Raw genomic sequence first — 54,514 nt, 5'->3', positions numbered from 1 at the left:
CCGAGCAGCATCGCATTGATCACCTGGGCGCCGTCGAGGCCGAGCGGGACCTCGAGCAACGGCACCCCCAGGGTGAGCAGCGCGCCACCGCTGATCACCCACCACGGTGCCTGCGCCCAGAAACGCAGCTGACTCGGATCGTGCTCGGCCACCAGCACCCGCGACAGGAAGATGAACCAGGCACCACTGCGGATCAGCTCGGCCACCGCCGACCACTGCCCCGCAGGCAGCAGACCATGCGTCATCGCCAACACGATCGCCGCCCAGCAGACGCCGGCCATGCTCGCCACCAGCGCAAACAGCCCCAACAGGCGCCCACGCCACGCAGTGGCCAGCAGCAGGGTCAGCACCAGATAGGCGATCAGCGCCGCCGCATAGCTGATGGTGGGCACGCTCATCCGTTCTCCTCATCCATCTCCACCCTCTCCGGCGCATAGGGGGTGAGCTCGACCATGCGACCGCGCGACCCGGCCGCCTCGGCCGACTGCCCCTCCAACGCCTCCGGTTCGACCGGACCTCGGCCCTCGACCCGCAATCGATCAGGGGCGAGACCGCCGGCGACCAGATAATCGGCAACCGCCTGTGCACGACGCCGCGACAGGTCGAGATTGTAGGCGGGATCGCCGAGGGCGTCGGAATAACCGATGATCTCGATGCCGAGATCATCACGCGATCGATACGCCTCGATCAGCACATCGAGCCGCCCGGCGAAACGCCCCTCGACCTCGGTGCTGTTCCACCCGAACACCACCCTGGAGCGGCTCCGGCCAGGGCCCACGCGACACCTCGCGCACCGCCGCGGAGCTGTCAACGGCCGATACAGCGGCGGCAGCGGTCGACGGAGACGGCGCCACCGAGCGGAGATCGGCCACCCTGAGCACCGGAGGCTCATCGCTGACCTCGGTGGAGACCGCCATGGACCCATCCGCGGTCGCTCGCCCCACCGGCAGCGCCTGATCGGCGGCGGTCACACTTGACCCGACTGCGTCGGCCACTGCGACCGCAGGACGAGACTGAGCGCGTGCGCGAGGCTCGTTAGGCTCGGGCTCGGGCTCGATCGGCGCCGGTCGTGGCGCCACAGACGACTCCTCGGCCACCAGCCCGGACTCAACCACCACAGCAGCCGGCATCGTCTCGACAGGCGATAGCGCCTCGGGCGCGGCCGGTGGCGGCTCATCGGCCGGCGAGAGGCCGGCGACCCGATCGTCGGCGGCGGGGGGCATCACCTCGACCCTCAGCTCGTGCAGCGATCGCGCCACCCACGCGAAGGTCGCTCGCCCCAACTCGACGGTCTGCTGCGGCTGGAGCAGATAGAAGGCACCGAGCAGACAGCTGGCGGCCAGGACACTGCCGCCGACGACCCAGCGGGCGGGCGAGCGACGCCGTCCAGGGGGCGACCGCCGGCTCGGTGACGAGCTCATCGAGCTCCTCGGGCAGCAACACCGCCTCACGCAACGGGAACTCGTCATCGGATGGCGGCACCTCGCCGTCGAGCGCCTCGTCGAGCTCGAACACCGGCTCGGCGGCCTGGCTTGCGGACGGGGCGTCATCGACCAACGGTGGCGGAGACATCTGTGACGGCGGAGCCTCCCCAGGCCGCGGCGTCTCGGCGATCACCGGAGCAAGGTCGGGCGACGCGCTCAATCCCTGGTCGAGCGCGTCCCAATCGACCTCGATCTCCGGTGACGCGCCGGTCAGCGACTCCTGCTGCAACTCATCGAGCACCCCCTCGGCATCCTCGGCGCTGATCAGGCGGCGCTCCTCGATGAAGCCGTGCAGCAGCAACCGGCTGCAGATCAGGTTGATCCGCCGCGGCACCCCACCGCTGAACTCAAAGACGGTACGCAGCACCCCGGGCGCGAACTCCGGGTCACCGTGCCACCCCCCCTTCTCCAAGCGGTGGCGGACATAGGCCAAGGTTTCGACCGGTCCCAGCGGCTCGAGATGCCAGGCCGCAACCAGACGCTGATGGACCTGCTCCATATCCGGCCCCTGGACCAGCTCGCGCAGCCGCTCCTGACCGACCAACACGATCTGCAGCAGCGGACGCCCCTGGCGCTGCAGATTGGTCAGCAGCCGCAGCTCCTCGAGCGCCGAGGCAGCCAGGTCCTGCGCCTCGTCGATGATCAGCAGGGCACGCCGCCCGGCCTGGTGCTGGCGCTCGAGGAACGCCATCAGTCCCTGCAACACATCCGCCTTGCGCGGGGCGCCGGCACTCAACCCGAAACCGTGGGCGGTCATCCGCAGCAGATCCTCGGCGGCCAGCTGGGTGCTGACCAACATGGAGACGGACACCTCCTGTGTCGGCAGACGATCGAGCAGGTCATTGATCAGCGTGGTCTTGCCTGTCCCCGGTCGACCGGTGATCATGACGAAGCCCTCGCCACGGTGCAGCGCATAATCGATATAAGAGCGCGCACGGGCGTAGTTCCTGTGGGTGAAACAGAAACGATGATCCGGGCTCAAGCGAAACGGATCGGCCCCGAGGGCATAGAAATGCTCGTACATAATGGCTCAAGACCTCTGATCGATCTGGCGGCGCGATGCTTTTCGTGGTAAAGATCACGGGGTGTGGCCAGTGGCAGTGGCTACGGCGGCGCACTGCCCTAAATGTCGGCATCCCCCCTGTCTGCGTGCAGTCGACATTGCAATACAAGGGCCAGACCGCAACTACGAATATCGGAAAAGAAGACGCACCTGACACACGCATCTGCGGTAGCGTACGAGCAGCCGCGCCAGCCCCCATCTCGCACTCAAGGACTGATAGAACAAGACGACGGGCAGCATTGGCAACAGGTCGTCAGATTCTGACACTCGCGTCGCACGGCAGCAATGTGAAGACGGTGAACGACCCATTGCACCACGACCCGTTCGCGCACAACCGTTCTCATGCCGCGTATGGCGGCACCACTGGGGCGCTCGACAACGCCCTCGCAGTCAGGCAGATACGGATGTCGCTCATGAAGACCAGAAAGGCACGTATTTTGCTGCCTAGAGCGGGCCGCTCAGCCGGCACGGAACGGCAATGACCGTCCCCGCGCTCGCATCCACTTCACGCACGACAAGCAGGCCGAATCATGCACAAGCATCAGAACGATAACGACGTTGCAATCGATGAAATGAATCTCGACGCACGCATCGATCATTACCGGCGCGAGATCGCTGACCTGACCCCGCCGGCGACCTTCAGAGAGGAGGTTCTGGTCAATGTCTATCGCTGTCTGCTGCAACGCTATGACAAGGAGCACCACACCAGCCATCAGGCGCTGACCTGACGCGCACCGACACGATCTGCCGGCAGTGGCCGACAGATCGTGTCCGACGGAGCGGGTGTCAGGCCTCTCCCCGGATGGGGCGAGGCCGATGCACGAGGGCCCCGGATCGGCTCGGACGAAACGGGGCGCGGAGTTCAGCGATCGAGACTCTCGAGCAACGACTCGGCCTCGGTGCGCTCGGGGAAGTCTGCGACATCGGCGAGGGTCGACTCAAGCAACCGTCCGGCCTCATCGTCGAGCCCCTGGGAGACCAGGATCTGCGCCTTGTGGAAGCGCACCGTCGCGCTCTTCGGCGCGAGCGCCTGGGCCTCGTCGATGATCCGTCTCGCCTCGTCGAGCGCGCCCTCCTCGAACAACACCACGGCCAGGGTGTCGGCCACGTCTGCCGACTCAGGTGCCGCGGCATAGGCGCGGCGTGCATAGTCCAGGGCACGCGCACGATCCCGGTCGCGGATCAACCAGGCCAGGTTGTTGAGCGCGATGGCATGTTCCGGCGCGATCTCGATGGTGCGCTCGAAGGCGGCAATCGCCTGTGACAACTCCCCGACCTCCATCTGTGTCTGCGCCAGGTTGAACTGAATGCGGACATCCTCGGGGTGCTCCACGAGCCAGCCCTCAAGGGTCGCGACAGCGGCCGCCGGATCATCGGCCTGGCGCTGCGCTCGCGCCAGCCGCAGCAGGTTGACCGAGTTCGGCGCCACCTCGAACAGACGCTGATAGCTGGCCAGTGCAGCCACGCCATCCCCCTGTCCGTCGGCGATCAACCCCTCGAGCAGCAGCACCTCGGGGTGCGCCTCACCGACCACTGCCCGCAGTGACTCGAGTCGCTCACCGGCCAACACCATGTCCTCTTCGGCCAGCGCCAACCGGACCAGCCCGGCGTGCGCGGCGACCGAATCGGGCGCTTGCTCCAGGGCGCGTCGCAGCGCCTCCTCGGCCAGCGCCATGCGTCCCAGCCGCGCCTCGGCGGTCGCCAGGGCGGTCAATATCCCGGGCGCACCCGGCTGCAGCCGGGCCAGTTCCACCAGGCTCTGACGCGCGTCCTCGTTGTGCCCCAGCGCGAGCTGGGCCTCGGCGCGCAGCCCGAGCAGATCGGGGGCATCGGCATGGGCCGCCGCCACGGTGCCAAGCACGTCGAGGGCCTCCTGTGGCTGGCCACGCTGCAGCTGGTAGGCCGCCAGATAGAGCCGCGGACGCAGCTGCTCGGGGTTGGCCGCCACCGCCGCCTCGAGGGCCTGCTGCGCGCCTTGCGGATCCTCACGCAGCAGTGCCAGCCGCGCCTGGCCGATCAGCAGTTCGGCGTCTCCGGGCGCCGACTCCAGCGCACTGCGATAACGCCCCGCGGCGGTGTCCGGATCATCGCCCTCGAGATCGAGCGAGACCAGCCCGTCGACCGCCATCGCCATGCCGGGGTCGCGGTCGAGCGCCTCGGCGAAGGCCGTCGCCGCCGCCTCGCGCTGATCGGCGCGCAGATAGATCATCCCGAGCAGCGCACGCGGTCGCGCGGCATCGGGTTCACGCGCACAGAGTGCGCGCGCGGCATCGATCGCAGCGGCCAGGTCACCACGTCGCACCTGACCGAGCACCAGCTGCTCGGCGGCGTCGAGACGCTGCGGGTCGAGGCCGAGCGCAGGGTCCTCGCTCGCGCCCTCGAGCAGCTCGGTGAAGGCATCGGCGACGCTCGACAGATCACCGCGCTGCTGCGCCAACTGGCCCTGGATCAGCAGCACATCGGCATCGAGCGCGCCACGGACCCGGCGCAGCTGCTCCAGCCGCGCCTCGGCCTGCTCGAACTCACCCTCGGCCAGCGCCAGCCGTGCCGACCAGGCAAGCGCCGGAGCGAACTCGGAATCGATCACCAGGGCACGATCGAGCTGGTCGCGCGCGGCGGGGAGTTCGTCCAGACCCACCAGACTGGTCGCCAGGGCGACCCGCACCCGGGGGTCGGCGGGTGCCAGCTCGACCAGACGCATCAGGGTATCGCGCGCGGCGCCGTGACGCGCGAGGGCGAGCTGCGCATCCGCGATCAGACCGAGCAGCACCGGGGTCTCGGCAAAGCGCGCACGCGCCGCATCGAGCATCTCGAGCGCCTGCCCGGGCTCACCGTGACGCAACAGATAGGCGGCCAGATAGAGTCTGGGAGCCAGTGTCTCGGGGTTGTGCGTCACCGCCCGCTCGAGCAGTGCCTGCGCCTGTGCGGTCTCGCCCTCGGTCAGTGCGATCCGGGCCAGGGCGATCAGCACCCGCGGATCATCGGGACGCGCCTCGAGACTCTCGCCGAACAGCCGCCGCGCCTCGGCAAGGTCCTGACGCGCGAGCGCCAGGGTCGCCAGTCCGGTGGTCGCGGCAAGGTCCGAGGCATCCAGCGCCAGCGCCTGCTCGAACGCCGCGCGCGCAGCCTGCGACGCCTCGCGACGCAGCTCGACCACCCCGAGCAGGGTGTGGGCGCGCGCCGAGTCGGGGTGACGGTCGCGATAGTCACGCGCCGCGGCCAGTGCCTGGTCGAATTCACCGCGAGCCAACCGACCGATCACCAACTGCTCGGCCGCGCCCTGGAAATCGGGGTCCTGCGCCAGCGCGGCCTGCAACTCCAGCACCCCCTCGTCGGATCCGGGGTCGGCGAGCAGCGCCGCACCGAGCCGCGCGCTGGCCACGGGGGAGTCGGGCAGCTCCGCCTTGACCCGCCGCAGATAGGGCAGGCTCTCCTCGCGCCGGCCCTGCTGCAGCAGAGCGCTTGCCAGCAGGTCCATGGTGGCGAGGTCCTCGGGCTGACGCTCGAGCACCGCGCGCGCCAGCTGCTCGGCCTTGGCCGCCTCGCCCTGCTGCAACAGGGTCATCGCCAACAGCCGCTGGGTCGACGCATCATCCGGGCGCAGCGAGCGGGCGCGCTCGAGATGGATGCGCGCGAGTTCGGGCTCGCCCAGCGCCAGTCGCGTCGCCCCCGCCAACGACTGCGCCGGGGCGAAATCGGGCAGCGCACCGAGCGCGGCATCCAGCTGCTCGATCGCGGCGGCATAGTCCTCACGGCTGTAGAACAGCAAGCCCTGCGCGTACTTGACCAGCGGATTGTCGGGCGCGGCGCGGCGCAGCTGATCGAGATCGGCCTGGGCCGCATCGAGTCGACCATCCTGGATCCGCACATAGGCCCGATTGAGACGCGCCTGGGCCTGCTCCAACGGGTCTTCCAAGGCCTGCGAAAAGGCCGCCTCGGCCGCGTCCATGTCACCCGCCTGGCGCGCCAGCTCACCGCTCAGCGACCAGGCCCGGGTTGCCTCCGGGGCGTTTTCGAGCAGGGTCGCGAGCCGCGCACGCGCCTCATCGACCGCCCCCTCGGCGACCTCGACGCGGGCCAGGGCGAGCTTTACCGCGGGCGCATCGGGCTGCAGCGCAGCGGCACGCTCGAGCGTCGCCCGCGCCGCGCCCGACTCGCCGTCAGCCAGCTCGGCCTCGGCACGCAGCGCGAGCAGCTCGGCACGATGCGCGGGCGACAGCTCCGGGGTCACCTCGAGCGCGCGCAACTGCTCGAACTCGCCACGACGCAGCCAGGCGCGGGCGAGCCAGGGCTGGAGCAGCGCGGCATCGGCGCCGAGTCGCTGTGCACGCGCGAACTCCTGGGCGGCGGCGTTGACATCCCCCTGAGCGAGCAGGGCGCGCCCGAGCAGGACCCGGGCCCGGGCATTGCGCGGATCAGCCTGCAGGGCATTCTTCAGCTCGATCACCGCCACCCGCGGCTCACCCTCGTCGAGGGCGGCGGCGCCGCGCTGCAGGGGGTCGGCGGGGGTGGCCAGGGCAGCCCCGCTCAACAGCGTCAGTGCGGTGGAGACTGCGACCAGCTCGATCATTTTCGTTGCACGCGACATCGATCATCCTCTTGCGAAATGGCCTCGAGGCGGGGCGTCCGAGGCCAGCACGACACGCCCTCACCTTCGTTGCACGAGTGTACTGCCGGCGCGATCACCGACAGACACCAGGAGCCGAGACGGGTGCCCGCTCAGCGCCCCGGCAATCCGATGAGATAGGTCACCCCCACCGGCAAGGGTCCCAGCCGCGCCACGCCACGCTCCCAGCGATAACCCTCGCGCTCGAGCCCACGGGTGAGCGCATCGAGTTCGGCGACGCTGTAGGTGCGCAGACAGGAGACGATACCGTCGAACATCACCGCCAGCGGGATCGCCGGGATCAGATAGGTCCAGAACAGCCGGCTCCAGCGAAAGGGACGGATGAAGGGGGTGGCAAGCAGCACCAGCAGGGGGGTGAAGAGCATATAGAGCAGCAGCAGCGGATGCCGCTGGGTCGACTCGAACACCGCGATCCCCCGCCCCTGCTCGACGGCATCGGCGAGGATCGCCCGCGCCTCGCGCGGGCGAAAGTGATGGAAGGCGGAGAACAGGGTGCGGAAGCCTTCGAGATCTCGCGGCACCGCCATCGCGCTCACCGAGCGCTCGACCACCTCGACCCGCGCCCCGGCCTGCTCGCGCAGCCGCGCCAGGGCGGTGCGATTGGGATAGAGATCGCTCACCAACACGCGGACCTCGCCGGCGCGAACCGGACCGAGCTGATCGAGCATCCGCATCCAGGGACCGCCGCCGCCGGCGCAAAGGTCGAGGATGGTCGACGCCCCGCTCTCCTTCAGGGCACGTTCGAGACGCGGCGCCACCGGACGATAGAGGTCGGGAACCCGCACCGCGAACTCGAGGAAGTCGGTGATACCGTCGCGGATCGCGGCCGGTAACCAGGGCAGATCCTCGAGTTCGAAGAGATGGATACGTTGTTGCATCATCGTCGGCCAGGCTCCTGATCGGTGAAGGGGTCCGTCCCGAGGTGCGGCATCAGCCCCCCTCGTAACGACCAGGCGCGATCACCCCGTCGGGATCGAGGGCCTGGCGCAGCCGCCGCCCGAAGTCCCTGGAGTGATCGAGCAGGCTGTCGAGCTCGCCCATGCCATCGACCCCCACGCGATAGGGAAAACAACCGATCTCGCGTCCGGCCGCCACCAGCGCGCGATGACACGCGCGCGCGGCGCGCTGGCCGGCACCGCTCTCGTCACGGGCGAAGATCAGCGGCACCGTGCTGTCGAACACCCGGTCGTTGAGGCTGGTGAGGGTGATCAGGGGCTCGATGCCGTGCTCCAACCCGATGCGCTCGACCATGTCGACATATTCGCGCACCTGACGCGGGCGCATCGGCACCAGCGGCGAGTACCAGCGCAGACCACAACCATCGCGCGCCGGATCGAGCATCCCCTCGCCCATCGCCGCCGGGTTGCGCCAGTAGCACAGCGGCAGCGCCGTCTGGTTGGGACGACCGGCCACCAGTTCGAGCGAGCTGGCGAGGGTCATGGCGGTACTGGCCAGACCACGACCGATACGGCCGGGCAGCCAGCGTGCGAACCGGGCAAGCTGCGCGGCGCGCTCCGGGCTGAGGAAGATCAGCCGCACGCCGACCCCAGAGAGCGCGCGACGGATCTCGCGGCGCGCCGCGGCCATCACCGCCGCCGAGCCGTAGAGGGTGCCGAAGCCGGTCCAGGGCAGCACCTGATACTGGGCGCCGAGTTCGTCGATCACCGCCTGGGGGATCAGCCCGTGCCGGTCGAGACGCGACTGCGGATAGGGCGCGGCCATGGCGAGCACGCGGCGACGATTCATCAGGTTCACCCCGCCGACCACCCCGGGTAGACGCTGCAGGATATCGCGCACGCGGATGATGGCCGACTCGAGCGCCGCCTCGTTCCTGAGGCTGAAGAGAAAGATGCCGACCCGTTCGGGGCGGCGCGCCAGCGCGATGCTGGCACGGGTGACGATGCCAAAGCCGCTCTGGGTGAAGAGCCCGTTGGTATAGGGACCGATGCCCCAGCGAAACAACCGGGCGAGGCCCTCGCCACCGGCCTCGCTGAGCATCGAGCGATAGATCGAGCCATCGGCGAGCACCGCCTCGAGGTCGGTCAGCGCGCCGAAATGATCGATATGCGGGGTGATGCCGTAGCCACGTTCCAGCGCATTGCCGATCAGGCTGCAGTGTGGACCGGCACCGGTCACCGGCACCAGGAAGGGGTGCTCGCCCTGGTCGAGAAACTCGGCGAGCTGCGCCTGGGTCACCCCGGGCTCGAGGGTGACCACGCCGAGCTCGGGATCGAAGTCGAGAATCCGGCGCAGCGCGCCGAGATCGACGATCACGCAGTCATCGCGAACTGGCAGAGCGCCGCCATACCCCCAGTTCCTGCCCGTGCTGATCGGATACAGGGAGAGCCCGTGGCAGGCGGCAACGCTCACCAGGGGGGCAACCTGGCCGGCGTCCTCGACCAGCAGCGCAGCGGCGATCCGACGCTGCGTTCCGGTGGTGTCGCCTCCGTACCTGCGTTCGGCCGCCTCGCCGACCAGAACACGCTGCGCTCCGAGCTGCTCCTTCCAGAGTTCCAGCGCCGAGTTCAGGTCGGCAGCGTCGCTCATGCACATCCTTCGTGCCTCCATTGCGTGTAATCCTCCCGCCGATGCAACCGCTCGTGTGAAAAGAATGTGACCCAGTGCACGAATCCGTTAGCATGGCTCAACCATGGACCGCAGCGGACGCGACCAGCCCAAAAAGCACAGCTCTATCATCGACGATGACGATTAAGATACTGATCGCTAGGACGCCAGATCAAATCGAGGACGCCTTCTGGCTCAGACACCAAGTGTACATCGTCGAGGAAGGGCGCTACGGCGGAGTCCCGTTGCCCGCGGCGAAACTCACCGATCGCTTCGACCGGCTCGGGGGGGTGCGCCACATCCTCGCCTATGATCGCGCGCAACCGGTGGCGGCCATCCGCGTCAACCTCGAGACCGGCCACGGACTCCCCCCCGAGACCCACTTCGACTTCCGTCCCGCCATCGCCGAGCTGCGTATGCATGAGCAGCAACCGGGCGGTCGTTGTCTTGCCGCATCGGGCAGCATGCTGGTGATCCGCAGCCCCTGGCGCCGACGCTACAACATCCTGCGCGCACTCTTCCGGGCCGCGACCCACTGCTTCCAGCACTGGGGCGCAACCCACGTCATCCTCAACTCGACCCCGAAGCTGACCCCACTGTATCGACGCATCGGTTTCAGGCCGATCCATGAACCGCTGTGGATCCCCGAGATCGGCGATCATGTGGTGCCGATGATCGGACGGGTGGAGGACTGCAGTCGACACGCCTTCACACAGAGCCGCTACATCCCGCAGCTCGATCACAACCCAGCCTTCGGCCGCGCCGGCAGCAAGACGCTGTGAGCATGCCGCGAACCTCACAGCGCCACGTCGAGATCCTCGGCGATGGCATCGAGCAATGCCTGCAGCGGCGGCGTGAGACGCTCGAACAGCATCTGGCGCGAGATGTAGAAGGGCGCGCGCGCGCCGCGAAACTCGATCGCCTCGCCGACCTGCTCGAAATAGATGCCGCCGAAGTGCAGATGACGCGCCAGCCGTGGCTCCATCATCGCGTAGACGCCCTCCATGCCCTCGGACAGACCGATGGTCGCCGCCGCCAGATACAGCCCCAGCGCCATGTGCGGGAACCGGCGGCGATCATCCTGGCTCCACTGGAAGAGTTCGGTGCCATGTCCCTCGGGCGTCGACTGCTCCCCCGGGCGACGCCTGAACTGCTCGTGCAGGGCCAGCCTGGAGATCTCGCCGAAACAGCCCTTGGGCATGGTCAGCGGATTGTGCTCGGTGCGGAACAGACTGCGATCATAGTGCTCGATCAGCGGCAACCTAGGCTCGGGATCCTCGGGGCGGGAGCGAACCAGGCGGACGGTGCCGGCATCGCGCCCCGAGCGGCGATGGAACAGCAGACAGTGCACGGCATCATCATCGAAGGCGTCGGTTTCACGCTGGTCCGGAAAGGCTGCGGCATCCTCCCAGCCGAGTTCCTTGCAGTACACCTCATAGCGCAGCGCGAACACCCGGTCGCGCAACTCGTCCGTTGTCGCCGCGATGATCTTGAAGTATTCCTTGTACGGTGTAACGAGATCGACCTTCGACATGGAAAGGGGTCTCCCTGGCAGAAACGGGTTTGCGTCCTTAATCGTCGGGCCCCGCAACCGTCCAGGCTGCCACATGGCGCCAGCGAGCCACCTCTCGACGATGACGGGGTCATGCTTATCATGACCGATTGTAGGATCCAGATCACTCCGAGGAACACGCAACGCAGACCGCGAAGCAGACCGGCAGCGCTGACACCGGCCTCTCCTCCCGACCATATGGCCCGACCGAACAGGAACTCCAAGCATGCACGCCCTCCCCTGCGCGCGACCGGCGCTCATCACCCTGCCCGTCGTGCTCCTGCTGCTGACAGGCATCCTGCCCACCCGCACCGTGGTGGGCGCCACCCTGGTCAACTGCTACGACGCACAACGCGAGATGGTGGTCCGTACCCGTCAGGAGGACTGTCAGGGTCGCGCGGTGAGCGATGCCGAGGCGGCGGCCATCCGTGAGCGGCGGCGCAGCTATGTACGCGACTCGCTCGAGGTCAACAGCAACCCCCGGGTACTCGGCAGGCGCCTCGAGCGCATCGGCGCCGGCTTCTTCGTCGATCCAGCCGGACACCTGCTCACCAACGCCCACGTGGTCAACAACTGCACCACCATCACCGTCTCGCGCGATCACGGCGAGATGGCGCCGGCCCGCCCCATCGCGGTGGACAGCCGCGCCGATCTGGCGCTGCTCGCCACCGACTATCGCCCGGAACGCGCCGCCCCCTTCATGCCGCTCGATGCCCCACTGCCCGAGACGGTGGCAATCGTCGGCTATCCCAACCAGGGACTGCCGCCACTGCGCCCGCTGCTGACCATCGGCACCATCGCCCCCACCCGGCTGATCACCACCCCACCGCGCACCCTCACCCTCAATGCCGACATCCGCCCCGGCAACAGCGGCGGCCCGGTCCTCGCCGACGATGGTCGAGTGGTCGGCGTGGTCTTCGCCGCGGTCGACACCCCGGCGGTCTACGAGCACACCGGACGCGTGGTGCGCAACATCGGGGTCTCCATCCCCAACACCGTCACCCTGCCGTTCCTCGAGCGGCACGGCATCGGCATCGAGGAAACGGCGCCATCGACACCGCCGGACGACATGCTCGAGTACACCCACGCATTCATCGCACGGGTCGAGTGCTGGCGATGACCCCGGAGCGGGTCTGGCCACTGCCAGATCTGGCAGACAGCGGGCGACACCGCCTGCCCATAACCGCCATGGTCATGCGCTTGACCTCGAGCGTTCCAGGCCACAGCATCGACAACGGCGGGGGGAGGCGATGGTATGCGCTGTCTTTGAGAGGCCCGCGCGGGCACTGCTACACTGCCTTGGTACCCGCCCACGCTGGCCAACCGCGACACCCGAGCCGCCGCGCGTCGTGGCTGCGCCGTTCAGGGCGCCCGCCCCACGCTGCTCGACGGATACCGGTCGGCCTGGACGCTCGTGCGTCCCGGGGCGGCTCAATACCACAATGGCCACTCTCACGATCACGCGCACGGCGGAGCCCCGACGGCGCCGGGAGTGGAGGACGTCAGGACACAGCCTAGCCCCCCATGTCGCGGACACCGTACTTCTCGAGCCTGCTGCTCGCCCAGAGAAACCCCTTCGTGGTCATCGATGCCGACGCGCGCATCCGCAGTGTCAATGCATCGCTCGAGACCACCCTGGGATACGACACCAGCGAATTGATCGGCAGCCCCTGCTGTCGACTGGATGCGAACGCCGCCGAGGACGGCTGCCGTCATCGCCGCTTCTTCCGTGACCTGGAACCCTATGTCGAGACCCGCGCCCTGGCCGATGGCCGGGGCGAGGTCCACTTCGCCCAGATCCAGGGCTTCCCCATCGTCGACGGCCAGGGGCAGATCTTTCTCGGCGAATCACTGCACCTGTTCCAGGGGCAGCGCCAGCCCGGACGGATGATCGGTCGCTCGGAGCAGATGCGTGGCCTCGTCCAGGAACTCAAGCGCGCCGCCGCCACCGATGTCTCCGTGCTGCTCCAGGGCGAGACCGGCTCGGGCAAGGAGCTGGCCGCCGAGTTCCTTCACCAGCACTCCACCCGCGCCAACGGCCCCTTCGTGGTGGTCGATTGCACGGTGCTCAGCGAGGACCTGTTCGAGAGCGAGCTGTTCGGCCACGTCAAGGGGGCCTTCACCGGCGCCGTCGGCAACAAAACCGGCCTGCTCGAACTGGCCGACGCCGGGACACTGTTCCTCGATGAGATCGGCGAGCTGCCGCTCTCGCAACAGCCCAAGCTGCTGCGCGCGCTCGAGAGCGGCATGTTCAGACAGGTCGGCTCGACCAAGATCCGCCAGGCCAATGTGCGCGTGGTCAGCGCCACCCATCGCGACCTCCTCGCCATGGTCCAGCAGGGGCACTTCCGCCAGGACCTCTACTATCGTCTCGCCGTCCTGCCGCTGGCGATTCCGCCGCTGCGCGGACGGCGCGCCGACATCCCCGAACTCACCGAGCACCTGCTACAGGAGATCTCGGCGCAGTCGGGCCACCCTTACCGGATCACCAAGGATGCGCTGCGCAAGCTCCTGCTCTACCAGTTCCCGGGCAACATCCGCGAGCTGCGCAACCTGCTGCACCTGGCCACCGTGCTCAGCGCAGACGGCGTGATCGACGCCGAGGCCATCCGCCTGCCGGTCACGGCCGAGCAACCGGCATCGCCGACGATTCCCACCAGCGAGGCGGCAGAGCTCTTGCATGAGCACCCCAGCATGACCACGCTCTCGCCGGTCGAGGCCGTCGAGGCCAAGTACATCCTGCAACTGCTGCAGCGTCATCGCGGCAGCCGCAAGGAGGTCGCGGCCAGCATGTCGATCAGCGAGCGCACGCTCTATCGCAAACTCAAGCGCTACCGGCTCAATACAACCGATGAACGAACACACAGTGGCAGTTGAGCGTTCCAGGACCGCCGACGAGATCCAGACCCTGCGCTGGAACCTGGAGTCGGCCACCGGCGCCGGACAGACCCTGGCCGCACCGGGCGACATCCGCGACCGCATTCGTTCGAGCGAGGCGCTCCCGCCCCTGCCCGAGATCACCCGCCGGCTGCTCGAGCTGCGCGCCGACCCCGACGCCAATGCATTGATGCTGGCCGAGGCGGTCGGACTCGACCCGATGCTCTCGGCACAGCTGCTGCGCTGGGCCAACTCCCCCTACTATGCCCCGCGCAGCCCGGTCAGCACCGTGCGCGACGCCATCGTGCGCGCACTCGGCTTCAACCTCTCGTTCAGCCTCGCGCTCGGGCTGGCAGCGCTCAGCCCGCTCAAGACCCCCAACACCGGACCACTCAGTCGCGACCGCATCTGGCGTCACGGCATGCAGTGCGCCACCCTGATGCAAGCGCTCGCGCGCGAGCAACCCGCCGAGATACGCCCGGCCAGCGGCCTGATCGAGCTCGCCGGGGTCACCCAGAACATCGGTTATCTGCTGCTCGGACACCTGCTCCCCGAACACTTCCAGCTGCTCGGACGCTTCATCCAATCCAACCCCGGGCTGGCGCTGCCGACCCTCGAGCGCTTCGCCATCGGCGTCGAACACACCCAACTCGGCGGCTGGCTGTTCGAGGCCTGGGAGATGCCCGAGGCACTGCAGACGGTGCAGCGCCAGCACCACAACCCCGCCTACAGCGGCGAGCACCAGTCGCTGGTGCTGCTCACCTGTCTGGCCGATCAATTGCTGGAAGGGCGCGGCGACGGACTCGGCGCCCGCCCCAGCGATCCCGAGACCCAGGCCGGCCTGCTCGAACGCCTCGGGCTCGGCGAGCACGCCTGCGAGCACGCCCTGAGCGCGCTCGCCGACTGCGAGGAAGAGGACAACGACGACTGACGGCGGCCCTGGAGCGATGCCCGCGGCGGCTCGCCGCTAGACGGCCCCCTTGCCGAACACCACCACCTCGACCGTCTCGATCAGGATCAACAGGTCGAGGAAGATGCTGTAGTTCTTGACGTAATAAAGGTCGTACTCGAGCTTGCGCAGCGCATCCTCCTCGGAGCTGCCGTAGGGGTAGCAGAGCTGGGCCCAGCCGGTCAGCCCCGGCTTGACGCGGTGACGCGCGGCGTAATAGTCGTACTTGCTCGCCAGGGTGGCGACGAACTCGGGGCGCTCGGGGCGCGGACCGACGAAACTCATCTCACCCTTGAGGACGTTGAAGATCTGCGGCAGCTCGTCGATCCGGGTCTTGCGGATGAAGCGCCCGACACGGGTGATGCGCGAGTCGTTCTTGGTCGCCCAGCGCGCCCGCCCATCGGCCTCGGCGTCGACCCGCATGCTGCGGAACTTGACCACGTCGAAGGGCATGCCGTTCTCGCCGATCCGGGTCTGACGATAGAACACCGGGTGGCGGAAGCGGCTCTCGGCGGCGATCGCCAGCGCGGTCACCAGCATCACCGGCCACAGCAGCACCAGGAAGACCACCGAGACCAGCACGTCGAACAGCCGCTTGAGCAGCATCGTCATCGCCCCGTGCTGGAAGCCATCGGAGAGCATCAGCCAGCTCGGGGTCAGCAGATCGAGCTTGACCACCCCCATCTCACGCTCGAAAAAGCCCTGCGGCTCGAGCACCTGGATCCCCGCCATGCGACAGTCGAGCAGCTCCTCGATCGGCAGCTTGCCGCGCCGGTCCTTGACCGCCACCACCAGCTCATCGGCCTGGGTCTCGGTGACGATGCGCAGCAGCGGCCGGTCATAGGGGATGCGCTTCGGCAAGTCGCGCTCGTCCACATCGGCCTGCAGGGGCACCAGCCCGACGATATCGAGCCCACGTGGATTGGCGACCATCACCGCCTCGGCGAGCGGTCCGGCACCAAGCACCAGCACACGACGCTTGAAGATGCCCGGCTTGATGACATAGGAGAGCAACCGCAGACCGCTCACGACGATGATCGAGAGCACCACGGTCAGCGCCAGGATGCTGCGCCACAGCTCGATGTGCGGGAAGCTGAAGGAGATCGCCGCCAGCGCCACGGCGCCGAGCAGCAACGCCAGCACGATGCGCAGCAGCGAGCCCCACCAGCCCTCGCGGAGGCTGGCCTCGTAGAGCCCCATGGCGCCCATCGAGAGCACGAAGACGACCGCCAGCACCACCGAGTAGGCCATCACCCCCGAGGTCGAGGCCGGTACCTCGGCACCGATCGACCACCAACGCAGATGGAAGCTGGCATGGAAACAGGCGACGAACATCAGCCCCTCGACCCCGGCCAGGATCAGCAGGGGCAGGCGCATGTAATGACGAAAGATACGAACCGAACGCATGAGCTGGATTCCTGGCTAGCATCGCACGGAGCGACAGACGAAGGCTGCCCCGCGACGGACGAAAAAACATGTCCGGGCACTGTTGATCACAACGCGCGACTCGTGCCGGCGACCGGCTGATGCGCAGGCACCGCCAACGCCCCCCGAAACGTGGCCACCAACCATCGAGAGACGGCAGTCGAAACATGATCGAAGGCACATCGGACACGCCCACAAAAATCACAAGAGACTAACGAAAAGCATGTTCAGAAACCGCCCATCTCGCATCATGTCGGTATTGGCCGATGAGGGATCGACGCACCTCCATCCGACAAGGCCAGACACATCGAAGCGTGTATGCTACACCAACCCCGAAAGCGCCCCGATCAACGGCGTGCCGCCTCCTCCCGACCTGTCATCAGCCACCCGCGCACCCGCAGCCAACCCTTGTAGCCGAGATGGCGCAGCAGCAACCCGGAAGGCATCCGCAGCCAGTGCGCGCGGACATAGAGCGCCAGTCGCGCCAGCCTCACCCGGAGCGGCGCCCGCCCGGCATGATCGGGAAAGAGCGCCAACGGCACCAGACGGTCCATGAGCCACCGCACCGGCGCCACCGGTCCCCACCCGGCGAGCCTGGCGCGACAGTGCGCCGGCGGCTCGAGAGCGAACAGCGATTGCGCCTGACGCAGCGCATGGAACAGCGGACGCTGCAGCCCGAGCTGCTCGGCACGATCAAGCAGCGCGTCCCAGAACCCCGTGCGGGCCTCGAAGTGACGGATCAGGTCCCAGACATCGACCAGGTCGCGCAACCTCAGGCCCTCGCGCGCATCCCCCTCCAGGAACAGGTGCACTACCGCGTGCAGCACCATGTCGGGCGCGCCCAGCACCCGCAGCGCCCCGTGCCCATCGAGTGCCTGACTGGCGGTGAACAGTGGCGCCGGATCAAAATGGAAGCGGCTGGTCCGGGGCAGCAGGCGGTGGTGGATATCGATCTCGTTGTCGCGCTCGGCATGGCGCAGCGGCGGGATCTCGTGCATCCAGTCGCGATAGTAACGCTCGTCATACTCCGAATGACCGAGCGACAGCCAGCCACGCGCATGCAGGCGCTGCTCGAGCGGCTCGAGCGCCGCCATCGGAACCAGCAGATCGACATCGGCGAACATCCGACCACGTGCCGCCGGCACCCCGGTGAGGACATAGGCCACCCCCTTGAGCGCCACCACCTGGACATCGAGGCCCTCGAGCGCGCGCAGCACACGATCGACCTCCCAGGTCAGCAACCGCTGCCGATAGGCGACCTGTTGACGCGCCGACTCCAGGTGATGACACACTCGCTCTGGCACCCGCGCGTGCAGACCGAGCGTGCCGAGATCGGCATCGAGCCGCCCGAGCAGGCGTGCGTGTCGGGCGATGCGCAGCAACAGGTCCCAGTCCTCATCGGCCAGTGTCGGCAACCGCTCCGGTGCTCTCAGCGCCGCCACCAGCAATGCCGCGGCACGGCGTGATTCGGCCATGCGCCGACTCATGCCGCACCCTCCGCCAGCGCGCCGAGCCTGACGATCGCCTCGTCGAGATTGGAGTAGCTCAGGGTATGGCAACCGCAGCGCTCGACCAGACGTGCCGCGGTGATGAAACCGGTCTCGCCAAGCAATTCGTAGTTGAAGGCGTTGCTCGCCACCAGCAGGAAGGCATCGCTCCTACTCAACGGCTCGAGTTGGGTGTCCGACCCGGCCTGCCAACGCGGGAACACCAGCCAACCTGGGGTCGCCGGCTCGTCCATGCGCGCGACCGCCGCGCTGGGGGGACGCACATGCGCCACAGTGCCCTTGCGCGTGCCGGTGAACGCGGGGCCGATCTCGGCCTCCGGCGCGAAGTCTCGGATCACCCCGATCGAGGCATTCTTCAGCGGGATCGGACGCGGCAGCGGCAGCAGGCGCCCGTATTGAGGACACACCAGCGCGAACTCGTCGGAGAGCAGCCGCCAGCCACGATGGGCCAGCGCGGTGCACAGCGTCGACTTCCCCGCGCCCGGAGCACCGGGCAGGATCAGTGCACGTCCACCGCGTTCGAGCACTGCGGCATGGAGCATCAACAGATGGTGGCCACGACGGGCCACGCACCAGTTCAGGCCCCACTCCAGCATCGGGAAATGGTGCGCTGCTGCGAGCGGCTGGAAGGGAGAGCGGCCATCGACGGTGAAACGCGCCTGCGGGCGCCACCAGCGCCGCAGCCAGCCGTTGTGATCGAGGCTGACGTGGAAGTCGCGTATCCCGGCAGACGGCTCCAGGGGATAGTCGTGCCACATCCGCTGCAGCAGCGGCAGCGGCTCGCACAGACCGAGGCGCAGGTTCACCAGGAAGGGGCCGATGCGCACGTCGAGTCCGGGGCGAGCACGCACCTGGCGAGCGAGCTCGCCGTCGCTGAGATCACCGATCCTCACGCCGTCGTCGTCCCGATCACGATCCCCAGTTCGTCGAGACGCGTGAGCAGCGCATCGAGCTGATCGCGCAACAGTTCGGGGGCGATTCCCAGGGACTCGGGGTCGAGCGCCGCGAGCAGCTCGTCGAGATCGGCATCGCCCTCGCGCAACCGTTCGACCACCCGCGCGCCGGTGGCGTTGAGAAAGTGGGTCTCGCCCGAGGCGCCATGATAGAGCAACCGCTCACCGTCCCACTCGACCTCGAGCAGGGGGGCGCTGCTCAAGCGCCAGCGCCGTTGAACGGCTGTCGACGACGGCACGGTCATCGCTCACCGCCGCCGGGCAAGGCGCATGCGGGCAAGGCTCGGCGAGCACGGGAGCGGCGCTACTCGCAAAGCGGCGCATCCGGCCCCAGCGAGGTCGCCGACGAGGCGGTGACGATGTTGCCGTTGCACTGGGTGGTGGTCACGCCATTATTGGTCTCGTCGGTGAGGAAGCCGTCGCAGGCCTCGCCGGGATTGAGTTCGCGCTTGACGTTGCGCTCGATGACGTCGAGACAGCCACTGGTCTGGGCGAGCGCCGCGCCACTGCGCAGGGTCAGGATCGCCGGCGCGGCGATGGCGGCCTGCTTGAGCAGTCGCCGTCGTGCTGTCTGAGGGTTCTGGCCATGTTCGGCGTCGGACGAATTCGGGGTAGTCATGATGATGTCTCAGCGTGTTGGCCTGGTTTCGAGGCGGGCGCAAGCCCCTGCGACCTTGATGAAGCACCGCCCCCAGCGCATCAAGCCCTGCGCTGGATCGCGCGACAGGATCCACTGCCATGGACTCAACGACATGCGTCTCGCACATTTAAACGGTGAACGGTTACAGCATTCTTTCTTGGCGACGGGCGGCGCCAGGTACAAGCGGCAATTTTCACGCCACCTGCCGACACACCCGACGGGACACCGCACCTGAATGGGGACTGTTCGAATCATCATACCGTATCGCCACCCCTGCGCACACGCACCGAACCCGAACTGTAAAAAAAACCGACACCCCGATCCGCGTAAACGCCCAGCACAGTAAGATATCCATCTGAGGCACGCCGGCCGACTTGACGCGAACCCCACACATTCCGTAGCTTTCGGCCCATCCAGCCCGTCACAGGAGCATGCCGTTGTACAGCCCAACCCACGGGGCCGAGGCCTCGCATGCGCGCCACCTGCCGGATTGAGCCCCCTGAGCCCCCAACGATGCGCATCCTCCACGTCCTCGACCACTCGCTGCCGCTCCACTCCGGCTACACCTTCAGGACCGCCAACATCCTGCGCGAGCAGCGCCGGCTCGGCTGGGAGACCATCCACCTCACCGGACCGCGACACGGCAATCAACAGGCCGGCAGCGAGCACAGCGACGGGTTCGAGTTCCACCGCACCGCACCACCCCGGGGGACGCTCGCCCGTCACCCCGCGCTCGGCCCCTGGCTGGAGATGCGCGCCACCGAGCGGCGGCTGCTCGATCTCGCGCAACGTGTCGAACCCGATCTGCTGCACGCTCACTCGCCGGTGCTCGACGCCCTGCCCGCGCTCCGCGTCGGGCGCCGGCTCGGCATCCCGGTGGTCTACGAGGTACGTGCCTTCTGGGAGGACGCCGCGGTCGATCACGGCACCACCAGCGCCGGCAGCCTGCGCTATCGCGCCACCCGCACGCTCGAGACCCGTGCGCTGCGCCGCGCCGCGCACGTCTTCACCATCTGCGAGGGGTTGCGCAACGACATCATCGCCCGCGGCATCCCGGCGCAGCGGGTCACCGTGATCCCCAACGCCGTCGACATCGAACACTTCCGCCCGAGCGTCGCGCCGGACCCGGCGCTGGCGCACCAGCTCGGCCTCGCGGACGCCACCGAGGTACTCGGCTTCGTCGGCTCCTTCTACGCCTACGAGGGGCTCGACCTGCTGCTCGAGGCGCTGCCACAACTGTTGCGACAGCGCCCGGGGCTGCGGCTGCTGCTGGTCGGCGGCGGCCCCCAGGAGGCGGCGCTGCGCGCGCACGCCGAGCGCCTCGGCCTCACCGCGGCGGTCCGCTTCACCGGACGGGTGCCGCACCAGGAGGTGCAGCGCTACTACGACCTGATCGACCTGCTGGTCTACCCCCGTCACTCGATCCGTCTCACCGAGCTGGTCACCCCGCTCAAGCCGCTCGAAGCGATGGCCCAGGGACGGCTGTTCGTCGCCTCGGACGTCGGCGGACACCGCGAGCTGATCCGCGACGGCGAGACCGGCCGACTGTTCCGCGCCGGTGACGTCGCAGCGCTCGCCACCGTGGTCACGGAGACGCTCGAGACACGCGAACGATGGCCGGCGATGCGTGCGGCGGGCCGAGACTTCGTCGAGCAGACGCGCAACTGGCGCGCCAGCATCGCCCACTACGGACCGGCCTATGCCCAGGCACTCGGCCGCCAGGCCTGATCGCGGCGCGCGGCCGACGGCGACCTTTCGGGAGAGATGATGAAACTGACTCTGGAGCAGGCGCGCCAACGCCTCTACACCTGGCACACCCGCCACAAGAACCAGCGCAGCATCGCCGCGCTCGAGGCACACCTGGCCACACAGGAGCCGGCGCTGCTGGTCCATCAGATGGGCCGCGCCGGCTCGATGACCACGGTCAACACCCTGCGCGCCGCCGGACTGACGATGCCGGTGTTCCACACCCACTGGCTCAACCCGGCCAACATCCGCAAGCGTCTCGACCGTTTCGCCGGGGTGGCGGATCGGCGCATGCCGCTGAACGTGCGCGTCGCCCGCCGCGTCGGCGAAGAGCTGCAGCGTCACGGTCCCCGCCACCGCCCCTGGCACCTGGTCACCGTCTTTCGCGAGCCGGTGGCGCGCAACCTCTCGGTCTACTTCCTCAGCATCGAGGAGTTCATCCCCGACTTCTTCGCCCGCCACGCCCGCGGCGAACTCGACGACGCCGAGATCCTCGCCACCTTCCTCGAACGCTTCCCGCACGAGGAGCCGGTGCGCTGGTTCGACGAGGAGATCCGCGACACCTTCGGCATCGATGTCTACGCCCATCCCTTCCCCGCCGGGCAGGGCTACCAGATCGTCCGCGCACCGGGCATCGAGCTGTTGCTGATCAAGGTCGAGCGTCTCAACGACTGCTATGCCCCGGCCTTCGCCGAGTTCCTCGGGGTCGACATCCCCGGGCTCGAGCAGACCCATGTCACCGAGGAGGATCCGGCATACTCGATGTACAAGGACTTCATCGCCAATGTCCGGCTGCCGGCGGACTATCTCGACCGACTCTACGACACCGCCTTCGCCCGCCACTTCTACGGCGAGGCCGAGATCGCCCGACTCAGACACAAGTGGGGCGGCGATGACTGAGCGCGACCGCACACGGCAATCCCGCCGTCACCCGGGACGGGCACAATGCCGTCATCGCAACCCCCAGGCGCGACGCTCCAGGTGAACGCCCAGCAGAGCCGACACTACCCGTCACGGCCGGTGCTCGAGGTGCTGATCTGCACCCATCAGCGCGCCCGGCTGCTGGCGCGCGCGCTCGACTCGCTGGAGGCGGCGACGCGCCCGGCGGACTGTCCGCTCGGCGTCTTCGTGGTCGCCAACGCCTGCAGCGACGACACCCCCAGACTGCTCGCCGAGCGCGCCGCCGCGACCGACACCGCGCGGCTGCCGCTGCGCTGGATCGTCGATCCGGTCCCGGGCAAGAGCCACGCGCTCAACCTCGCCCTGCCACAGGCACGCGCCCCGCTGATCGCCTTCGTCGACGACGATCACCGACTCGACCCCGGCTATCTGCTCGCCCTGGTCGAGGCCGCCCGCACCCAGCCCGAGGCCGAGCTCTTCTGTGGCCGCATCCTCCCCGACTGGGACGGCAGCGAACCGGCCTGGGTCCACGACCAGGGGCCCTACCGCATCTATCCGCTGCCGGTGCCGCGCTTCGACCTCGGCGCCGAGCCCCATCCGGTGGTCCCCGGCAGTGCCACCCCGGGCGGCGGCAATCTCGCCATCCGTCAGGGGCTGTTCGCGCGCATCGGTCCCTTCCGCCTCGAACTCGGACCGCACGGTCACAACCTCGGCGGCGCCGAGGACATCGAGTGGGTCAAGCGCGCCGTGGCCAGCGGCGCGCCACTGCACTATGTCCCCGGGATGTGTCAGTACCACTATGTCGAGGCCGACCGCATGACCCTCGGCTATGTGCTGCGCAAGGCCTACGAGCGCTCCGCCTCGACCCTGCGCATCGCGCCGAGCGAGCACCCGCACCGCTGGCCGCCGCGCTACATGCTGCGCAAGGTCGTCGGCTACGGGCTGCGCGCCCTGTTCGCCCTCGACTGGCCGGCGCGACGCTTCTATCTCACCCGGCTCGCCGCCGCGCTCGGCGAGATCAAGGGGTTCAGCCAGCAGGTGCGTGATCCCCACCCGGAATCACCGTCAGGGAGCGACCCGGATGCGCCCACTCGCTAAGCTCGCCAAGCTGCGCGACCCCGAGATCCGCGCCAAGAACTGGCGCGCACTGCGCCTCGGCGTGCGCGGACGCTGGTGGGACCTGACCCGGCCCCGGGTGCCCGACCCGGTGTTCCTGGTCGGCTGCTCGCGCTCCGGTACCACCGTGACCTACGAGACCCTGGCCGCCGCGCCGCAGCTGCTGAGCCTCGGCTACGAGGTGCCGCGACTGTGGAACGGATGTCATGGGCCGCTCAACAACGGCTGGGCCTCGGAGGCGGCGGACCGTGCCGACGCCCGCCCCGAACACCGCGACGCCGCGCTGCGCTTCTTCTACCAGCACCTGGGAGGCGGCTGGGTGCTCGACAAGACCTGCATCAACACCCTGCGCCTGCCCTATCTCCACGCACTCTTTCCCGAGGCGCGCTTCGTCTTCATCCATCGCGACGGGCGCGACAACATCAGCTCGATGATCGATGGCTGGCGCCAGGGCCGCACCGATGGGGGCTTCGGGCTCGACCAGTTCTTCGGCCCATCCCCCGAGCCGGTGGCGATCAACGACGGCGAGTTCACCCAGTGGCACTTCTTCCTGCCCCCGGGCTGGCGCGACTACAACCACGCCAGCCTCGAGGAGGTCTGCGCCTACCAGTGGCTCAGCGCCAACCGCATGGCGCTCGACGCCGCCGCCGAGATCCCTGCCGAGCAATGGATCCAGATCCGTTACGAGGACCTGGTGGCACGACCGGAAGCGGTCTTCGCCGAGGTCTTCGCGCGACTCGGCATCCCCTTCGACGAACCGCTGCGCGCGCACTGCCGCGCCCTCGACCAGCGTCCCACCAGCATCGTCTCCGGCCCGCCCCAGCGGGCCAAGTGGCGCACCCGCAACCCCGAGGCGATCGCGCGCATCCTGCCGCGCATCCGCCCGCTGATGGAGGAGCTCGGCTATGACTGCGACGCCTGAGACCCCGCGGGTGAGCGCGGTGATCCCGGCCTACGACGCCGCCGCGCACATCGTCGGCGCGGTCGAGAGCGTGCTCGCCCAGACCCTCGCGGGGGTCGAGGTGGTGGTGGTCGACGACGGCAGTCGCGACGCCACCGCCGAGCTGCTCGCCGGATTCGGCGAGCGCATCCGGGTGATCCGCCAGCCCAACGGCGGCCTGTCGAACGCCCGCAACCGCGGCATCGCCGAGGCTCGGGGCACCTTCGTCGCCTTTCTCGATGCCGACGACCGCTGGCACCCCGACAAGCTCGCCCGCCAGCTCGCGCGGCTCGAGTCCGACCCCGCGCTCGGCTTCTGCTCCACCCGCACCCGGGTCGAGGACCCGGCGGGCAGGCTGCTCAACCACTGGGACTGCCCCGACGACGCGGGCACCCTGCTCGAGACCCTGTTCCTGCGCAACGGCGCCGTCCCCGGCAGCGGCTCTGGGGTGATGGTCAGGCGCGACCTGTTCGCCCGGGTCGGCGGCTTCGACGAGAGCCTGCGCAGCCTCGAGGACATCGACATGTGGATGCGCCTGGCCGCGGTCAGCGGCTATGCCTGCATCGACGAGCCCCTCACCCTGGTGGTCAAGCACCCCGGGAGCATGAGCCGCAACCTCGCGGTGATGCGCGCGGCCGCGCTACGGGTGATGCGCAAGAACCGCCACCTGCTCCCGCGAGCGGCGCGCGGTCGGCTGTGGCGCGCGGGCTATGCCAGCGTGCTCGCCGACTTCGCCAAGTGGGAGTACCGCGCAGGCCAACGCGGCCGCGCCATGCTGCACCTCGCCGAGGGGCTGGCGCTGGCGCCGCTGAGCCGGGGCCGGATGCTGCTCGGGCTGCTCGCCGCGATGGGTGCGGGACGGACGCTTTGACCCCGACGCTCGCGCAGCTCGCCGCGACCGTCCACGGCGGCGCCCTGCTCGCGGCGCTGGCCTTCACCCTGGCGCTCACCCTCAAGTCGGTCCGCGACTACACCACCGCCGGTCCCATGCTGCCCGACGAGGTGGTGCGCCGCTTCCGCGGCTACGCCGTCTGGGCACTGGCGCGGCTGGCCGTCTGGGCGCTGCTGGTCGCCGGCTACTGGGCGCTGGCCGGGGCGCTGTGGTGGCAGGGGGTCGCCACCCTGCTCGGTCACCAGACGACCATGGCCGGGGTGGCACTCGCCGCCGCCCTGGCGATCGCCGGCGCCACCCTGTGGCGCTTCGTCCACGCCCTGCTGCACAACCCCGGGCTGATCGTCGCCTCCTCGCACTATCGCATCAGCCGCTTCTATCCGTTGTGGGCGCGGCTCAGCCCGGCGCGACTGCGGCGCATCGAGCAGGGACTGCTCGTCGCCGGGCTGGTGCCGATGCTGCTCGGGGCGCTGGCCCCGGCGCGCACCGGCGACCGGGCCGGGAGCCTGCTGCTGCTCGCCACCCTGGCGCTGCTGCTCGGTCTCGCCGCGCTCGCCAGCCAGCGGCCACGCGCCCCGGCGCGCCAGGGGCGCGCCGGCAGCCGCGAGCGCCCCAACCTGCTGTTGATCGGCTGCGACACCCTGCGCGCCGACTGGCTCGGCTGCGCCGGGCACCCGCGGGGTCTGACCCCCAACATCGACGCGCTCGCCGCCGCCGGCACCCAGTTCGCGCACTGCTACGTGCCCTGCGGACGGACCGCACCGAGCCTGATCTCGCTGCTCACCGGCACCTGGCCACAGACCCACGGGATCCGCGACAACTTCGTCGCCGACGCCGCCACCCGGCTGCGGGTGCCGAGCCTGCCCCGGCTGCTCGGCGCGGCAGGCTATCGCAGCGAGGCGATCAGCGACTGGTGCGGCGCCGATCTCGGCAAGTTCGACTTCGGCTTCGACCGGCTCGACCTGCCCGACGACTCCTGGAACCTGCGCTATCTGCTGCGCCAGGGCCCCAAGGACCTGCGACTCTTCCTCTCGCTGTTTCTCCACAACCGGCTCGGCAAGCGGCTGTTGCCCGAGGTCTATTATCTCGGCGGGGTACCCTCGACCAGCGCGCTCGGCGCCGAGGTGCGCGCCCGGCTCAGCCGGCTGGCCGAGGACGAGCGCCCCTTCCTGCTCAATGCCTTCTTCTCCACCACCCACCCACCCTTCGCCTGCGAGCATCCCTACTACGCCCGCTATGCCGAGCCCGGCTACAGCGGGCCGTCGAAGTTCGCGATGGCGCGCCTCACCGACCCCTTCGAGATCATCCGCCGCCAGGGCGAGCCGAGACGCGAGTTCGACCTCGACCAGATCCTCAGGCTCTACGACGGCTGCGTGAAGCGCTTCGACGACGAGGTCGGCGCCATCCTCGAACACCTCGAACACTGCGGACTCGCCGATCGCACCCTGGTGGCGATCTACAGCGACCACGGCATGGAGTTCTTCGAGCACGACACCTGGGGCCAGGGCAACAGCGTGCTGAGCGATCACAGCGCGCGCATCCCGCTGATCGTGCGCGACCCGCTCGAGCGCGGCGGACACCGCATCGAGGGGATCGTGCGCAGCGTCGACCTCGCCCCCACCCTGCTCGAGCGCTGCGGGCTGCGCCCGCCGCCGGCGATGGACGGGGTCTCGCTCGCCGCCTGTCTCGGCGGCGCGCCCGCACCCGCGCTCACCGCCTATACCGAGAGCGGGATCTGGCTGACCGACCTGCCGGGGATGCCCGAGGGCCATCTGCGCTACCCCGACCTGCTGGGTCTGCTCGACGTGCCCGATCACCGCAGCGGCACCCTCGCCATCCGCCCCGAGTACGCCGATCTGGTGGTCCGCGCCAAGGACCGGATGGTGCGCGAGGGGCGCTGGAAGCTGACCTATCAGCCACTCGTCGCGGGCGCGATCTGGCAGCTGTTCGACCTCGAGCGCGACCCCGACTGTCGCCACGACCGGGCCGCCGCGCACCCCGAGGTGGTCGCGCGCCTCAGGGCGAGGCTCCAGCCCTGGCTGCACTGAGCGTCGCGCTCACTCGTGGCCGCGCGCGCGGGTGTCGTAGAGCCCGTGGATGGTACCGAGGAAGTGATGGATCAGGATCTCGCGCCTGAAGGTCTCGTCGGCCGGCGCGGTGGCGAGCGCCAACAACCAGCGACCGACCGCGCGCGCGAGTTGCGGCAGCACATAGAGCGGCACGCCGAGCAGCCGGCGCCCCCCGGGCAGTCCCCGCGCCTGGGCGAGGTTGCGACTGTTCTGGTAGCGCCAGCGGCGGAAATAGCGCCGTTCGAGACGGAAGGCCTCGACCTTGTGATGGACCCGCGCCCGCGGCAGCCACACCACCCGCATCCCGGCGGCCAGCACCCGCTCGAACAGCTCGCCGTCCTCACCGCTGGCGAGCACCGCGCCCTTGCGCCCGCGGTTCACGTCGAACCCGCCGACGCGCTCGAACACCGCGCGGCGGAAGGCCATGTTGGCGCCATAGGGGGGCGAGTCGCCGGGGTTGAAGACGAAGGGGCCTCGCTCGTCCATGCGGACTGCGAGGAAGCCGTGGAAACGCGCGCTCAGCCAGGACGGCGGCGGTCGCTCCCAGATCGGCGCGATATAGCCGCCGCAGGCGTCCGCCCGCTCGCGCTCGAGCCCGTCGAGCACCTGCTCGAGCCAGTCGGGCTCGGGCAGCACATCATCGTCGGTGAACAGCAGCACCTCGCCCCGGGCGCTGGCGATGCCCTGGTTGCGCGCATGGGAGAGCCCCTGACGCGGCTCGCTGACCGCGCGCAGCCGCGACCAGCCCGCCGTGCGCTCGCGCAGCAACGCGGCGGTGTGATCGCTGGAGTTGTTGTCGACCACCACCACCTCCCAGTCGCACCCCGGCGGCGTACGCAGTGCCGCCAGGGCGTCGAGGGTCTCGGCCAGGGAGTCGGCGCGGTTGTAGGTACAGACGATGATCGAGGCGTCCATGATCAGACCTTGCCGAGTAAACGGCGCAGATAGTAGCGAACCAGGGGCATCAGCCCGCCGTCGTTGGTGCCGAGGCGGACCTTGCGCAGCAGCATCCGCGGGCTGTCGTCGCCGTGGACATCGATGCGCCGCAGCCTCCAACGGTCCTCGCCGCGACGGTTGAAACCGCTGCGGGTGGAGAAGGCGAGACGATAGCCGGCGGCGCGCGCGGCCTCGGCCACCCGCTCGTCGACCGCGCCGAAGGGATAGGCGAGCGCCTCGACCGGCTCGTCGAGCAGGGCCTCGAGCCGCACGCGCGAACCCGCCAACTCATCGGCGAGCGCCGTCGCGTCGAGCGCGGTGAGCCGCGGATGGGTGCGCGAGTGCGACTGGAAGCTCACCCCGTGGGCACGCAGCGTGGCGATCATCGCGGCATCGAGCAGCGGATAGACCGGTCGCGCCTCATCATCCGTCGCCCAGCGGCTCTCGCCGCCGATCCGGTCGCTGACCAGGAACACCACGCCGGGCCAGTCGAGTTCGCGCAACACCGGCAGGACATGGTGATGGAGGTCGCGATAGCCGTCATCGAAAGTCAGCAGGAAGTCCCCCGGCTCGAGCCGCGTCTCACCCGCCAGCCAGGCGGTGAAGTGCTCCAGGGTGACGGCCCGGAAACCGGCGCGGGCCAGCGCGCGCAGCTGCGCGGCGAAACGCGCCGGGGGGACGCAGAATCGCGACCCGGGCAGATCGACCCGGTGATACATCAATACCGGACAACGCTCGGCCCCTGCGCTCACGACTCACCCCCGGGCGCCGGCTGCCCCCGGTCACGCGCCCCGATCAGGGCACGATAAAGCGAACCGGGCAGCAGCGCGCCGAGGGCATGGACAATATCGCCGCGCCCCAGCGCACCGACCCGCAAGGCATGGCGGAACAGCCGCTGCGCCGAGACCAGATCGCGCCGCCACAGTGCGCGATAGGCCTGGTCGCGCAACTGATCGTCGATCAGCGCACGCAACCGGCGCGCCGGGATCCAGTCGAGCAGCCCCGGGTGCTCGGCGACGAAGCGTCGCTGCACCTCCCAGGCATCGAGCACCTGACGCCACTTCACCGCGGAGATCTGGCCGCTGTCGTGCCAGCGATAGAAGGCGAGCACCTCGGGTACCCGCACCACCCGGTCGGTGAGCCCCAGCAGGCGCAGCCACAGATCGTAGTCCATCGCGGTACGACGACGCTCGGAGAAACCGCCGACTCCCTGCACCAGTGCGCTCCGCACCAGCACGCCATGGATCGGCCAGGGACAGCTGCGCACCGCGTGCTCGAGCAGCGCGCGGCGATCACGCTCGGGCGGCACGTGGGGCGCGGCGCGTATCCCCTCGCCGACGTTCTGCCAGCCGCAGTAGGCGATATCCGCCTCGGCCTCGCGCAGCGCGCGATGGAGACGCTCCAGGGTCTCCGGCAGCCACCAGTCATCGGCGTCGAGGAAGGCCAGATAACGCCCCTCGGCATGACGCAGGGCGAGGTTGCGCGCCACATAGGGGCCGCGATTGGGCTGGCGCAACAACCGGATGCGCGCCCCATAGCCCTCGAGGATGCGCAGCGAGTCATCGCTCGAGCCGTCGTCGACCACGATCAGCTCCACCGCCGGATGGGTCTGGGCGAGCACGCTGTCGACCGCCTCGGCGACGAAGCGCGCGCAGTTGTAGCAGGGCATGATGACGGAGATGCCGTCAGGCGCGTTCGGCTGCATCGTTCGGGGCTCCAGGGTCGGGGTTCAGGTCGCGGACGGCGCCGCGAGCTCCTCGCGGATCACCTCCAGCCAGCCGGTACCGAAGCGCTGGTCGGGTTCCACATGGTTGCCCTCGGCCCATTCGTTCCAGGCCTTGAGGAAGACGATGCGCTCCTCTGGCGGATGCTCGGCGACCCGCGCGATGGCCTCGCGCAGGTGCGGGCGGAAGCGCTCCGGGGTCGCCCCGTGGAGCACCAGACCGCGCATCCCGGAGCGCGGCGTGTTGTCCCAGTTGGGCAACACCAGCGGATAGTCGCGCCAGGGCGCGGGACGGCTGCGCAGCAGGCTCGGGCGCATCTCCTCGTAGTCCCAGATGGTCAGCTGGTGACGGTTGCCGCGCAGCGCCAGGCGCAGCTTGAGCCCGAGATAGCGCCGCGGGATGCGCCCGTCGCGCTGCGGCAGCACCTGCATGGTCGAGGCGTCGAGCCCGCGCTCGCGCGGGTCCCAGCGCTCGCTGCGGTGCGACACCCCGATCAGATGCAGCCCGGGCAGCCCGGCGCGCTCGGCGCGCTGGCGCCAGAAGGCGATCACCGCGGCGACGTCGGGGATCAGATCGGGCTTGTAGATGACGAAGATCGGCTTGCCGTCGACCTTGAGATAGCGCGGATCGGTGAAGGCGCGCAACAGCCAGTCGAAGTGCGCGCCATGGTCGTCCCAGCCGGGATAGACCTGCTCGATCAGGGTCGAGTCGGTGCCCTGCCAGGCGGTGTTCCAGCTGTGGTTCGCCCAGCACAGACAGAAGGGGAAGTCGGGCTCGCCGGAGGCAAGGATGGCCTCGACCGGGCGCTCGAGGATACGCCGTCCGCCGAACCAGTAGTGGTAGTAGCAAAAGCCCTCGATACCGTGGGCACGGGCGAGATCGGCCTGGGCCTGGCGCGCCTCGGGCAGGCGCAGGTCGTAGAAACCGAGGTCGGCGGGTACGTGCGGCTGGTAGTGGCCGGGGTAGAGCCGCGCGGCGCGGGCGACATTGGTCCACTCGGTGAACCCCTTGCCCCACCAGGCGTCGTTCTCCGGGGTCGGGTGGAACTGCGGCAGGTGGAAGGCGATCATCCGCGCCTTCATCGCGCCCGCCCCCGGCATCGCTCGGTGCTGCTTGCTGGCCTCATCGTCATCGACTCCTTGGCGCCCGTCACCACGGACGCGGATTGCGGGTCGCGCGGCGCACGCCGACGCGACGACTCATGCCCCGCCCACCTGTCCGGCGCGCTCGAGGATCGCGCGCCAGGCGCCGAGCACCTCGGCGCCCTCACGCTCCGGGGCATAGTGCGCATGGATGAACTCGGAGGCCGCGCGCCCCTTGGCGGCGAAGGTCTCGGGGTCGCGGTCGAGCCCCTCGATCACCCGCTCGACGGTGCGGGCTAAGCCGAGGACGTCGCCCTGCTCGATCGGATAGGAGAACTCGGGGCGGAAGAACTCGCGCCCGCCGCCGCCGTGGAACCCGACCACCACGCAGCCGCAGGCCATCGCCTCGGCCGCCGGCAGGCCAAAACCCTCGGGATAGCCGAAGCTCAGGAACAGCGCCGAGTCCTGGTAGATCCGCGCCACCTCGTGCTGTGGCCGGTTGATGAAGGGCACCACCTCGAAACCGCGCAGCGCGTCGCGAAACTTGAGGATGTTGATCACCTGCATCGCGTCGGCGCGGTTCTTGATGCAGGAGAAGCAGAGCTGGCGTCGCTTCTCGCCGCGATAGGCGAAGCGCTCGGGGTCGATCGAGAGGCGGAAGCGGTGCAGCGCGAGCGCGGGGAAGGCATGGCGGAGATAGTCCTCACCGTCCTCCGAGTTGACCAGGGTCGCCAGCACGTCGGGGTGCTGGTAGGGGGTGATGCGCCGCTCCGGATCGAGCGAATAACCGTTGAAGGTGAGATAGCAGTTCTGGTTGAGCACCACCTTGGGGATACCGCGCCCCTGGGCGGCGGCCAGGTCCGGGCCGTAGATCTCCGGCACCACCAGGATGTCCCCGGCGCCGATCCTCGCGGCGCGCCCGCCACGGATCGGCAGCTCGATCACCGCCTCCGGGAGCAACCGACGGCGCAGCCGCGCCAGCAGGCGCTCGACGCGGGTCTCGCGCCAGTAGACGATGGCGGTGTCGTTGTCGAACCAGTCGGTGCGGAAACCCGGGGTGCGATGCACCACGTAGGCCGGGATGCCGTGGGCGTTGAGGATGTCGACATGGCGATAGATCACCCGCACGCCACCGACCGGGTGGCGGTGCTCAGGACAGAGATAGTAGATGGCCATGTGGGTCCACGGGGTCGTCCGCGCCGCGGCCGTGCCGCGGCGCCTGGGTGGCAAGGGAGTGCCCCGCGCCGCGCCGCTCGGGGCGCGCGCGGGATGGGTGCCGGGTGATGACCTGAGGGGCCTGCATGGCTCAGATCACGTCGGCGAAACGCGACTCGGCGCGCTTGAACAGCCGGTAGGAGAGCGGCAGCAGCAGCGCCGTCAGCAGCATGCCCGGCCACAGGCTGGCGAGGTCGGGGGCCTGGCCGTGGAGCATGGTGCGCTGGAAGGCGTCGATGATCCCGGCCAGCGGATTGAGGGTGTAGATCAGGTAGAGCCAGTCCGACCAGGCGCCGGCGGCCTGGTCCTCGAGCAGACGCTGCTTGACCAGCGACAGCGGATAGATCACCGGCGAGAGATACATCGCGATCTGCAGCAACACCGGCAGCGCCACCCCGATGTCACGGTAGTAGACGTTGATCGCCGAGCCGACCAGGCTGATGATCAGTGCCGCGAGCAGGGTATAGGCGATGATCAGCGGCACCCACAGCACCTGCCAGGTCGGGGCCATCTGGTAGTAGGCCATCAGCGCGGCGAGGATGGCGAAGCTGATCAACAGCTCGATGAGCTTGGTCAGGGTCGCGGTGATCGGGAAGATCTCGCGCGGGAAGTAGATCTTGCGGATCAGCGCGGCGTTGCCGACAACGCTGTTGACCCCCTCGGAGGCCGACTCCTGGAACAGGATCCAGGGCATCAGTGCGGCGAAGGCGAGCACCGGATAGGGGATGCCGCCGGTCTCGATGCCGACAAACCCCTTGACCACGCTGAAGATCAGCATCAGCAGCAACGGCTTGAGCACCGCCCACACCAGACCGAGATAGGCCTGCTTGTAGCGCACGATGACGTTCTTCCAGGCGAGGGTCAGCATCAGCTCGCGATAGGCGTAGAGCTCGCGCCATACCGACACCCGTGCCTGCGCTCCAGGCTGCCCCGCCGTTTCGCTCATGGCTGCTCCAGCATCTGCGCCAGCGCCTTCTGCCCCTGGGCCTCGGCATAGAGCGTCGAGGTCGGCGGCCAGCGCTTGAGCACATAGTCGAACTCACTGATCGCCTGATTGAGCAGATAGCGTCGCTTGCGCTGCTCAAAGGTCTGGTTGGCGCGATTGACGTAGACCAAGCCGTAACAATAGTGGTGGATGTGCAGATGGACCTCCTTGCCGAGCGCCGCACTCCACTGCTCCATCGCCGCCCGATCACCGCTCAGTCGCGCCTGGCAATAGGGCGGCAACATCACGATCTCCAGCGCCGTCGGCTCGGCAGCGCGCACCGGGGACGGCGCCAGCAGCACGGCGCCGAGCAACAGCAGCCCCGCGCCGAGCAGCGCCGCGGCCCGATCCCGACTCGTCTCGCTCACCTGATCGATCCTCTTCATGACATCCTCATTGTTCACTGGGCGCGGCGGCCTCGAACCAGCGCACCCGCGCCGGCAACGCCGGCAGCGGCGCACGCGCCAGGCGGCGCGCCAGCGCGCGCTCGGCCCTCCAGCTGCGGTCGCGCACCTGATAGAGCCGCCCTCGCCCCGGCTGCACCGTCCCCGACAGGGTACCGGCGCGCCAGCGCGCGAGCGCCTCGCAATAGACCTCGGCGCTGTCGCGCACCCCGCGCCAGAACAGCGTCAGCTCGTCGTCGTCGGGACGGACCTCGGGGCTGACATGGGCGATCAGCCGTCCGGTGTCGATCCCCTGGTCGATGAAGTGCAGGGTGCAGCCGACCTGCTCGGGCTCGCCGTTGTGCAGCGCCCAGAAGGTACAGTCGGCGCCGCGATACTCGGGCGAGAGCCCGCCGTGCAGATTGATCAGCGGGTAGCGCTCGAGCAGCGGACCACGAATCAGGCTGGTGCCGAAGACACAGATCAGCTCGGGCGCCAGCCGCTCGGCGAGCGCGAGCAGCGCCGGGTCGCTGACGCTCGGCACCTCGTGCGCCAGCTCGGGCCGCGCGAGCGCCGGCGCGGCCTCGCCGAAGAAGAAGCGCGCCTCGGGGTTGCCGCTGTAACGACGACGATCGCGCAGCCAGCGCCACGCCTTGCGTCCGGCCACCGCCGGGCGCAGGTTGCGCAGCAGCTTCTCGCGCGTCCACTGGGTCGGCGCCTCGTGGACCACGGCGCAGACCTCGGCGCAGGCGCACAGCCGGTTGGCCAGGTGGAGGTGGCGCGGCGAGCGCCCGCAGAGCACCATGACGCGCGGCCCGCTCATGCCCCGGCCTCCACCGACGCGCGCTCGGGCAGCGGCGGCACGACCTCGTCGGAGCAGGCCATGATCAGCGCATCGGCGAGGAACTTGGTCGCCCAGTTGGGGTACTCGAAGCGCGAATAGCGACCCCAGATCGGCAGCGAGCCTGCCAGCGCGCCGTCGTCCGGTGCGCCGTCGCCGCGCAGACGCTGGTTGCGCGCGAGGAACCCCAGCGAGCGCTCGATCGGTTCGCGCCACGCGCCGACGACCCCGAGCTGCTCGAGCCGCTGCCAGTTGAGCACGATCTGCGCGACCCCGGTCAGACAGCTGTAGCGCGCCGCCGGTCGCCAGTCCTCGGCGAAGGCGCCGGCGATCCAGCCGTCGGCGCGCTGCGCGCGCACCAGCGCCCGTGCCGCGCAGGCCGCCGACTCGACCAGTTCGGGGTCGCCCGCGAGTACCCCGCCCTCGAGCAGGCCGCGCATGGCATAGGCGATGTTGTGGGTGAAGGGCGCCTCGCCGCGACGGAAGGCGTTCTCGCGCCACCAGCCGCTGGGGCTCGCCTGCGAGCGCGCCCAGCGCAGGTTGGCCAGCGCCGCCTCGACCAGCCCCGGCTCGCCGCTGGCCAGCCCGGTGCGCAGCAACGCCCAGGCGGCGCGGGTGTTGTAGACGTGGGGGATGGCGTTGTGCACGCTGCGCCGCCAGCAGCCATCGGGGTCCTGACGCTCGACCATCCAGTGCGCCGCGCGCACCGCCGCGGCGAGACAGTCGTCGCGACCGAGCTGCTGATGACCGGCGAGCAGGCCGTGCATGATCTGGCCGGTGTTGAAGATCACCGGGGTGCTGCCGGGCTCGCCGAAGTGTCCGGGGAAGGCGCCGTCGGGCAACTGCAGCCCCAGCTCCCAGTCGAGGATGCGCCCGGCGCGCGCGGTCAGCTCGGGGCGATCGAGCACCCGCGCGGCGGCGAGCAGGGTCTCGACGATATAGCCGCTGGTCTCGGGATAGCTCGGCAGCCAGCCGTCCTCGAAGCTCCACCCGGCCGAGACCCCGCCGGCGTCGGCGCACCCGTCGCGTCGGTCCTGGGCGCGGCACAGCCAGTCGATCGCCGCGCTCAGGTGCGCGCGCCGGTCGCGCGGGGACTGGGCGGCGGGGCGCAGCAGATCGGCGGCGATCAGGCGCAGATGGGTCGGACGCCACAACCGGTAACGCCTGGGCAGCCCCAGCAGGGTGAGCGGGGATGTCATCGACTGGACTCCTCATTCTCCACGGCCCCACCGAACGGCGGCGAGACCCGACTGACGACATAGCGATGCTTGCCCGAGGCCTCCGGGGCGATCGCTGCGATCTGCTCGATATCGACCCGCACCGTCGCGCCGAGCCGCTCGGCGAAGGCGGCGAGGATGGTCTGGCGCGAGGCCTCGCGCCAGCGCGCGTTGGTCACCAGCTGGACCTCGATGACATCGAGCGCGTGCTGGATGACCTTGAACTCGGCCACCCCCTCGACCGCGCGCAGGATGTAGATCACCGCCAGGGCGTGCATCACCGTGCCGTCGGGCTTGACCACGAAGTCGGTCGAGCGCCCCAGCACCGCGTCGATCACGTGCAGCCCGCGCCCGGCGCGGCAGGGTTCGGCGCTCAACCGCACCCGATCGCCGGTGCGGTAGCGGATGAAGGGCTGGGCCTCGGAGCAGAGCCCGGTGATCACCGCCTCGCCCGCCTCACCCGGGGCCACCGCGCGCCCGGCATCGTCGAGCACCTCGAGGATCAGCCCCTCGCTCAGCAGCAACAGCTGACCGGCGGGCGTCTGGTGCGCGGTGAAGCCGATATCGCGACTGCCGAACTCGTTGGCCACGGGCACGCCGAACACGTCGCGTATGATATCACGCTGATGCGGATAGAGCGGCTCACCGGTGGCGCAGACCACCCGCAGGGCGCGCAACCGGGGGATGCGACGCCGCGCCCGGGCATGCTCGGCGAGCAGCGCCAGGCTGCTGGCATAGCCGTAGATACAGGCCGGGTCGAAACGCTCGAGCGCGACGAGATAACGGTCCATGTTGGCCGTCGACATGGCGAAGGCGTCGAGCACCAGCTGGTTGAGCAGACGATCGCGCAGCTGCTTGACGTGATCGGTCCGCGAGAGTTCGACCGGCGCGCCCCAGAGATAGACCTCGGGGTCGCCGACCTCCACCCCCCACCAGCGTCGCGCCCGCATCCGCCCCGCCGCGTCGGCGGCCTGACGCGCGCGACCGAACACGAAACGCAGCGGCGTACCGCTCGACCCGCCGGTGTTGTAGGGCTGCGCCCCGCCCGGCACCCCGCTCCAGCGCATCCGCTCGCCGGCGAGCTGGGCATCGCGCCTGTCCATCGTCGGGATGCGCGCGAGGTCCTCGGGGGTGAGCTCGGTGGCGGCATCGACCGCGCCGAGACCGACCGCCGCCAGCCGCTCGGCATGCCAGGGACAGTGGCCATTGGCGATGCCGAGCAGCCGCGCGAGCCGGCGCCGCTGCAAGGTCTCGATGGCCTCGCGCGACAACCACTGGCTCTGCTCCAGCTCGTCGAGCATGGCGAAGGTCGGGCGTCCCAGCAGCCGTTCCTGGAGCGGATAGACCAGTCGGCGCGAGAGTGCTGCGGGTGTCTTGATCATCACAGTGTCCGGGTCAGCTCGGCGACCCGCTCCCAGGAGAACGCGGCATGGGCGCGGGCGGCGGCCGCCTCGCCCATGCGCGCGAGCAACAGCGGATCGCCGAGCAACCGCGCCAACGCGGCGCTCACCGCCTCGGCGTCGGCGCCCTCGACCCTGAGGCCGGTCTCGCCGTCGAGCACCGCCGCACCGGTGCCACCGGCGCGCCCGGCGAGTGAAGGCGTGCCGCAGGCGGCGGCCTCGAGAAAGACCATGCCGAAGCCCTCGGTGTCGCCGTCGATCTCGCGGTTGGGCATGGCGAACAGATCGGCCGCGGCGTACCAGCACGGCAGCGCCTCGGGGGCGACGTGACCGAGCAGATGGACGCGCTCGGCGCAGCCGTGACGCGCGGCGAGCGTCTCCAGATAGTGCTGGTCCTCGCCGATGCCGATCACCGCGTAATGGACGTCGAGCCCCTGCGCGCGCAGCGCGGGCAGTGCCTCGATCACCCGATCGAAGCCCTTGCGCCGACTCAGCCGCCCGACCGAGAGGATCAGCCGCGCGCCCTCGCCGAGCCCCAGCTCGGCGCGCTCCGGGCTGGCGTCGATCGCGGTGTGGAAGCGCGCCAGGTCGACCCCGGGATGGATCAGCCGGATGCGCGCCGGGCGCACCCCCAGCTCGAGCAGGCGCTCGCGGGTGAAGTCGCTGTTGGCCACCACCCGCTCGGCGCGACGATAGACCCAGCGCATCGCCCACAGCCGACGCGGATAGCGCGACCAGGTGGTGATCTCCTCGCCGTGGGCGTAGACCACCAGCGGGCGGCGGATCAGTCGCGCCAGCAGCCAGGCGACCAGCCCCTCGGGCAGCACCCGACCGGCGTGCACGGCGCTGAAACGCGCGCGCGCGATCGCCGCCAGACCGCCGCGCAACAGCCCCAGATAGCGCGGCAGCGAGGCCGGGCGCAGCCAGCGCGACTCGCGCATCGTCACCCGATGGACGCTGTTGGGCTGGGTGCGGTCGTAGTCCGCGTCGCCCGGCACCCGCGCGGTGACGATATGGGTCCCGGCGCCACCGAGTCGGCGATAGACCTCGGCGAACCACACCGCTGTGCCCCCCTTGGTGGGCATGAACAGCTCGCTCAGTACCAGATAGCGTGCATCCGTCATCCGTGTTCCTCTCCTCGGCGCCACGCGCCCAAGACCGCCAGTAGCGCCCAGGCCGGCAGCGCCAGCCCGCTCGACCAGGCGAGCTTGCGCAGCCGGTCGACGCGCGCGGCGCGACGCAGCCAGACCTCGAGCCGGCGCGCGCGATCGCGCACCAGCCACTCTGCGCCCCTCACCTGGCCCGCGGCGAGCGCCTCGGCGGACATGAAGCGCAGTCCCGGCCAGCGCGCGCGCGCCTGTTCGAGCAGCGTCTCGAGCGCGGCATAGGCGGTCTCGGCCTGTTCGCCGGTGAAGTTGAACCTGTGGGTCTCGATCAGCGCCGGGCGCCCCAGCGCGAAGTGGCGCGCGAGTTCGTCGCACAGCCGCTCGGGGCGGTGACCGAGAGCGGGCTCGAAATAGAGATCGCGCACCAGATAGCGCACCCCGCCGGCGCCGCGCTCACCATTGAGGATGTCGCGATCGCAGCCGCCCGGACGCCCGGCGTGGTCGCGCCCGGTGAGACGCCGCCCCGGGGTGATGATCACCCGCACCCCGGCCTCGGCCCAGGCGCGCTCGACCTGCTCGGTCCAGACGAAGGTCGGCGGCACCGCGACCAACGGACGCGCGCCGAAGCTGGTCTCGAAACAGGCGACCTCCTCGGCCACCGCCGCGCGGATCTCGGACTCGGGCAGCGGGCGTGAGGGCAGCGTGGTGACATCCGTCCAGCGACTCTGCAGCGCCGAGGGCAGACGCTCGGTATCGCTGCCGGCGGCAGTCTCCAGCCAGTCGCGGACCTCGGCATCGCGGCGCGCGACCGTCAGCAGGCTCGGCGGCCAGTAGTGCTCCATGCCATGGAGCTGGAGCGCGAGCACCCCGCGCGCGCGCCCGGCGAGCAGCGCTTCGCGCATCGCCGCGCCGTCGCTGTCGCACAGCCGCTGACGTCGGTAGCAGCTGATCTCGCCGGCGCGGATCGCGGCGGTGTCGGCGATCGCGAGCACTGCACCGATGGTCATCACCGCCGCCTGCCCGCTGGCGTCGCGATGACGCGCGAGCAGCGCGATCAGGCGCTCGAGCGCGGCGACATGGGACGCCGGCCCCGGCCCCCAGTCGTCGCTCTCGATGATCAGCACCGGGGCGGCGAGCACCGGCTCGCGCCACAGCCGCAGCAGACGCCGACGATAGACGAGGAGGATGGCGCACCAGGCGCAGAGCAGCAGCACGACCAGCGTCGACACCAGGCTCATCGGTCCAGCCCCCGTGCCGGTGCCGGCGCGCGCCGGACGTGCGGTGGCGCACGCGCCGGCCCATCGGGCTCGAGCGCGCGGCGCACCAGGATCTTGGTCATCACCACGATCACCACCAGGTGGTAGTACATGTCGAAGTACTGCAGCCCGAGGAAGGCGCCGGCGACCATGTAGCCGACCAGGCTGACCTGGATCATCGCCGCGAGATCACGCGCCCACCGGAGTTCGGGCTGGCGCTTGGCGTTGCGGATGATCCAGCTCGCCGAGCGCCAGGTGAGCAACAGCAGCAGCAGGAACAGCCCGAGCCCCACCCAGCCGTGCTCGCCGAGCATGCCGAAATAGATGCTGTGCGAGTCGCGCCCGCCCCAGACCACCAGCGCGCGCATGCCGCCACCGATGAAGCGGTGCTGGGCGAGATCGATGGCGTTGTGCCAGGCGCGCACCCGCTCCGAGGCCGACTCGTCCTCCTCCCAGTGCTCGATGGTCTCCATGCGCTGGAACCACTCCTCGGGCATCACGTAGAGCAGCACCAGCGCCAGCGGGATCATCGCCAGGATGGCGGCGAACTTCTGTCGCGACTTGAGCAGGAAGAACAGCATCATCGCCGCCAACCCGAGCAGCGCGCCGCGCGAATGGGTGCCGACGATGGCGATCAGGGTGAGCACGATACCGACCAGCAGCCCGATCCGCGCCCACACATGCGTCATCTGCGCACGCATGTAATAGAGCAGCGGCACCGTCATGATCATCGCCAGACCGAGCGAGTTGCGATCCTCGATGAAGCTGCCCTGGGGACCGAGCACCGAGTTGGCGCTACCGCCGGTGAGCACGAAGACCCCGCCCTTGAAGCCGTAGAAACCGATCGAGAGTGCGATCACGTAGATCAGCAACCGCACCCGCTGCGGATCGTTGATCAACATCAGGGTGACATAGGTCATCAGCATGATCCGCCAGACCTTGTCCCACTGCGGCCAGGCCAGCCAGGGATAGAGCGAGAGCGCCGTGGTCATGAACATCCACAGCACCAGGATCAGCAGCACCACGGTCTCGCGCGACCAGGGCAGCGGGTGGCGCTCCTTGGAGGCGATCATCGCGGCGAAGGTCGCCAGCGCCACCATCATCGCGAAGGGCATGGTGGTCGAGAACCCCCAGGCGAGCCGGTGCGGGTTCATGTAGCCGAGCCAGGACCACACCAGGATGCCGACATAGGGGCGCGAGAGGATCACCGGCAACAGGCCGAAGATGATCAGGGTGATGGCGATGTCTCTCACCCGCCGCCCCCCTCCCCGCCGACGATCCGCCGATAGAGCGCGAGCCACAGCGGTCGCACCGCCGGCCAGGAGAAGCGCTCGGCCGCGCGCCGCCCGGCGGCGACCAGCGCGGCGCGGCGCGGCGGATCGTCGAGCAGGGCGCAGGCCGCCTCGGCCAGCGCCTCGGGATCACCCGGGGCGACCAGCACGGCATCGACCCCGTCCTCGACCAGATAGGGCAGCCCGCCGACGCGGGTGCTGACCACCGCCACCCCGCTCGCCCAGGCCTCGAGTACCGAGTTGGGGGTGTTGTCGACCCGGCTGGGGTTGAGCATCAGGTCGGCCTCGGCATAGAGCGCGGCCATCGCCGCGCGCTCGAGCCGACCGCTGAAGGTCACCGACTCGGCGATCCCCAGCGCGCGCGCCTCGGCGGCCAGCGCCGCGGCCTCGGGCCCGGTCCCGGCGATGGTCAGACGTGCCGCCGGCCAGCGCGCGCGGATGCGCGCGAAGGCGCGCAGCGCGGTGGTGTTGTCGTAGATCGCCTCGAGGTTGCGGGTGACAACCAGGTGTGGGGCCTCGGGGTGGCGCGCGGCGGCGGCGCGCGCGGCGAAGCGTTCGAGATCGACGATGTTGGGCACCACCTCGGCCTCCAGGCCGTAGGGCGCGAACACCGCGCGCAGATAGCCCGAGGGCACGGCGATGGCCGCGGCGCGACGCATCAGCGGCACCACCCAGCGCGCCTGGGCGCGCAGGAAGGTCTGTGCCTCGCCGCCGCGATAGTTGATCACCGCCGGTAGCCCGCGGACACGGGCGATCAGCAGCGCCGGGGCGGCGAAGAGGTGCCAGGACCAGCCGGAGTTGGCCATCAGGTGCACCACCCCGCCACCGCCCATGGCGCGCCACAGTCGCCACAGATAGGGCAACAGGCGGAACAGTGCGCGCACCACCGGCAGCCGTCCGGCCCAGGCCGGGCGGTAGGGGGCGTTGACCTGCACCAGCTCGACCGCCAGCCCCTCGGCGCGCAGCAGCTCGGCGAGCTGGCGGGTCTGGTTGGCCATGCCGCCGGCCGGCGGCGGCAGCGGCCCGATCAGGACGATGCGCGCGGGACAGTCGGCCCCGGACGGCTCAGTCATGGAGCCGCACGACCCGGTCGGGCTGGGCATCGAGCCACTCCTCGAGCGTCACCAGCACCCACAGCATCTTGCCGAAATAGGTCGCGTGCTCGGCCTCGTGAGCGCGGCGCAGCCGCTCGACATAGCCCGGCTGCAGCCAGCCGCGACGCTGGCTGTCGGCGAGACGATCGGAGACGCGCTCGCGCAGCGGTCCGTGCTCGCGCACCCAGACCCCGAACGGCAGGCCGAAGCCGTGCTTGCTCTTGTCGATGATGGCATCGGGCAGATAGCCCTTGAGCGCGCGCTTGAAGAACCAGCGCAGATAACCCCGGCGCACCTTCCAGTCCGGCGGCACCTCGCCGGAGAACTCGACCATGGCGTCGTCGATCAGCGGATAGCGCACCTCGACCCCGGCGGCGGAGGCCATCGCCGAGACCTTGCGCAGATCGTTGTCGGCGAGGGTGAACTTGAGGTCGAGATGGAGCATGCGATTGATGTAGCTGTCACTGGCCGCGCGATTGTAGGGATCGCGCAGCAGCGCAGCCGGCGCCTCGGGGTCGATCGCGGCGAGGAAATCGGCGGTGAACATCTCGGCGAGCGGCTGGCGGTGGACGAAGTTGTAGGACTCCATGCGCTCGGGCAGCGGGATGCGCGCCTGGCGCACATAGCTCTGCAGCTTGCGCCCGCCCCACCAGGCTCCCATCCCCGGCAGCGCGGCGAGCGGGTCGATCAGCCCGCGACGCAGCGGCGCCGGCAGCGCGGCGTAGAGCTCGAAGACGCCCTGCTTGGCGTAGCGCTCGTTGCCGCCGAAGATCTCGTCGCCGCCATCGCCGCCGAGCATCACCCGGTAGCCGTCCGCCGCGGCCAGACGCGCGCAGTGATAGGCCGAGACCGCCGATTCGTTGGCAAAAGGCTCGTCGTAGGTGGTGGCGATCAGCGGGATGGTGGCGAGGACGTCGTCGGGGGTCAGGTAGTACTCGCGCGCGTCGAGCCCGAAGTGGCGGGCGGCGAGCCGCGCGTACTCCATCTCGTCGAAACCCTCGGCGGAGAAACCGATCGAATAGGTGCGCGCCGGCGTGCCCTGCAGCTCGGTGAGCACCCCGGCGACGGTGGAGCTGTCGGTGCCGCCGGAGAGGAAGGCGGCGACCGCCTCCTCGCCCCGGGCGCGCGTCATCGACTCGCGCAGCAGCCCGTGGAAACGCGCGCGCTGCGCGGCGAAGTCGTGGCGGGGCGCGTCGCGATAGGCCAGACGCCAGTAGAAACCGCGCGCCACCCCGCCGCAGGCGTCGATCTCGACCCACTCGGCCGGCAGCAGCTTCTCGACGCCGTGGAACACCGTCCCCGGCGCCGGCACCTGGTAGAAGTAGAGATAGTGAAACAGCCCCTGGGGCGAGAGCGCGGCGGCCACCTCGGGGTGGGCGGCGACCCGGTCGGCGCGGGTGGCGAAGACGGCGCCCTGAGGCCCGACGGCGAAGGCCAGGGAATGGATACCGAGCCGATCGATCGCCAGGGTCAGGGTGCGGCGGCGGCGATCGAGCACGGCCAGCGCGAAGGGTCCGTGCAGCTCACCGAGCAGCGCCCTGCCCCGCTCCTGCCAGCGCGCGAGCAGCGCGCGCGCGGTGACCGGAGCGGAATCATGCGCACTGCGTGGACGACCGACGATCAGCACAAGCAGGCCGTCCGACTCGGCCAGATCGGCCCCGGCCCGACCCGCAAACCCACCCTCGGCAACACAGCGCTGCGCCACCTCGGCGGCACTGCCCTCGAGCATGGTCGCAAGACTTCCCTGAATCTCCGCCACCGGCCGTTGCTCGGCCGGCATCCAACCGCAACACTGCTGCATGGTTCGATCCCTTCGCATCACCAGACCGCTTCACCCCGAATCCCCAGTCACGCCGCAACCGGCGTCACGGGGATGATGGCCGAAGCCTACTGCCCTGGCCTCGTCCTTGGCAAACGCAGCGTGCTCAGGCGGGCCGCACGCGCAGCGCCTGCAACCGGGCATGGATGCTCTCGTGCACCGACAGCAGCGCCGGGATCACCAGCAACACCAACAGGGTCGCGAAGGCCAGACCGAAGGCGATCGAGGTCGCCATCGGGATCAGGAACTGGGCCTGAACCGAGGTCTCGAAGAGCAGTGGCATCAGCCCGGCGACCGTGGTCAGACTGGTCAGCAACACCGCGCGCAGACGCTGACAGGCAGCCTCGACCAGGGCGTCCTGGCGCCCCAGCCCCTGGTCGATCAACTGCTGATAGAACTTCACCAGGATGATCGAATCGTTGATCACGATCCCGGAGAGGCCGAACATGCCGAACAGCGACAGGATGGTGACGTCGATGTCGATCAACCAGTGCCCGAACAGCGCCCCGGTCAGACCGAAGGGGATGGCGGCCATCACCACCAGCGGCCAGCCGTAGGAGGCGAACACCCAGGCGAGGATGATATAGATCAGGATCAGCCCGAGCAGCAGGCCCTTGCGCATGTCCCCCAGGGTCTCGCGCTGATCGGCCGAGCGTCCCTCGAACGAGTAGCTGATACCGTGGAGACGCTGCAGCTCGGGCAAGGGCCCGGCAGCGAGCGACTCGAGCACCGCGCCGACCTCGCTGACCTCGGAGTCGACATCGGCCGAGACCTCGACGGCGAGCTTGCCGCCGGCATGACGCAGGATCTCGAAGCCACGGCGCGAATCCCACTCGGCCACCGCGCTCAGCGGCACCGCCGAACCGTCGGGCAGACGCACGTTGAAGCGATAGAGCGCGCCGAGCTGGTCGCGCTCGGCGCGCGGCAACCGCACCCGCACCTCGACCTCGTCGGCGCCGTCCTGGAAGATCTGTACCAGCTGGCCGTCGAAGGCGTTGCGCAGCTGGCGCCCCAGGTCCTCGACGGTCAGCCCCAGCGCCTCGCCCGCCGGCGAGAGCCGATAGATGATCTGCTCGCGCCCATAGGCCATGTCGTCCTCCACCTCACCGACCCCGGGCATGCCCTTGAGCGCCTCGGAGAGCGCCAGCGCGGCCTCCTTGAGGGTCTCGGCCTCGGCACCGTTGAGACGCACCGTGAGATCACGCCCCGGCGGTCCGGCCCGGCGCGAGGTGATGGTGAAGGACTCCAGCCCCGGCGGCTGCTCGATGCGCGCGCGCCAGGCGCGGATGAACTCGGCGTTGCGCACCGTGCGCGCATCGGTCGGGGTGAGCTCGACGCGCAGCCCGCCGAGCTGATCGGCGGTCGAGCCGGCGCTCTCGGGCTTGCTGCCGTGCAGCGCGATGGCCAGGTTGACCAGCCGCCCCTGATCGAAGCTCGCCTCGGTCTCGCGCAGGGTGTGGTCGAGATGTTCGAGGAAGTCATCGACGCGCGCGCGCGGCGTGCCGGCGACGAAGGTCACATTGGCATTGATGATCTGACTCTCGGGCGTGGGGAAGAAGACGAAGGTCATGCGCCCCCCGGCGAGCAGGCCGACGGCGATCATCAACAGCGCCACCGCCGCGCTGATGGTGGCGAAGCGGTGCTCCACGGCGTGCGTCACCAGCGGGCGGAAGAACTCGTCGCGCAGCCGCTCGAAGCCGCGGTCGAGACGCGCGCGCAACGACCCCGGCTGGGTGCGATGGGCGTGGACGAAGGCCCCGCGCAGGTGCCCGGGCAGCACCAGCATGCTCTCGAGCAGCGAGGAGAGGATCACCGCCACCACCACCAGCGGGATGGCGCCGAGGATGTTGCCGATGATCCCGCCAACGAGCATCAGCGGCAGGAAGGCGGCGATGGTGGTCAACGACGAGGCGAGCACCGGGGCGAGCATCCGCCGCACCCCGCCCTCGGCGGCGAGCAGCGGATCCTCGCCCATCTGGTGATGGGCCTGGGCGTCCTCGCCGACGACGATGGCATCGTCGACGATGATGCCGAGCGCCATGATCAGCGCGAACAGGCTCATCATGTTGATGCTGCCGCCGGCGAGATAGAGGATGAACAGGGTCGCCATGAAGGAGACCGGGATGCCCCAGGCGACCCAGAAGGCCACCCGTCCGCTGAGAAACAGGAAGAGGATGGCCACCACCAGGATCAAGCCCCCGGCGCCGTTGCTCACCAACAGCATGATGCGGTCGCGGATCAACTGCCAGGCGGCGTCGTAGACCACCAGCTCGACCCCGGGCGAGAGCGTCGGGCGGGTGTCGGCGAGCCACTGGTCGAGCACCCGCGCCGCCTCCAGCGAATTGCCGAGCTCGGCGCGCTGCAGCACCATCTCCACCGCCGGACGGCCATCGACGGTGAGCAGCAGCTGACCGTCGCGCGGCACCCGCTCGATCTCGGAGACATCGCCGAGATCGATCTGCAGCACCTCCTCGGTCACCACCGGCAGGTCGGCGAACTCCAGCGGATCGCGCCGCTTGTCGAGGCTGCGCAGCTCGCGCGCGGCCTCGGCGCGACCGACCTGACCGGCCGGCAGATCGCGGCTGAAGGCGGCCACCCGATCGCCGATCTGCCCCAGGCTCAGGCCGAGCTGCTCGAGACGCTGGTGGTCGACCGCGATGCTGATCTCCTCCTCCGGCAACCCGCGGATGTCGACCTTGTCGATCCCGCGATCGAGCAGCTCGGACTCGAAGCGGCGCACCAGATGACGCAGCTCCTCGGGGCGATCCGGGCCACTCACCAGCAGCCGCGCCACGGTCTCGTAGCGGGTGGCGAGCGCCACCTCGGGCTTCTCGGCGTCCTGCGGCAGGTTGCGGAAGTTGTCGACCAGCCGCCTGACCTGATCGAGCGCGAGCAGCGGGTCGGTGTCCTCGTCGAACTCCAGGGTGATCGCCGAGATCCCCTGCGAGGAGGTCGAGGTCAGGTCACTGAGTCCGTCGACGCTACGCAGACGCTGCTCGAGCGGGTTGGTGATGCCATCCTCGACGTCCTCGGCACTGGCCCCGGTCCACACCACCCGGACGCTGACGATGTCGAGATCGAAGTTGGGGAAGAACTGGATGTTGAGCCGATCGAGGGCGAAGATGCCGCTGAGGATCATCATCACCATCAGCAGGTTGGCCGCGACCTTGTGGTGTGCAAACAGCCCGATCAGGTCGCTGCGATGTCCCGTTGCCCGACGCGCCCGGCTCACTGATGCGCCTCCACCCGCAGCCCGTCGACGGCGTTGGGCATGTGGGTGACCACCAGCTGGTCACCGGAGACGAGTTCGGGCGCCGCGACCAGCAGCCGTTCCTCGCCATCGGGCGCGAACCAGCTCCCCAGGGTGCGCACCGCGACCGCGCGCATCCGCCCGTCGACGAAGGTATAGACCCGGTTGCCGCCGTAGACCGCGGCGAAGGGCACCGCCACCACCGACTCGCGCAACGGACGCTCCAGGCGCAGCGTGAGCATCTGACCAATACGTAACCACTCGGCCCCTTCGGTGAGGGTGAAGAGCCCGTCGATGCCGCTCGGATCGGCCTCGCCGGCGAGCCGTTCGAGCACCAGCCCGACACGACCGCCATCGACCAGCGCCGAGGCCGGCAAGGAGCCGGCGTTGCGCAGCGCGGCGGCAAGCTCGGCCTGATAGGGCGCAGGGATGCGGGCGCGCACCTCGAGCCCGGCGAGCGGATAGAGCGAGAGCAGCACCTCGTCGGTCTTGACCTGATCGCCCACAGCGACCTCCACCGCGCTGACCACCCCGGCGTAAGGCGCGACCACGCGCGAGCGGGCGAACGCCAGTCGCGCCTCCTCGTACTCGGCACGGGCCTGTTGCAACCGCGCCTCGAGGGCGCGCCGGCGCGCCGGGTAGTCGGCGATGCGCATGCTGCGTTCGCTCACCGCCAGACGCTGACGGGCCAGGTCCTGTTCGGCGATGTCGAGGTCGTTCTGCGAGCCGACCTGACGGCGGGTGAGGCTCTTGGCGCGTGCCACCGCGTCCTCGGAGAGTTCGAGCAGGCGGCGCTCCTGTTCGAGCGCCGCCTGATCGCTCTCCTGACCGTTGCGCTCGCTCTCGAGCTGGGCCTCGAGCTCGGCGACCTGGGCGCCGGTGCGGGCGAGCGCCGGCACCAGATCGCGCGGATCGAGTTCGAGCAGCAGCTGGCCGGGCACCACCCGCTCACCCTCGCGCACCAGCACCCGCGCCACCCGCGCCGAGGCCGAGGCCGCCGCGCGCAGCAGGTCGGGGTTCTCGACCTGGCCGTAGAGTTCGAGCATCGGCGCCAGCGCACGCGGTTCGAGCGGCTCCAGCGCCACCCGCCAGACCCGCTCGCGGGTCTCGGTGACCGGGCGATCGGGGCGGGTTTGCTTGAGATACTGGAAGACACCGAAACCGACGGCGAGGATCAGGACGGGCAGCAACAACTTGAGCAGACGATTCACGGTGTCCCTTGGTCGATTGAGCTGGGGTTGGATGCGCCGTCATCGGCGCCCGGGGCGACGATGACCAGGCCGGCGGGCGGTCTCACCCCCGGGAGGGGCATTGTGCCGAGGCGCAGGCCACCCTGCTACGGCAAATGTGGTGGATGCCATTTGTTTCCACGATTACCGCCACCGCCACCAGATCAGGGCAGCGGTGGGCGGAAACAACGCCAGGACGGCAGCGAGATCAGTCCGCGGCCGAGTCGGCGACCACGGCAACCACCGCGGCGCAAAGCGCCTCGAGCTCCTCGGGCGTGATCACGAAGGGGGGCATCAGATAGATCAGCCGACCGAACGGACGGACCCAGACGCCACGCTCGACGAAGCGACGCTGGATCTCGCGCATCGCCACCGGCTCGGTCATCTCGACCACACCGATCGCGCCCAGCACCCGCACCTCGGCCACCCCGGGCAGCGCGCGCGCCGGCGCCAGACCACGCTCGAGCCCGGCGGCGATGGCCGCCACCCGGCCCTGCCAGTCGTCCTCGAGCAGCAGCCCGAGGCTGGCGTTGGCCACCGCGCAGGCAAGCGGATTGCCCATGAAGGTCGGTCCGTGCATGAAGGCGCCGGGCGCGGCCCCGGAGATGGTATCGGCCACGCGCGTGCTGGCGAGGGTGGCGGCGAGCGTCATGTAGCCGCCGGTCAGTGCCTTGCCGACGGTCATGATGTCCGGGGCGATGCCGGCGTGCTCGCAGGCGAACAGCCGCCCGGTGCGCCCGAAGCCGGTGGCAATCTCGTCGGCGATCAGCAGCACCTCGAAGCGATCGCACAGCGCTCGCACCTGCGCCAGGTAGTCGGCGCTGTAGAAGCGCATGCCGCCGGCGCCCTGGACGATGGGTTCGAGGATCACCGCGGCCAGCTCGTGCTGGTGGCGCTCGATCAGCGTGGCGAACTCGGCGATCGCCGCCGGCGTGCAGGGCTCGCCGTAGCGACACTCGGGCGCCGGGGCGAAGACCTGCTGCGGCAGGGTGGCGCTGAACAGGTGGTGCATCCCGGTGACCGGATCGCACACCGACATGGCGTTGAAGGTATCGCCGTGATAACCGCGACGGATGGTCATCAGGCGATGGCGCTCGGGGCGACCGGCGGCCTGCCAGAACTGCAGCGCCATCTTGATCGCCACCTCCACCGAGACCGAGCCCGAATCGCAGAGGAAGACGTGTTGCAGCGGCTCCGGGGTGATCGCCACCAGCCGCTCGACGAGCTGCGCCGCCGGCTCGTGGGTGAGTCCGCCGAACATCACGTGCGCCATGCGCTCGAGCTGATCGCGCGCGGCTTGGTTGAGCACCGGGTGGTTGTAGCCGTGGATCGCGCACCACCAGGAGGACATGCCGTCGATCAGCTCGCGCCCGTCGCTCAGCTCGATGCGGCAGCCGCGCGCGGCGCGCACCGGATAGACCGGGTCGCGATCGCGGGTGGAGGTATAGGGGTGCCAGGCATGGGCCTGATCGATGGCGAGGATGTCGTTGGCTTGCATGGTTGGTCGATCGCACGGGCCGCCTTGGATGGGATGAAGGACACACCGCCCGCGCGCGGCCCTGCTCGCGGACGGGATGAAGCCATGACATGTCGGCTACATGTCGGCGCGGCTGTCGATCCGACTGGTGGCGACGCCGGAGAGGATCTCCTTGATGATCTCGCGACAGGCCGCCTCACGGTCGCAGTCGCGACCGCGGCGCGCGGCCTGGAAGAAGCGCGCGAGCTCACGCTGCTGCGACTGGGTGAGCTCCTCGGAGAAGCCACGGCGCACCGCGACGCGCTCGGGGACCTTGTTCGCCGCCTCCTCGTCGGCGGCCTGACGACCATGCGCCCAGTTCATCGCCCGCGCGCTGTAGAGCACGATGCGATCGAGCAGCACGAAGGGGAAGCGCGGGTCGGAGACCGGCCCCATGGTGAAGCGCTGGGTGCCGGGGGCGCGCTCGATATCGAGCTTGGCCAGCGCCTTGCCGCCGACCAGTCCGAGCACGCCGCCGGTGAAGGCGCCGATCAGCGCCCCGGCGCCGAGCGAGTGACCGGCGGCGGCGAGATCGACGGTGGCCCCGGAGGCGGCACCGGCGGCGACCCCGACCATCGCCAGCTGACGCCGCGACAGCCCCAGTGCCTGACCGACCTCGTCGGAGAACAGATCCTGGTTGAGGATGGAGTCCGGCGGCAGGTTCCAGACATGATGGCGGAAGTTGGCGCGGACATGCTCCTGGGCGTCGAGTTCGAGCTGGCGCAGCCCCTGCTCGAACTCGGCGGCGACCTCGTCGCGGATACGCTCGCGCCCGGTCTTGAACACCAGCTTGCCGTTCTTCACGGTACGGGTCACGCGATAGGAGAGCGCATCCTTGAGCAACTGCAGGATGGTGTTGACCGCCTGGTCGGTACGCCGCTCCCAGTCGCAGGCGAAGGCGTCGATCGCCTCCTCGACGCGTTCCTCCCAGCGCTGATCGATGCTCTTGAGCGCCTCGAGCAGCTTGATGCGCTCGCTGTAGGTGGCGCGGTGGGCATTGAACTCGCGCACCGAGTTGAACGCCTTGCTCAGCGCGTCCTGCCACTGCGCCATGTGGCGATCCTGGTTGGTGAGGTTGTTGAGGATCGCCATGCGCGGACGGCCGGTGAGACGCAGCAGCTCGATCTCGACCCGGTCCTTCTCCTTGATGCGCTTGGAGCCGTCGACCACCAGGATGATGCCCGCGCCCTCGGCCACCGGCTGCAGCAGGGCGCAGTCGTGGGCGAACAGCGGGTCGCGCTGATGGGTGTCGACGAAGGCGCGCGCCAGATCGCCCACCGACTCGTTGGCCTGGAACCACTCGAGGATGGCGTTGGGGTTCTGGAAGCCCGGGGTGTCGATGAACTCGACCACCGTACGGCCATCGATGATCACCGGGTAGCTGGTCGACTCGGTGGTGGTGCCGGCGCGCTTGTCGATCGCGATCCGGTCGTTCTCGGTGAGGGTGGCGACCACCGAGGACTTGCCCGCGTTGGGGTGTCCCATGATCGCCAGGCGTGGGATCTTCACCGCCATCAATCTTCTCCATCCTGCGGCTGCGGCGCCAGCATCTCGAGACGCAGATAGGGGTCGGCCATCTGCTCGATCTTGCGCTGCCAGTCGGTGTAATCGAAGGTGCTGAGCGGCGGCAGGCGGTCCTCGTCCTCGGGGTCGCCGACCAGCGCGAGCAGCATCTGTGCCTGGGTGCCGGCGGCGGCACGCAGCTCGCGCAGGAACACCAGGTTCTCGGTGATCGGCGGCTGCGAGCCGTCCTGGATGATGGCGATGCGCGCCGGCGGCGCCTCCCAGGCCCCGTCGGTCACCAGGGCGAGCGCCTCCTCGGTCATCTGGCTGCCGGCGCCGAAGGGCGCCCGGGCGCCGATCCGCCACCCGGTGTGCTGCGCGAGCAGCGCGGCCAGTCGCGGCTGATCCTCGGGCTCGAGCACGTCGTCGATGTCGACATGGATCAGCAGCAGACAGCCGTCGGGGGCGAAACGCGGCCCAGCGCCTGAGGCCACCGGCACCACAGGTTCGGGTTCGGGCTCAGGCTCGGGCTCGGGCTCGGGCTCAGGCTCAGGCTCAGGCTCAGGCTCAGGCTCAGGCTCAGGCTCAGGCTCAGGCTCAGGCTCAGGCTCAGGCTCAGGCTCAGGCTCAGGCTCAGGCTCAGGCTCAGGCTCAGGCTCAGGCTCAGGTTGGGGTGTCGACTCGGGCTCGGGTTCCGGCACGCGTTCCGCTTCTGACGTGGGCTCTGCGGCCGACTCGACGAGCGTCGTGGCCTGCGTCTGCGGGGGCTCGGGCGCTCCTTCGGGCTCGGCGGTCGTCTTCTCCGCCTCCGGCTCGGTCTCGCCCTCGGTCACCTCGACCCCTTGCTCGGATTCCGGCTCGGCGACGGACTCGGGCGCCGCGGTCGAGCGCGCCTGATCCACCGACGAGACGGCGTCGGACACGATCGACGATTGCGACGCCGCCGCGACCGACGGCGCGGCGGGCTCGGTCCTCGACGCGGCCTCCGGATCGGGCTCGATGAGACGCTCGGCCCCGGTATCGCCAACCCTCTCCTGCCCCTCTCCCGACTCAGATGCCGCGTGCGGCTCTGGCTCTGGCTCTGGCTCTGGCTCTGGCTCGGGCTCGGGCTCGGGCTCGGGCTCGGGTCGGGGTGTCGGCTCGGGCTCGGGTTCCGGTTCTGACGCAGGCTCCACGACCGGCTCGACCGCCGGCCGCGGGGGCTCGGTCACTCCCTCGGGTTCGGCGGCCGCCGGCGCCGCCTTCGGCTCGGCCTCGGGCTCGGTGACGGGCTCGGACGCCGAGGTCCGGTCCTCGACCGGGGGCTCGGCGACCTGCTCGGACACCGGCGGGGTCGCTCGGGGCCCAGGCGTCCCCGCCGCAGTCTCGGCGGTCGAATCCGCCGCCGCGACCTCGCCCACGGACGGTGCCGCGCTCGGGACGGGCGGCGTCACCGGCATGGTCGGGACCGCAGGGACCGCCGGTCGAGCGGCGGTCTCTGGCGCCGACCGAATGGCGGCTGGCGGGGTCGAGGTCTCGTCCACCGGGGTCGATTGCGGCGGCACCGGAGCGCGCCGCTGCACCTGATCGCGCCAGGGCCGGGCGACGTGCAGCGGCACCTTGGCGCGCGGCTCACCCGCCTCCTTGGGCTTGCGCTCGCCGGGGGCAACCGGCGCCGGGATGTGCATCTCGGCTCCGCCCTCGCCGCCGACCCCGGTGAAGTCGAGCCGGGGGTTGAGCATCCGCGCATAGAGCGCCTGGGTACGTCCATGGGTGAAGGGCAGCCGCTCCAGCGACAGCCGCAGGACCAGGCGCGAGGCCCAGTAGAGCAGCAGCCGCGGCAGCAGCCCGTAGGAGATTACCGCCAGCACCAGGAACCAGCGCCAGGAGCGCAGGTGCTCGGGGTCGGGCCGGGCCACCGAGGACATCGCCCATTGTTCGAGATAGATCCGCGAGCCCTCGATCTGCTCCAGGGTCGGATAGCCGACGCCCTCGCCGAACAGCCAGCCCCAGGGGGTGGCGATCAGCCGTGCGAGGTCGTGGATGGTCTGCGGGTGTACGGCGAGCGCCGAGCCCCAGCCGAAGGCGATGTCGGTGAACCACTCGAGCATCACCGTGGTGAGGATCACCCCGAGGTTGAAGGCCACCCCGAAGAGCTGGGCCGGGATCAGCAGCGGCAGATAGGCGATCGGACCGTAGAGCGCATACTGCGCGCGCAGCAGCCCCTGGGTGGACTGGGCGCGCTCGCGCACCTCCTCGGTGCTGTGCGCCAGGCGCTGGTGCTGCAACCAGCCCGCGCCCTTGCTGAGCAGGGGCTGGATGAGACGGGTCAGCAGCGAGAGGTCCTGGCCGATCGCCGCGCCGGTGCGCACCCGGCGCGTCACCCAGGTCGAGACCAGGGCGACGACCAGGGCGAACTGTACGAACACCAGCAGGAACAGGTACCAGGTGACGCTGACCGGCTGCAGCCCGTCGTAGTTGAGCAGCGCCGAGGCCACCGCCACGCCGAGCAGGAAGCCGGCGCCGCCGAGCAACAGGTTGCCCAGTCGCTGCGCCGAAGCAAAGGCCGCGCCGGGCAGCAGCGCGCCCATGCCGGCGGGCTCGCGCGCGCGACGCTCGGCGAGCCAGCGACGCAGGCTGGCGCGACGGTGTTCCTGGGTGTGGGGCGCGGCGCCGTCGAGAGGCGCCTGGATGTGTTCGAGATAGAGCGCGCGATCGCGCTCGGTGAGACGCTGACGGGCGGCGGGCTCGTCGCGCAGCGCGCGCTCGTCGGCGTCGAGATAGTATTCGAGGTCGATCAGGTCCGGGACGTCCCAGCGCGCAGCGGCGTCCGGGGTGTGATCGGCCGGGGATTCGCTTGGGTGATGTCGGAGATCCATGGGCTCAGACTGCCGCTCCGTAGTCCAACCGGCTACTCTACGTCGGTTGCGCGGCGAGATCCATTCAGGGGGTGCCCCATGCACCGCCTCGGCGGAGCGTCTCCGATCCCGCCACCGGGAGCGGATCATAACCCGTGCGCGCCATGCCCGTCATATCCTTGACGGGCATGGCGCGCCGATCAGGCGGCCTCGGCCCGGGCCAGCGCGGCGCGGTTGAGCGCCTGGAGCACGGCGCGCAGCGAGGCGGTCACGGTGTCGCGATCGGTCGCCACGCCGCTGATCGGCACGCCGTCGACCTCGAGTTGGACATAGGCCACCGCCTCGGCCTCGGTGCCGCCGTCGAGCGCGTGCTCCTGATAGTCAAGCACCCGCAGGCTGCGGTCGAAGCGTCGCGCGCAGGCATCGACGAAGGCGGCGATGGTGCCCTCGCCCTCACCGCACCAGCGCTGCTCGCCCTCGCCGGCGTCGATCCGTGCCTCGACGCGGTCGTGGCCGGGATGAT

Annotated in this window: 43 protein-coding genes and 1 pseudogene (1 of these 44 cut by a window edge); 11 read left to right on the top strand and 33 right to left on the bottom strand. The window is 69.8% G+C overall.

Going from position 1 to position 54,514, the window contains the following annotated elements; translation table 11 throughout:
- The 3 genes and pseudogenes from ACAM26_RS09075 to ACAM26_RS09065 all read right to left on the bottom strand — a co-directional run.
- Nucleotides 1-398, bottom strand: a pseudogene (locus ACAM26_RS09075) (PEP-CTERM system histidine kinase PrsK); the annotation flags it as partial.
- Nucleotides 395-751 (bottom strand): OmpA family protein, encoded by a 357-nt coding sequence (locus ACAM26_RS09070; protein ID WP_369613474.1) that lies wholly within the window; start codon nucleotides 749-751, stop codon nucleotides 395-397. The gene ACAM26_RS09070 and the pseudogene ACAM26_RS09075, both read right to left, overlap by 4 nt.
- Before the next feature lie 422 nt (nucleotides 752-1,173).
- Nucleotides 1,174-2,508, bottom strand: a complete 1,335-nt coding sequence (locus ACAM26_RS09065; protein WP_369613473.1) for an ExeA family protein — start codon at nucleotides 2,506-2,508, stop codon at nucleotides 1,174-1,176.
- 569 nt (nucleotides 2,509-3,077) lie between these two features.
- Between ACAM26_RS09065 and ACAM26_RS09060 the strand changes: the two genes are divergently transcribed.
- Nucleotides 3,078-3,275, top strand: coding sequence for a hypothetical protein (locus ACAM26_RS09060; RefSeq protein ID WP_132229879.1), 198 nt, complete (start codon nucleotides 3,078-3,080; stop codon nucleotides 3,273-3,275).
- A gap of 134 nt (nucleotides 3,276-3,409) precedes the next feature.
- Here ACAM26_RS09060 and prsT read toward each other — a convergent pair whose 3' ends face one another.
- From prsT to ACAM26_RS09045, 3 genes are all read right to left on the bottom strand, one after another.
- The gene (prsT, locus tag ACAM26_RS09055; RefSeq protein WP_369613472.1) at nucleotides 3,410-7,117 is read right to left on the bottom strand and encodes an XrtA/PEP-CTERM system TPR-repeat protein PrsT; all 3,708 of its coding nucleotides are present in this window, start codon (nucleotides 7,115-7,117) and stop codon (nucleotides 3,410-3,412) included.
- A 149-nt stretch (nucleotides 7,118-7,266) separates the two neighbouring features.
- Complete coding sequence (locus ACAM26_RS09050; RefSeq protein WP_123140331.1) at nucleotides 7,267-8,055, bottom strand: class I SAM-dependent methyltransferase; 789 nt, start codon at nucleotides 8,053-8,055, stop codon at nucleotides 7,267-7,269.
- A gap of 49 nt (nucleotides 8,056-8,104) precedes the next feature.
- Entirely contained in the window at nucleotides 8,105-9,721 is a 1,617-nt protein-coding gene (locus ACAM26_RS09045) for an FAD-binding oxidoreductase (RefSeq protein ID WP_369613471.1), read from the bottom strand.
- A 263-nt stretch (nucleotides 9,722-9,984) separates the two neighbouring features.
- Between ACAM26_RS09045 and ACAM26_RS09040 the strand changes: the two genes are divergently transcribed.
- On the top strand, nucleotides 9,985-10,521 hold the full coding sequence (locus tag ACAM26_RS09040) for a hypothetical protein (RefSeq protein WP_132229873.1): 537 nt from the start codon (nucleotides 9,985-9,987) through the stop codon (nucleotides 10,519-10,521).
- A 14-nt stretch (nucleotides 10,522-10,535) separates the two neighbouring features.
- On the opposite strand, the gene ACAM26_RS09035 is transcribed toward ACAM26_RS09040, so the two are convergent.
- Nucleotides 10,536-11,273: a PEP-CTERM/exosortase system-associated acyltransferase gene (locus ACAM26_RS09035; protein WP_190288051.1), complete on the bottom strand. Its 738-nt coding sequence runs from the start codon at nucleotides 11,271-11,273 to the stop codon at nucleotides 10,536-10,538.
- Between the two features lie 244 nt (nucleotides 11,274-11,517).
- Between ACAM26_RS09035 and ACAM26_RS09030 the strand changes: the two genes are divergently transcribed.
- The 3 genes from ACAM26_RS09030 (at nucleotide 11,518) to ACAM26_RS09020 (ending at nucleotide 15,099) form a co-directional block, all read left to right on the top strand.
- Nucleotides 11,518-12,411 (top strand): serine protease, encoded by an 894-nt coding sequence (locus ACAM26_RS09030; RefSeq protein ID WP_369613470.1) that lies wholly within the window; start codon nucleotides 11,518-11,520, stop codon nucleotides 12,409-12,411.
- 404 nt (nucleotides 12,412-12,815) lie between these two features.
- Nucleotides 12,816-14,168, top strand: a complete 1,353-nt coding sequence (locus tag ACAM26_RS09025) for a sigma-54-dependent Fis family transcriptional regulator (RefSeq protein WP_123142504.1) — start codon at nucleotides 12,816-12,818, stop codon at nucleotides 14,166-14,168.
- Nucleotides 14,158-15,099, top strand: coding sequence for an HDOD domain-containing protein (locus ACAM26_RS09020; protein WP_223806973.1), 942 nt, complete (start codon nucleotides 14,158-14,160; stop codon nucleotides 15,097-15,099). Before ACAM26_RS09025 ends, ACAM26_RS09020 begins: the two co-directional genes overlap by 11 nt.
- Before the next feature lie 36 nt (nucleotides 15,100-15,135).
- On the opposite strand, the gene ACAM26_RS09015 is transcribed toward ACAM26_RS09020, so the two are convergent.
- The 5 genes from ACAM26_RS09015 to ACAM26_RS08995 form a co-directional block, all read right to left on the bottom strand.
- Nucleotides 15,136-16,524, bottom strand: coding sequence for a TIGR03013 family XrtA/PEP-CTERM system glycosyltransferase (locus tag ACAM26_RS09015; RefSeq protein ID WP_123142506.1), 1,389 nt, complete (start codon nucleotides 16,522-16,524; stop codon nucleotides 15,136-15,138).
- A gap of 365 nt (nucleotides 16,525-16,889) precedes the next feature.
- Nucleotides 16,890-18,017, bottom strand: a complete 1,128-nt coding sequence (locus tag ACAM26_RS09010; protein ID WP_223806083.1) for a nucleotidyltransferase family protein — start codon at nucleotides 18,015-18,017, stop codon at nucleotides 16,890-16,892.
- Between the two features lie 8 nt (nucleotides 18,018-18,025).
- Nucleotides 18,026-18,937 (bottom strand): HprK-related kinase A, encoded by a 912-nt coding sequence (locus tag ACAM26_RS09005; protein ID WP_223806085.1) that lies wholly within the window; start codon nucleotides 18,935-18,937, stop codon nucleotides 18,026-18,028.
- Between the two features lie 2 nt (nucleotides 18,938-18,939).
- A complete protein-coding gene (locus ACAM26_RS09000) occupies nucleotides 18,940-19,206 on the bottom strand; it encodes an HPr-rel-A system PqqD family peptide chaperone (RefSeq protein ID WP_165913496.1) in 267 nt (88 codons plus the stop codon).
- Nucleotides 19,207-19,307: 101 nt separating this feature from the next.
- Nucleotides 19,308-19,622 carry a hypothetical protein gene (locus ACAM26_RS08995; RefSeq protein WP_123140340.1) on the bottom strand — a complete coding sequence of 105 codons (315 nt, stop codon included), beginning with the start codon at nucleotides 19,620-19,622 and terminating at the stop codon, nucleotides 19,308-19,310.
- Nucleotides 19,623-20,156: 534 nt separating this feature from the next.
- On the opposite strand from ACAM26_RS08995, the gene ACAM26_RS08990 reads away from it, so the two are divergent.
- The 6 genes from ACAM26_RS08990 (at nucleotide 20,157) to ACAM26_RS08965 (ending at nucleotide 27,285) form a co-directional block, all read left to right on the top strand.
- The gene (locus tag ACAM26_RS08990; RefSeq protein WP_369613469.1) at nucleotides 20,157-21,371 is read left to right on the top strand and encodes a TIGR04063 family PEP-CTERM/XrtA system glycosyltransferase; all 1,215 of its coding nucleotides are present in this window, start codon (nucleotides 20,157-20,159) and stop codon (nucleotides 21,369-21,371) included.
- 39 nt (nucleotides 21,372-21,410) lie between these two features.
- A complete protein-coding gene (locus tag ACAM26_RS08985; protein ID WP_165913495.1) occupies nucleotides 21,411-22,289 on the top strand; it encodes a putative capsular polysaccharide synthesis family protein in 879 nt (292 codons plus the stop codon).
- Nucleotides 22,290-22,370: 81 nt separating this feature from the next.
- Nucleotides 22,371-23,387, top strand: coding sequence for a glycosyltransferase family 2 protein (locus ACAM26_RS08980; protein WP_369613468.1), 1,017 nt, complete (start codon nucleotides 22,371-22,373; stop codon nucleotides 23,385-23,387).
- The gene (locus ACAM26_RS08975) at nucleotides 23,371-24,327 is read left to right on the top strand and encodes a sulfotransferase (RefSeq protein WP_369613467.1); all 957 of its coding nucleotides are present in this window, start codon (nucleotides 23,371-23,373) and stop codon (nucleotides 24,325-24,327) included. The genes ACAM26_RS08980 and ACAM26_RS08975 overlap by 17 nt, the downstream gene beginning before the upstream one ends.
- Complete coding sequence (locus ACAM26_RS08970; protein WP_123142511.1) at nucleotides 24,311-25,216, top strand: glycosyltransferase family A protein; 906 nt, start codon at nucleotides 24,311-24,313, stop codon at nucleotides 25,214-25,216. The genes ACAM26_RS08975 and ACAM26_RS08970 overlap by 17 nt, the downstream gene beginning before the upstream one ends.
- Nucleotides 25,213-27,285: a sulfatase gene (locus ACAM26_RS08965; RefSeq protein WP_369613466.1), complete on the top strand. Its 2,073-nt coding sequence runs from the start codon at nucleotides 25,213-25,215 to the stop codon at nucleotides 27,283-27,285. Before ACAM26_RS08970 ends, ACAM26_RS08965 begins: the two co-directional genes overlap by 4 nt.
- A 9-nt stretch (nucleotides 27,286-27,294) precedes the next feature.
- On the opposite strand, the gene ACAM26_RS08960 is transcribed toward ACAM26_RS08965, so the two are convergent.
- From ACAM26_RS08960 to leuA, 21 genes are all read right to left on the bottom strand, one after another.
- The gene (locus ACAM26_RS08960; protein ID WP_369613465.1) at nucleotides 27,295-28,221 is read right to left on the bottom strand and encodes a glycosyltransferase family 2 protein; all 927 of its coding nucleotides are present in this window, start codon (nucleotides 28,219-28,221) and stop codon (nucleotides 27,295-27,297) included.
- A 2-nt stretch (nucleotides 28,222-28,223) separates the two neighbouring features.
- Nucleotides 28,224-28,994 (bottom strand): polysaccharide deacetylase family protein, encoded by a 771-nt coding sequence (locus ACAM26_RS08955; protein WP_369613464.1) that lies wholly within the window; start codon nucleotides 28,992-28,994, stop codon nucleotides 28,224-28,226.
- On the bottom strand, nucleotides 28,991-29,947 hold the full coding sequence (locus ACAM26_RS08950; protein ID WP_123142563.1) for a glycosyltransferase: 957 nt from the start codon (nucleotides 29,945-29,947) through the stop codon (nucleotides 28,991-28,993). The genes ACAM26_RS08955 and ACAM26_RS08950 overlap by 4 nt, the downstream gene beginning before the upstream one ends.
- Before the next feature lie 24 nt (nucleotides 29,948-29,971).
- Entirely contained in the window at nucleotides 29,972-31,066 is a 1,095-nt protein-coding gene (locus tag ACAM26_RS08945; RefSeq protein WP_223806090.1) for a glycoside hydrolase family 99-like domain-containing protein, read from the bottom strand.
- A 99-nt stretch (nucleotides 31,067-31,165) separates the two neighbouring features.
- Complete coding sequence (locus ACAM26_RS08940) at nucleotides 31,166-32,224, bottom strand: glycosyltransferase (RefSeq protein ID WP_369613463.1); 1,059 nt, start codon at nucleotides 32,222-32,224, stop codon at nucleotides 31,166-31,168.
- A 130-nt stretch (nucleotides 32,225-32,354) separates the two neighbouring features.
- Nucleotides 32,355-33,209 (bottom strand): ABC transporter permease, encoded by an 855-nt coding sequence (locus ACAM26_RS08935; RefSeq protein WP_062277898.1) that lies wholly within the window; start codon nucleotides 33,207-33,209, stop codon nucleotides 32,355-32,357.
- Nucleotides 33,206-33,634, bottom strand: coding sequence for a hypothetical protein (locus tag ACAM26_RS08930; protein WP_123140351.1), 429 nt, complete (start codon nucleotides 33,632-33,634; stop codon nucleotides 33,206-33,208). The genes ACAM26_RS08935 and ACAM26_RS08930 overlap by 4 nt, the downstream gene beginning before the upstream one ends.
- A 7-nt stretch (nucleotides 33,635-33,641) precedes the next feature.
- Nucleotides 33,642-34,454 (bottom strand): formyl transferase, encoded by an 813-nt coding sequence (locus ACAM26_RS08925; protein WP_369613462.1) that lies wholly within the window; start codon nucleotides 34,452-34,454, stop codon nucleotides 33,642-33,644.
- Entirely contained in the window at nucleotides 34,451-35,671 is a 1,221-nt protein-coding gene (locus tag ACAM26_RS08920) for a prenyltransferase/squalene oxidase repeat-containing protein (protein ID WP_369613461.1), read from the bottom strand. Before ACAM26_RS08920 ends, ACAM26_RS08925 begins: the two co-directional genes overlap by 4 nt.
- Nucleotides 35,668-37,071 carry a phenylacetate--CoA ligase family protein gene (locus ACAM26_RS08915; RefSeq protein WP_369613460.1) on the bottom strand — a complete coding sequence of 468 codons (1,404 nt, stop codon included), beginning with the start codon at nucleotides 37,069-37,071 and terminating at the stop codon, nucleotides 35,668-35,670. The genes ACAM26_RS08920 and ACAM26_RS08915 overlap by 4 nt, the downstream gene beginning before the upstream one ends.
- On the bottom strand, nucleotides 37,071-38,213 hold the full coding sequence (locus tag ACAM26_RS08910; RefSeq protein WP_132229847.1) for a glycosyltransferase family 4 protein: 1,143 nt from the start codon (nucleotides 38,211-38,213) through the stop codon (nucleotides 37,071-37,073). The genes ACAM26_RS08915 and ACAM26_RS08910 overlap by 1 nt, the downstream gene beginning before the upstream one ends.
- On the bottom strand, nucleotides 38,210-39,433 hold the full coding sequence (locus ACAM26_RS08905; RefSeq protein ID WP_369613459.1) for a glycosyl hydrolase: 1,224 nt from the start codon (nucleotides 39,431-39,433) through the stop codon (nucleotides 38,210-38,212). Before ACAM26_RS08905 ends, ACAM26_RS08910 begins: the two co-directional genes overlap by 4 nt.
- A complete protein-coding gene (locus ACAM26_RS08900; protein ID WP_123140357.1) occupies nucleotides 39,430-40,704 on the bottom strand; it encodes a putative O-glycosylation ligase, exosortase A system-associated in 1,275 nt (424 codons plus the stop codon). The genes ACAM26_RS08905 and ACAM26_RS08900 overlap by 4 nt, the downstream gene beginning before the upstream one ends.
- Nucleotides 40,701-41,816, bottom strand: a complete 1,116-nt coding sequence (locus tag ACAM26_RS08895) for a glycosyltransferase family 4 protein (RefSeq protein ID WP_223806091.1) — start codon at nucleotides 41,814-41,816, stop codon at nucleotides 40,701-40,703. The genes ACAM26_RS08900 and ACAM26_RS08895 overlap by 4 nt, the downstream gene beginning before the upstream one ends.
- On the bottom strand, nucleotides 41,809-43,566 hold the full coding sequence (locus ACAM26_RS08890) for an asparagine synthetase B (protein WP_369613458.1): 1,758 nt from the start codon (nucleotides 43,564-43,566) through the stop codon (nucleotides 41,809-41,811). Before ACAM26_RS08890 ends, ACAM26_RS08895 begins: the two co-directional genes overlap by 8 nt.
- A gap of 196 nt (nucleotides 43,567-43,762) precedes the next feature.
- Complete coding sequence (locus tag ACAM26_RS08885; protein ID WP_123140360.1) at nucleotides 43,763-46,888, bottom strand: efflux RND transporter permease subunit; 3,126 nt, start codon at nucleotides 46,886-46,888, stop codon at nucleotides 43,763-43,765.
- A complete protein-coding gene (locus tag ACAM26_RS08880; RefSeq protein WP_123140361.1) occupies nucleotides 46,885-48,117 on the bottom strand; it encodes an HlyD family secretion protein in 1,233 nt (410 codons plus the stop codon). The genes ACAM26_RS08885 and ACAM26_RS08880 overlap by 4 nt, the downstream gene beginning before the upstream one ends.
- Nucleotides 48,118-48,343: 226 nt before the next feature.
- Nucleotides 48,344-49,633, bottom strand: coding sequence for an adenosylmethionine--8-amino-7-oxononanoate transaminase (bioA, locus tag ACAM26_RS08875; RefSeq protein WP_369613457.1), 1,290 nt, complete (start codon nucleotides 49,631-49,633; stop codon nucleotides 48,344-48,346).
- Nucleotides 49,634-49,729: 96 nt separating this feature from the next.
- Entirely contained in the window at nucleotides 49,730-51,166 is a 1,437-nt protein-coding gene (locus tag ACAM26_RS08870; RefSeq protein WP_123142573.1) for a GTPase/DUF3482 domain-containing protein, read from the bottom strand.
- The gene (locus ACAM26_RS08865) at nucleotides 51,166-54,012 is read right to left on the bottom strand and encodes a DUF2868 domain-containing protein (protein ID WP_369613456.1); all 2,847 of its coding nucleotides are present in this window, start codon (nucleotides 54,010-54,012) and stop codon (nucleotides 51,166-51,168) included. Before ACAM26_RS08865 ends, ACAM26_RS08870 begins: the two co-directional genes overlap by 1 nt.
- Before the next feature lie 179 nt (nucleotides 54,013-54,191).
- Nucleotides 54,192-54,514, bottom strand: partial view of a 2-isopropylmalate synthase gene (gene leuA / locus ACAM26_RS08860; protein WP_369613455.1) — the final stretch only. The gene runs 1,345 nt beyond the window's last position; the window shows 323 of its 1,668 coding nt (coding positions 1,346-1,668); the start codon falls outside the window, past its right edge; it ends in the stop codon at nucleotides 54,192-54,194.

Origin of the sequence: Marichromatium sp. PS1 (genome assembly GCF_041155115.1) — a bacterium.
Taxonomy (GTDB): Bacteria; Pseudomonadota; Gammaproteobacteria; order Chromatiales; family Chromatiaceae; genus Marichromatium; species Marichromatium gracile.
This window is presented reverse-complemented; position numbering and strand designations above follow the sequence as displayed.

Bases quoted from the DNA above. Each gene is read 5' to 3' on its own strand.
- ACAM26_RS09065 (WP_369613473.1), bottom strand. From the start codon at position 2,508: ATGTACGAGCATTTCTATGCCCTCGGGGCCGATCCGTTTCGCTTGAGC.
- ACAM26_RS09060 (WP_132229879.1), top strand. From the start codon at position 3,078: ATGCACAAGCATCAGAACGATAACGACGTTGCAATCGATGAAATGAAT.
- prsT (WP_369613472.1), bottom strand. From the start codon at position 7,117: ATGATCGAGCTGGTCGCAGTCTCCACCGCACTGACGCTGTTGAGCGGG.
- ACAM26_RS09050 (WP_123140331.1), bottom strand. From the start codon at position 8,055: ATGATGCAACAACGTATCCATCTCTTCGAACTCGAGGATCTGCCCTGG.
- ACAM26_RS09045 (WP_369613471.1), bottom strand. From the start codon at position 9,721: ATGAGCGACGCTGCCGACCTGAACTCGGCGCTGGAACTCTGGAAGGAG.
- ACAM26_RS09035 (WP_190288051.1), bottom strand. From the start codon at position 11,273: ATGTCGAAGGTCGATCTCGTTACACCGTACAAGGAATACTTCAAGATC.
- ACAM26_RS09030 (WP_369613470.1), top strand. From the start codon at position 11,518: ATGCACGCCCTCCCCTGCGCGCGACCGGCGCTCATCACCCTGCCCGTC.
- ACAM26_RS09025 (WP_123142504.1), top strand. From the start codon at position 12,816: ATGTCGCGGACACCGTACTTCTCGAGCCTGCTGCTCGCCCAGAGAAAC.
- ACAM26_RS09015 (WP_123142506.1), bottom strand. From the start codon at position 16,524: ATGCGTTCGGTTCGTATCTTTCGTCATTACATGCGCCTGCCCCTGCTG.
- ACAM26_RS09010 (WP_223806083.1), bottom strand. From the start codon at position 18,017: ATGGCCGAATCACGCCGTGCCGCGGCATTGCTGGTGGCGGCGCTGAGA.
- ACAM26_RS08995 (WP_123140340.1), bottom strand. From the start codon at position 19,622: ATGACTACCCCGAATTCGTCCGACGCCGAACATGGCCAGAACCCTCAG.
- ACAM26_RS08990 (WP_369613469.1), top strand. From the start codon at position 20,157: ATGCGCATCCTCCACGTCCTCGACCACTCGCTGCCGCTCCACTCCGGC.
- ACAM26_RS08985 (WP_165913495.1), top strand. From the start codon at position 21,411: ATGAAACTGACTCTGGAGCAGGCGCGCCAACGCCTCTACACCTGGCAC.
- ACAM26_RS08975 (WP_369613467.1), top strand. From the start codon at position 23,371: ATGCGCCCACTCGCTAAGCTCGCCAAGCTGCGCGACCCCGAGATCCGC.
- ACAM26_RS08970 (WP_123142511.1), top strand. From the start codon at position 24,311: ATGACTGCGACGCCTGAGACCCCGCGGGTGAGCGCGGTGATCCCGGCC.
- ACAM26_RS08960 (WP_369613465.1), bottom strand. From the start codon at position 28,221: ATGGACGCCTCGATCATCGTCTGTACCTACAACCGCGCCGACTCCCTG.
- ACAM26_RS08950 (WP_123142563.1), bottom strand. From the start codon at position 29,947: ATGCAGCCGAACGCGCCTGACGGCATCTCCGTCATCATGCCCTGCTAC.
- ACAM26_RS08945 (WP_223806090.1), bottom strand. From the start codon at position 31,066: ATGCCGGGGGCGGGCGCGATGAAGGCGCGGATGATCGCCTTCCACCTG.
- ACAM26_RS08940 (WP_369613463.1), bottom strand. From the start codon at position 32,224: ATGGCCATCTACTATCTCTGTCCTGAGCACCGCCACCCGGTCGGTGGC.
- ACAM26_RS08935 (WP_062277898.1), bottom strand. From the start codon at position 33,209: ATGAGCGAAACGGCGGGGCAGCCTGGAGCGCAGGCACGGGTGTCGGTA.
- ACAM26_RS08930 (WP_123140351.1), bottom strand. From the start codon at position 33,634: ATGAAGAGGATCGATCAGGTGAGCGAGACGAGTCGGGATCGGGCCGCG.
- ACAM26_RS08925 (WP_369613462.1), bottom strand. From the start codon at position 34,454: ATGAGCGGGCCGCGCGTCATGGTGCTCTGCGGGCGCTCGCCGCGCCAC.
- ACAM26_RS08920 (WP_369613461.1), bottom strand. From the start codon at position 35,671: ATGACATCCCCGCTCACCCTGCTGGGGCTGCCCAGGCGTTACCGGTTG.
- ACAM26_RS08915 (WP_369613460.1), bottom strand. From the start codon at position 37,071: ATGATCAAGACACCCGCAGCACTCTCGCGCCGACTGGTCTATCCGCTC.
- ACAM26_RS08910 (WP_132229847.1), bottom strand. From the start codon at position 38,213: ATGACGGATGCACGCTATCTGGTACTGAGCGAGCTGTTCATGCCCACC.
- ACAM26_RS08905 (WP_369613459.1), bottom strand. From the start codon at position 39,433: ATGAGCCTGGTGTCGACGCTGGTCGTGCTGCTGCTCTGCGCCTGGTGC.
- ACAM26_RS08895 (WP_223806091.1), bottom strand. From the start codon at position 41,816: ATGACTGAGCCGTCCGGGGCCGACTGTCCCGCGCGCATCGTCCTGATC.
- ACAM26_RS08890 (WP_369613458.1), bottom strand. From the start codon at position 43,566: ATGCTCGAGGGCAGTGCCGCCGAGGTGGCGCAGCGCTGTGTTGCCGAG.
- bioA (WP_369613457.1), bottom strand. From the start codon at position 49,633: ATGCAAGCCAACGACATCCTCGCCATCGATCAGGCCCATGCCTGGCAC.
- ACAM26_RS08870 (WP_123142573.1), bottom strand. From the start codon at position 51,166: ATGGCGGTGAAGATCCCACGCCTGGCGATCATGGGACACCCCAACGCG.
- ACAM26_RS08865 (WP_369613456.1), bottom strand. From the start codon at position 54,012: ATGGATCTCCGACATCACCCAAGCGAATCCCCGGCCGATCACACCCCG.